We start from the raw sequence: 57,671 nt of genomic DNA, 5'->3' as shown, positions 1-57,671 counted from the left end.
CGGAAGGCGGGCGAGAGCGAGGAGCGCGTGCACATGGTCGCCGTATGGCAGGAGGCGACCCACTTCTTCACGGAGAAGGAGCAGGCGGCGCTCGCCCTGACCGACGCGGTCACCCGGGTCGCGGACGGCGGGATCTCCGACGAGGTGTACGGGCGGGCCGCGGCGCACTTCGATGAGCGGGAACTGGCCCAGCTGCTCGCCCTGATCTTCACCATCAACACCTGGAACCGGATCGCCCTGGCCACGGGCAAGCGAGCCGGCACCGACGAACGCTGACCCGGCGCCTCAACGCCCGAGCGCGTCCCGTACCGCCTCATCCGTACGTCCCACCACGGCCGTCCCGTCCTCCGCGGTGATGATCGGCCGCTGGATCAGCTTCGGATGCGCGGCGAGCGCCTCGATCCACCGCTCCCGGGAACCGGCGTCCTTCGGCCACTCCTTGAGCCCGAGCTCCTTCGCGTCCGCTTCCTGAGTCCGTGTGATGTCCCACGGCTCGAGCCCGAGCCGTTCGAGCACGGCCCGGATCTCGTCGGGCGACGGCACGTCCTCCAGGTATCGGCGGACGGTGTACTCGGCACCCTCCGCATCGAGCAGATCGATTGCGCTGCGGCACTTGGAACAGGCCGGATTGATCCAGATCTCCATGGGGCCCAGGTTACGCGAGGGAGTCGCGAAAGCCCTTCTGGCCAGGGGCGATTGTCAGTGGTGGGCAGTAAAATGGAGGTAGTTCGTGAGGGTTCCACCACCGTGCCAGGAGGTTGCCGATGGCCGTTGCCGCAGTCACGACCAAGCCGCTCCACAACCAGCTCACCAAGCCCCTGCAGAGGAAGCGACTCCCCGCGGGCCGCCCCCGCGAGTGGTACGTCTCGCACAACCGTCGCCTGAAGGCCATGCGCCTGGCGATCGCCCTGCTCGACACGGGCGTCTACCAGCCGTCGAGCGCCACCAACATCCGTATACGCACCATGGCCGAACGCCTCGGCATCCACCCACCGTCCGACACCACCTGCCGAATGGTCCGCACCCTGATCCGCTACGGCCGCTGACGACCGCACCCCGCACGTGAGACCTGTGCCCCCGGGAGACCGGGGGCACAGGCATGCCGGGCCTTCCATGCCCCGTACGGCGTACACGGCATGCGGCCCGCCCCCGCTCCGCCTTGACTGAAGCCATCGCGAGTGCTGGGAGGCGCAGATGACAGGGCGAGGCGTACGAGGAGTATGGGCCGTACTGCTGGCGGCGTCAGTGGCGACGACGGCCGTCGGCTGCTCGGACGAGGACGGGGGCGGCGCGTCCGACGCGGCATCCAAGGCGGCCTCCGCCGCCTCGTCGCTGGCGTCGAAGGGCTCGGACGTGGTGGCTTCGGCCACCGCGGCCGCCCAGGACAAGCTGGACGAGTTCAAGGACGGCGTGGACGCCAAGGACGACGTCGAACTCGGCGCGGTGGGCAAGGACGGGGACCGCACCACGGCGAAGTTCACCGTGACCAACGGGACCGACTCCGCCAAGTCCTACGCCGTGCAGATCAACTTCCGCGACAAGGGCGGCAACCTGCTGGACACGGTCGTCGTCTCGGTCGACGACGTCGAGCCGGACAAGAAGAAGGACGCCACGGCGCGCAGCAACCGCAAGCTCGACGGCGACGTGACCGCCGAGGTCGGCACGGCGCTGCGGCACTGAGGCCCGGCCGCGAGGCATCGCAGGACGCAGCTGAGGGCCGTTACCCGGAAGACGGGTAACGGCCCTCAAACGTCCCCCTCAAGCGTCCCCCGCGAGCGGCGAGCGGCACTATGGAACTCGGATGCGGACATCGGCGAACAAGGGGTGTCCATACCCGCATCGTCGAAGGAACGACATGAATCTCAGAGTCGGCCTGTGACCGCCTCGCCGTACGTCGGGACGGGGCGTTGCGATCCAACGGACGGAACAGCCGACTCCGATGCCTCGGTCATCGAGCGGTCCTGGAACGACCCGGACGTGTTCGCCATACTGTTCGACCGCTACGCCGATGACATTCACCGGTACACGGCCCGGCGGCTGGGCACCGAGGCGGCAGACGATCTGATGGCCGACACATTCGTTATCGCCTTTCAGCGGCGCCGGCGCTACGACCTGTCGAGGCCGCACGCCCTGCCCTGGCTGTACGGGATCGTCACCAACCTCATCGGACAGCACAGACGGGCCGAGGCCCGTCGCCTGCGGGCGTTGTCGCGTGTCGCCGTCACAGCGCCGGCCGAGGGACGCGGTGAAGGTGACGCGATGGCGGACCGGGTCGTGGCCCGGGTCGGCGCCGAGGACACCCGGCGCAGCCTGGCAGCGGCCCTCGCGGGGCTGTCCGCCCGCAACAGGGACGTCCTGCTGCTGATCGCCTGGGGCGATCTCGACTACGCGGAGGCCGCGGAGGCCCTGAACATACCGATGGGCACCGTGCGCTCACGGCTGCACCGCGCCCGGAAGGCGCTGCGAGCAGCGCTGGGCGGTTCGGATCCCACCATCATTCGAGAGGACCTGGAGGAAGCCGATCGTGGATGACCTCACACGCGTACGGCAGATGGAGACCGGCACGCCGCCGCTCACCCACGAAGCCCGCTCCGCCGCCCGCCTCCGGTTGCGGAGCGCCATCTCCGAAGAGAACCGTCCGCCCCCTTCCCCTGCTCTGTCCCGGCGACTGGTGTTGCGGGTGGCGGTTGCCGCGACGGTGGCCGCGGTGGCGGGAACCGCGCTCGTCGCCACGGGAGGCGGCGAGGACCGGGACGCGCCCCGGATGACCACGCTCAGTGCGGCGCAGGTGCTGCACCGGGCCGCGGACAGGTCCCGGTCCGACAGTGCCGGGCTGCCGATCCCACGCGACGACCAGTACCTCTACACCAGGACGTACATCACGCAAAAGCCCCTTGAGGGTGGCAAGACCAAGACGTGGACGGACGAGAGTTGGCTGTCGGTGGACGGCTCCAAGCCCTCGAAGCGCCAGGAACACGGCAAGATCCACAACGACCCCCCTCAGGGCAAGCACAGCGTGGCGTGGCCGCCCACCGTGTACGCGGATCTCAAGAAGCTGCCGACCGACCCGGACGAGCTCCTCGACCTCCTCACGCATGGCTCCAAGAGCACACCGGAGAACGACACGCTCGGGTTCTTCGAAGTCTCCCTGCTGATGCAGGGGCCGCGGGTCATGCCTCCCGGGCTGCAGGCCGCCGCGTTCGAGGCACTCGCGAAGGTCCCCGACGTCAGGCTGGACCACGACCAGGTGGACGTCCTCGGCCGGCAGGGGATCGCGGTGTCCCACCCCCAAGGCTCCTTCACGTTCGTGTTCGACCGTGAAACCTACGACTACCTCGGGCTGCGCACGAAAGGCAGCGGCCTCAAACGCGTCAAGGGAGGGTGGGAGCCGGACGGCTCGTACTTCGAGACGAGGAACCTGGAAGAACTGGGTGTGGTCGACCGGATCGGCCAGCGTCCTCGGAGCTGACGCGCCCGTCGAAAAAGGCCGTCGGTCGTGTCTTCCGGGAGGGGAAGCGACGGCCGACGGCCCACAGACGGCCCAGGCGAGCGGGAACCCGCTCCGACCCGGGGCGTTCCTAGATGTCGAAGTACAGCTCGTTGAACTCTCTGACCTGCACAGATGGCTTGCCGTCGAGTGGGCCGGTGCACAACCGGTGCACCTCGCGGCGCGCCGACGAAACCTGTCGGCCTGCGGATAGCCACCGTGCGCCAAGGCCATGTCAGCGCAGACGGGCATCGTGCATCCCCTGTGAAACCTTCTAGCACAACTAGCCATCATGCAGCCGGAGTTGCTGTTCGCGCACGAGGTGGCACATGTGTCTGGCACAGCATCGCCAGCCTCCTCTTGTCTGCGGCCGACATTGAAGTGTCGCTCCACTACGTTGCGCCGCTTCAGCGAAGCGCGTGATACCGGGGGCCAGGTCGGGTCACCGCGCACCTACCAAAGTGATTGCGGCGGTGGAAAAGCTGTTGGCCGGCGCTTGCCGGGCCGGGATGATTCGCGTGTCCGGAGGAGGGGAAAGGCGCATGGCCGTGCTCGCATGTGGGCGGTGCGGAGCTGTGCTGACCGCCGCCGTGTCACAGATTGCACTTCCAGTCCATGCCCACCATAGGTGCGGACACGAACTGCTCCCCGTGCTTATGGAACCGGGGACGTACGCCGTCGACCCGGAGCCTTCCGGGCCGCCATGGCGGCCCGGAAGCGAGGTCGGGGTGGACGACGCCGAAGCCCGCGGCGTGTTCGCACCGGGTTCTGCCCTGTCCTTCGGGGCACCGGGAGCGATCGTCGTCGCGCCGGGTGACATCCGGGGCACCGTCGTGATCCCGGAGCGATGCGACGGCCTTTGCTGTGGGCTGGACGGGAGGGACGGCCCGAACCTGGCATGCGCGCGATGCGGGCGGGCGGTGGCCACTCGCATCGACGACTGCTCGTACTGGCAAGCGGTATGGCTCGACCCGCACGCCGTGCGCCGCCTTCCCACTGACGGTCCCCTTCGCCGGACAGCCGACTGGGAAAAGCTGGCGGAGGAACAGCGGAGCACACCACCGATCGAGCCATCTGGCGCGTGGAGCCCGCTGTGGGAGGCAGCGGTCGGGGTAGCGCTGGCACACCTGTTGGCGGCCTCGGCGGGCACACGCGTGGCCGTTCCCGACGGCCTCCTAGCGGACACGTTCGGTCGCGCGCTCGACACACTGCTCCCGCCAGGGCCTCCGGGGAAGAGAGCGGCCCTGGCCGGTCCGGGACTGCCTGCCCCGGACCCCGCACCAGACATCGCTCTGGTTCCGCGACATCCGCAGACGGGGAAGTCGTGGCAGTCGACCGGCACCGCAGATACCGTGGCGTTGGCCGCCGACGTGTGGATGTATCTGGCCTTCCCCCGCGAACGGTTGCCCTTTCCTGTGACGGGCGGAATGCCCGACGGTGTCCTCCGCGACGATCCCCTGCCGCCGCATCCAGGGGGACCTTTCCGGCCCGACTCGCGAGTGTTCCTCTACGAGTTGGCACGGCTGCCCGCTGTCCGGCAGCCGTGGCTGCGCAGGATCTACGACGAGGTCACGGACCACCCATTCGACCGCCCGTTCTAGCACCTGGGAAGGTTGCGTCACGGTTGGCTTGCCCCTCGGACTTGGCACCGGGTCGTTGGGCGGGCTATGGGCGAGGAGGACGGTCGGCGGAGGCGATGGCGTCGATCTCTGTGAGGGTACCCCGCCACGCTTCACGCCATTCCCACCGATCAGCGGGATTCGACTGTTCAGGTCGTCAGGCGGTAGCGCTTACCGATTGCCTTGCGCGCCTTCTCCATTGAGCCCTGGACGCGGTGAACGTACCTCCGCAAGGTGAATGACGGGTCTTCGTGGCCGAGCAGATCGGCGAGCGTATAGACATCGACGCCCTCATTGATCGCCTCCGAGGCGAACAGATGCCGCGGGGCGTGCATCATCTTGTCGCGGCAGGCATCCCACTTGCGACCCTTGCCGACGGGCGCGTCGTTCACTGCGTTGATGACGCCGACGGCCTCAAGTGCCGCCTTCCAGAGGTAGTTAAAGTAGTTCTTGTTGAGCGCCTTGCGCTCGCGCGTGGTGAACATGAGGCGCACGGTGACCAGTTCACCATCCCTTTCCAACCATGGCAACGTGACCCCGACAGGTGGGAACTCCTGCATGTGTGTGCGTAGGAGCCTGGCCAGGTCCTCGTCAATAGGGATGCGTCGATCCTTCGGGTCGTCCTTGGTGCCGCCCTTGGGCGGCGCGAAGACGAGCGTGCCGCGGTGATGTGCGACCTGCCGGCGTATGTGGACGGTCTTGTTGTCCTCCGACCAGTCCACGTCGTCCGGACTGAAGCCGAATATCTCGCCCTGCCGCATCCCGATCCCTCGGCCGCAGTCGACCGCGGCCTGATATCGGTCAGGCAGGTGCCTGCGCAGGCCGTCCGTCTGCTCCCAGGAGAGCGGCACATCTTTGGCCGATTTCTTCGAGCGCCTGTGCTTCACGCGCTTGACGGACCCGGTCTCGCATGGGTTCTTCGGGATCAGGTCGTCGTCCACGGCCATGGCTAGGATCGATGACAGGTGGGTGAAGATCAGGCCGACGGTGGTCTCATCGAGGACCTGCAGTCGGCGCTTGATCCACGTCTGGATCGTGGAAGCCTTGATCTCCCGCACCTTGAGATTCCCAAAGGGCCCGATGACGTGGTTGCGGACACGGGACTCGTACTGGTGGTACGTCCGAGGATTCGTGAACGTCTGATTCGCCAGCCACTGCTCGGCGATCACTTTGAGTAGGGTGTCACCCTTCCTCGGGGCGATGTATGTGCCGTCGTCAACCGCCCCGAGCATCCGCGTCAGGTGCCGACGCGCGTCCTCGTAGCGATCGAGCTCTCGCTCTGCTGTTGCCCGTCGGGGTCGCGCCACCGTGCCAACCACCTCTTCCCACGCCCGTGCTCGCGGGAGGGCACCTTGCTGTGAGTCTTGCATTTCTTGTCGCTGGGTTGCGGACGTTTCTTGTGCCAGCGGTCGTACGGCTCAGCCAAGAAGGGCCTCCTGCTTGTGGGTGAGATCCACGGCCGCGACGAGGTGGGGAGGGAGGTTGTGAGCCTTCCACTCGGGCAGCAGGCGGCTACTTGGGGTTACGCGGACTGCGGCAGCACTGGCGACGGGGTAGTCCCCGTCGCAACGGTGACGGCCGCCCTCGGTGCGACTCGCCGAGGTTGGGTTCGTCGGGCGCCGCAGGGCAGTGCAGTGCTCGGCGAACTGTCCCTATGGGAGGTGGCGCGCCAGACCGGCAGAGCCGATTTCGGCAGGTCCGATTTCGATGGGGTGAGTAGTCATGACGGGGTGCGTCAGGAAGTCCTGATCAGCTGAGCACTCGCCTTGAGCGAGAAGGCCGACCATGGCGAGTCCTACGGCCGTACCGAACGCCCACACCCATGTCAGTGCAGTTCGGAGCGGATCGGATAACGCGGGCCGGATCACGTGACCCATGACGATCGCCGACGGCGGCTATCCGGGCACCGGGCTCGTGATGCCCCACCGTCGCCGCAGAGGCGAAGAGCTGCCCGACTGGAAACAGGCCCACAACAAGTCCCACAAGCAGGTCCGCGCCCGCGTCGAGCACGTTTTCGCCCGTATGAAGACCTGGAAGATCCTTCGCGACTGCCGCCTCAAGGGCGACGGCGTCCACCACGCCATGCTCGGAATCGCCCGCCTGCACAAGCGGCTCCGAGCAGTCCGACGTAGTCGTGTCCTTCTGTGGCGAAGTGCCTCCAGGCTGCCTGAGCTCGATCTTTCTAAAGCGGGTGTCGCAGGTTCGAATCCGGCAGAGGGCATTAGGGAAGAGGTGCGGGCCCGATCATGGTCCGCTGCCGTAGGCGGTGCCAGCGCAGTGGCGCGATGCACAGCGCGGGCATGGGGACGCCTCTGCGGCGCCGGCTCTTGGGTTCGTCGTCGTAGAGCTGAAAGGGTGCCAAGTCCCTGGCGGTTGGCATGCTTTCCTCTGACGGATCGGGTGGGCAAGTGGATGCCGCGCGCCGGGAGACATCGACCATCTGTGCCAAGTGGATGGGCGCGTCGATGGTTGCCGACTAGAGTCACCTCATCACTGCTGGTTATAGGGCCAGGCCTTGGTGCACGTATGCCGAGTCTCTGGTGGGGAGGGCCTGTAGAGCATGAGTCGTCGCTCCAATGGGTTGGTCGGTGTCTGGGCTGAAGCGCAGCGCCAACAGCAACGTCAACAAGAGGCGCAAGCCAGATACCAGCGAGACCAGGAGAGACAACAACGCTCCTACCAGCGAGAGGTCGCGCGCAGCCACCGCGAGCAGAGAGCGGCCTACCGGGAGCAGCGCGAGGCGGAGGCCCGACGGCGCACGGAAGATCTTGACGCACGAGTTGAGTCGTTGCAGGGTCTTTTGGCGGCAGGATGCCGGGCTCCGGCGTTCCGGGCCGTCGCGCTGACTCGGGCGGAGCAGATCGAGGCATTCTCGCCTGGACAGCTCGCGCACCCCATCCGCATGCCGGACCCGAACCAATACCAGCCGCAGGGTGGCTGGACAGCCACACGGCGAGCTCAGGCCCAGGCGGAGACTCGCTCCAGGTTCGAACGTGACTGGCAGGCCGCACATGCTGCGGAAGCACAGCGTCAGCACCAGTTGGCCGCCTACCAGATGCAGTACCAGCAGTGGGCCGAAATCCAGCTGGGCGAGATCCGACGGCACAACGCCAACATCGCAGAGATGACTGTAGGGCTTCGCAACGGAGATCCCGACGCCGCGGTGGAGTATTTCTCAGCTGCCCTCTACGCCTCGAACGGATGGCCCGAGGACCTACCCCGTCAGGTATCCGCAGCGTACGACTCCGGTGCACGCCAATTGGTACTGAACTGGGAGCTGCCCAAATACGACGTCGTCCCGGAGGCGAAGTCGGTGCGCTACATGATCAACGCCGATCAGGAAAAGGAGTCACCCCGACCGGCCACGCAGCGCCGCTCCCTATACAGGGACGTACTCGCGCAGTGTCTCCTGTTGGTTCTGCGTGATCTTTTCGCTGCCGACGAGTTCGGTGCGCTGGAATCGGTCGCGCTGAACGGGTTCGTGGACGATCACGACCCGACGACAGGCAGACGGGCACCCATCTTCCTCGGCACCGTCATGGCTTCGCGTTCGACTTTTGCCGCGCTGCATCTGGAACAGGTGAACGCTGTCAACTGCCTGGTAGACGGACTTCGGGGGCAGCTGTCGGCGCGCCCCGATCAGTACGCGCCCGTGCGGCCCGGCCGGGTTCCCGAAGACGTCGGTAACGGGGTCGTCACCCATGGAGGCGACGACGAACCGGATCTGTACGAGATGGATCCCATCGCCTTCGAAGCGCTAGTCGCAGATCTCTTCCGTGCCATGGGCATGCAGGCCGTGACCACACAGCGCTCGAACGACGGCGGCGTGGACGTCGATGCGCTGGACCCGACCCCCATTCGCGGCGGCAAGATCGTCGTACAGGTCAAGCGCTACCGCAACACCGTGCCCCCCACAGCCGTCCGCGACTTGTACGGAACCGTCCAGGATGCCGGCGCGAACAAGGGTGTTCTGGTCACAACGTCCGGTTTCGGCCCCGGCTCGCACACCTTCGCCAATGGCAAGCCTTTGGAACTGGTAGCAGGCTCCGAGCTTGTCGATCTGCTACACCGCCACGGACTACGCGGACGCCTGGGTAGCGGCGCACGCACGGTACCCGCCCAGCGGACAGCATCGGACAGTGAGGCCAGCACGGATGACTACAACATGTTGGGCATGTACTGGTCGGGCAGCGTCGCCCTAGACGTGTGCGCGCTCGTCTGTCACGGCAACCGTGTTCTGGACGACGACCACTTCGTTTTTTTCAACAACCCACGGACGCCCGACGGCACGGTCCGTGCCCTCATCCCCGTCGCGCCGGACCGAGCCGCCATCCAAGTCACCTTCGATGCCCTACCGGCGCGAGCTGACCGGATCGTCGTCATCGCCGCGGTCGATCCTGTCGCCAACCCTACGGCCGACCTGTCCGGATTCGCCGACGCCGGTATTCGGCTGTTGGACTCCGAGGGAGCCCAACTCGACCAGTTGGAAGTCTCCGACGGCCGCGCCAACGAGACTGCGCTCGTACTGGGGTCCTTTCGCCGCCGCTCAAACGGCGACTGGGAGTTCGTCACCGGAGGCAAGGGTTACCGAGGTGGCTTGGAGGAACTGGTACAGGAGTACGGCATCGATGTGGCTTAGCGTCCTGCCGACGCATGACCCTCAATGCGGCCGAGCCAGTGATGACCGTGATGGTGCTGGCGTCAGCTCCCTGCACCGTAATCATTAGTGCCTACGCGGCCGCCGCAGCGTTCCTCACTGCGCTGCTCGGAGGTTGCGGTAGAGCAGCGAAGTACCACAACCTCAGCAGCCGATCATGCTCGCCAGTGTCCTTGTAGGACCATAGTGCGACCGGTTCCCCGTGCCACAACCGCGCCAGAAGGGGCGAGGACCCACGGGGAACTGCGGCTACTGGCAGGGACGACAGCAGACAGACACCGACCGGGTGTCGCATCGGGCTGGGAGCCCACCCGCACGTTGCTGCCGGCCGCCAACAACTACCCTGTCCGCGTGGATGAAGAACCGGTGGTCATCAAGCTCACGCGCGATCAAGCGTTCGTCCTGTCTGACTGGCTCTACGAGGCCATGTTCAAGTCCGACGACCTGCGCTCCATCGTGAAGGACCGCTCGGTCTGGTCTGCGATCTACGCCATTTCCGGGACACTCGACAAGACGCTCAGCGAAATCTTCATGCCCGACTACAGTGAATGCCTAGCCGCGGCGAAGCAGCGCCTTCGCGAGGCCATGGGCGGTGAGGAAGGGGAAGCGCCGACCCGAGCCGCCTCGGAGGACTGAAACGACCCACCGAGGTCGCACCACAGCGCGCCAGATTGGCACCAGAACAACCGGTCAGCAGCGGTCACTGCGGGATAAACGGAAGCGGTTCGGTAGAGCCCCAGTGGCATGGTTGCCGCAGGTCAGTCCCCTTCCCAAGCTCAGGGCCCTCCCCCTCCATCGCCTTTCGGGGCCGATCGTCAAGTCCTGGCTTCAGGCCGGGCGGCTCCCTACCATCACGTAATGAGCTACGACATATACTTCCTGAGCCGGCGCGACGGGCAGTCCTGGGAAGAGGTCCTGGACGTGCTATAGGACGCAGCCGAGGACAACGCACCAATCCCTGCCAGGTTGCTCGAAGCCTGGCAGCGCATAGTGCCGCAAGCCCGGACTCTGTTGGGTGACGTCGACATCACGGAATACGAGCAGGAGTCGCGCGATCTGAGCCACTCAGGCACCGGTATCGATCTGTCGGTCTTCGGCGACGAAGTCAGCATCACTGTGCCGTACTGGCATGCTGGGGAAGCCGCCAGCGCTGCACTCGGCAAGGTCTTCGCTCTCTCGGCGATCGTAGAGAAGGAGACCGGGCTGACTGCCTACGACCCTCAGATGGAGCTTCCGGTCGCTGACATGGCACCACAGCACTCGACGGCGCTTTTGTCGCAGATCACCGGGGATCTACGTAGCCGGTACGGAGCCTGATTCCTATGTCACCCGCAAGGCAGCGATCTGCGTGCCGCACCGGCTGTGACCGTGCCCCAGGTCAGGACCTTCAGCAATGATCGCCGCAGGTCACCGACCCACCCCGCTACTGGGAGACCACGAAGGCTGCCGCCGTAGAAAGAGCCTGACCAAGCCAGCGAGGGCCGCTACCCCGACTATGGGGTAGCGGCCCTCCCTGGCGTTTCTGACATCAAGTCAGTGAATTGGCCGGGCGGTGCACACTCGGTGCACAAGGGGGTGGAAGCAAGCGGTGACAGTGAGAACTACTGAGAAGAGTTTTCGCAGGTCACAGCCTGTTTCCAGGGCTTAGGCCCTGGTCACCCGACCCCGCGGTTTAGATGTCGAAGTACAGCTCGAACTCGTGCGGGTGCGGGCGCAGCTGGATCGGGGCGATCTCGTTCACGCGCTTGTAGTCGACCCACGTCTCGATCAGGTCGGGCGTGAAGACGCCGCCCGCGAGGAGGTAGTCGTGGTCCGCCTCCAGGGCGTCCAGGACGGCCGGGAGGGAGGTCGGGACCTGCTGGACGCTCGCGTGCTCCTCGGGGGCCAGCTCGTAGAGGTCCTTGTCGATCGGCTCGGCCGGCTCGATCTTGTTCTTGACGCCGTCCAGGCCCGCCATCAGCAGCGCCGAGAAGGCGAGGTACGGGTTCGAGGACGGGTCCGGGGCGCGGAACTCGACGCGCTTGGCCTTCGGGTTGGAGCCCGTGATCGGGATGCGCATCGCGGCGGAGCGGTTGCGCTGCGAGTAGACCATGTTGACCGGGGCCTCGAAGCCGGGGACCAGGCGGTGGTAGGAGTTCACCGTCGGGTTGGTGAACGCCAGCAGCGACGGGGCGTGCTTCAGGATGCCGCCGATGTAGTAGCGCGCCATGTCAGACAGGCCCGCGTAACCCTGCTCGTCGTAGAAGAGCGGCTCGCCGCCGGCCCACAGGGACTGGTGGACGTGCATGCCCGAGCCGTTGTCGCCGAAGATCGGCTTCGGCATGAAGGTCGCGGTCTTGCCGTTGCGCCAGGCGACGTTCTTCACGATGTACTTGAAGAGCATCAGGTCGTCGGCCGCGGCGAGCAGCGTGTTGAACTTGTAGTTGATCTCCGCCTGGCCGGCGGTGCCGACCTCGTGGTGCTGGCGCTCGACCTGGAGGCCGTTCTTGTCCAGCTCCAGGGAGATCTCGGCACGAAGGTCGGCGAAGTGGTCGACCGGCGGGGTCGGGAAGTAGCCGCCCTTGTAGCGGACCTTGTAGCCGCGGTTGTTGTCCTCGGAACCGGTGTTCCAGGCGCCGGCCTCGGAGTCGATGTGGTAGAAGCTCTCGTTCGCCGACGTCTGGAAGCGGACGTTGTCGAAGACGTAGAACTCCGCCTCGGGACCGAAGTACGCGGTGTCGGCGATGCCGGTGGAGGCGAGGTACGCCTCGGCCTTCTTGGCCACGTTCCGCGGGTCACGGCTGTACTGCTCGCCCGTGATCGGGTCGTGGATGAAGAAGTTGATGTTGACGGTCTTGTCGCGGCGGAACGGGTCGACACGGGCGGTCGAGAGGTCCGCGCGGAGCGCCATGTCGGACTCGTGGATGGCCTGGAAACCGCGGATCGACGAGCCGTCGAACGCGAGCTCCTCGGTCGGGTCGAAGACCGCCGCCGGGATGGTGAAGTGCTGCATCACTCCGGGCAGGTCGCAGAACCGGACGTCGATGAACTTGACGTCTTCGTCGGCGATGTACTTCTTCACGTCGTCGGCGTTCTGGAACATCCAACTCCTCCTACTCCCGACCCGGAGAAGGGCGGGGTTGCAGCTCTGTCGTGCGGCCAGTGCGGTGGCACACGCTGGACCCGACCATAGGCAGACGGGATTTCTCAAGCATGACCCATTTGTTTCGCCCAAGTTAACCGGGCGAAGTGGGCGCGGCACCTCAGCGACGTTTTCCGTGCCCCGCCCGGCCGCGTCCAAACACGGGCCCAGTACCGTGGACGGGTGGACAACAGGCAAGTAATCGGATCGTGGCTGTACGGGCCCCGTGCGGCGGCCGAGGACATGGGTGTCGACTTCGGCTACCGGGGAAAGCGGCTGGGGCTGCCCGAACAGGGGCCGGGGTCCGTGGCCCCGTGGGGCCGGCGCTTCGGGGCGGTCTTCATCGACTGGGCCCTGTGCATGGTGATCGCATACGGGCTGCTCGCTCGCGGTGACCAGCAGGCGGCGGGAAACTGGGCTCTCTTCGTCTTCCTCGTCATGAGTGTGCTGACCGTCACAACCGTCGGCAGTACGCCCGGCAAGCGCATCCTGGGCCTGCGGGTCGTCGCGGAGAACGGCGAGCGGCTGGGCGCCGGGCGAGTGATCCTCCGCAGCGTGCTGCTCCTCCTGGTCGTCCCGCCCCTGGTCTGGGACCGCGACGGCCGCGGCCTCCACGACCGGCTGGCCCGCGCCGTACAGGTCCGGACCTGAGAGACGTAAACAGAGACGTAGAACAGAAAGGAGGGGCGGCTCGGACCGGTGGGTCCTGAGCCGCCCCTCCTTGTACGAGGTAGAGGTACGGGGCTGTTAGGGCGTAGGGGGTCAGCGCATCTTTCCGCCGCGCGGCATCCGCATGCCCTTCGGCATCGGACCCTTCGGCAGCGGCATGTTGCTCATCAGGTCGCCCATCGCCCGGAGCCGGTCGTTGGCCGCCGTGACCTGCGGGCCGGTCAGCACCCTGGGGAGCTTCAGCATCTTGGTGCGCACCTTCTTCAGGGGCGTCTGACCCTCGCCGTCGCCCACGATGATGTCGTGCACCGGCACGTCCACCACGATGCGGGCCATCCGCTTCTTCTCGGCCGCCAGCAGGCTCTTCACCCGGTTCGGGTTGCCCTCGGCGACCAGCACGATGCCCGCCTTGCCCACGGCACGGTGGACGACGTCCTGGCTGCGGTTCATCGCGACCGCGGGAGTCGTGGTCCAGCCACGGCCGACCCGGTCCAGTACGGCCGCTGCCGCGCCGGGCTGCCCCTCCATCTGCCCGAAGGCCGCCTTCTCGGCGCGCCGTCCGAAGATGATCGCCATCGCGAGGAGGGCCAGAACGAAGCCCAGGATGCCCGCGTAGATGGGGTGGCCGATCAAGAAACCGATCGCGAGGAGGACACCGAAGGTGACGATTCCCACACCCGCGAGGACGAGACCGATCTTGGGGTCGGTCCGCCTGGTCATCTTGTAGGTCAGGGCGATCTGCTTGAGTCGCCCCGCGTTCTCGGCGCTGTCCGCGCCTTCAGTGTTTGCCTTCCTCGCCATGTACTGAAGTTTACGTGGCCTAAGAACGGTGGTCGGCCACGGCCTCCAGTACATGCTGGGCGTCGACCCGGTCCTTCGCCCTGCGGCGGTCCTCCAGGACCGCCGTCCAGGCGTTGCGACGGGCGGTGCGCTGGCCGCTGCTCAGCAGCAGCGACTCGACGGCACGGAGGGCGCTGGTGACGGACGGGATGGCGTTGGCGCGTACCGGCACGGCCTGCATGGTGGGATTCCCTCTCGGAGCTGCTGCTGCACGTGTACCCAGGGTCACTGCTTGGTGTTACCAGCGCATGACCGGTCGGTCAAACACCAATGAACCCTTGATTCCGGCGCCGCGCACGCCGACGCGGCCCATACGCGTCCCCGACCTGCGGGGAGCGTATGGGCCGCGTCGAACCGGTCTTTACCGCTCAGTAGCTGCTTGTGCTCGGTTTCACACAGCGGGTGCGGTGTCCGCGGGCGTCGCCGCCAGCGCCTTGCGCCGCTCGATCGCCTGCTGGAAGAGGCGTCCCGCACGGTACGAGGAGCGCACGAGCGGACCCGACATCACGCCGGAGTAACCGATCGCGTCGGCCTCGTCCTTCAGCTCCACGAACTCGTGCGGCTTCACCCAGCGCTCGACCGGGTGGTGCCGCACGGACGGCCGCAGGTACTGCGTAATCGTGATGAGCTCGCAACCTGCGTCGTGCAGGTCCTGGAGCGCCTCACTGACTTCCTCGCGGGTCTCGCCCATGCCGAGGATCAGGTTGGACTTCGTCACGAGGCCGGCCTCGCGGGCCCGCGTGATGACTTCCAGGGAGCGCTCGTAACGGAACCCGGGACGAATCCGCTTGAAGATCCGCGGGACCGTCTCGACGTTGTGCGCCAGCACCTCGGGGCGCGAGGAGAAGACCTCGGCGAGCTGTGCGGGCTCGGCGTTGAAGTCGGGAATCAGCAGCTCCACCTTGGTGGCGCCCGCCTCCCGCTCCGCGGTCAGGCCGTGGATCTGGCGGACGGTCTCCGCGTACAGCCACGCTCCGCCGTCCTCCAGGTCGTCGCGTGCGACGCCGGTGATGGTGGCGTAGTTCAGGTCCATCGTGACGACGGACTCGCCGACGCGGCGCGGCTCGTCGAGATCGAGGTCGGCGGGCTTGCCCGTGTCGATCTGACAGAAGTCACAGCGCCGGGTGCACTGGTCACCACCGATGAGGAACGTGGCCTCACGGTCTTCCCAGCATTCGTAGATGTTCGGACAGCCGGCCTCCTGGCACACGGTGTGCAGGCCCTCGCTCTTCACGAGTTTCTGCATCTGCGTGTACTCGGGGCCCATCTTCGCCCGCGTTTTGATCCACTCGGGCTTGCGCTCGATGGGGGTCTGGCTGTTCCGGACCTCCAGGCGCAGCATCTTGCGCCCGTCCGGTGCGACAGCGGACACTCCGGCTCCCCTTTGCTTTCGCTGCATTCGAATCTTCGGCGAACACCAGGGTACGCCCGTAGTTAGAACGGCTTTACGTCTGGCCAACCTGGGGCCGACGGGGCCTATTCCCCGACCGCTAGGCGGAGGCCTGGACGGGGGCCTGCACGGCGGCCTGCGGGGCTTCGACGGCCCGGGGTGCGAGTGCCGCGTTCTCCAGGACCTCCCTGAGGTGCCTCTCCACGACCGGGAGGACGTCCGCGATCGTCACGTCACGGCCCAGTTCGTACGCGAGTGAGGTGACGCCCGCGTCCCGGATGCCGCACGGCACGATCCGGTCGAACCAGGTGTTGTCCGGATTCACGTTGAGCGCGAAGCCGTGCATGGTCACACCCTTGGCGACCCGGATGCCGATGGCGGCGAGCTTGCGGTCCTCGCGGCGCTGGCCCGCGTTGGACGGCGCGTACTCCGGGCCGTTCATCCGGGGGTCGAACTCCTCGTCCTGGAGGCGGGGGTCGAAGTCGAGGGAGAGTCCGCCGAGCGACGCCCGCTCCTCGACCGGGTCACCCAGGACCCAGACACCGCTGCGGCCCTCGACCCGGGAGGTCTCCACACCGAACTCGGCGGCCGTACGGATCAGCGCGTCCTCCAGGCGGCGCACATGCGCGACGACGTCGACCGGGCGCGGAAGCTTCTGGATGGGGTAGCCGACGAGCTGCCCGGGGCCGTGCCAGGTGATCTTGCCGCCGCGGTCGACGTCGATGACCGGCGTGCCGTCCAGGGGGCGCTCGTTGTCAGCCGTGCGCCGGCCCGCCGTGTAGACGGGCGGGTGCTCAAGGAGCAGACACGTGTCGGGGACCGTGTCCTCGAACCGGGCGGCGTGCACCTCGCGCTGCTTCTGCCATGCCTCCTGGTACTCGACGGAATCCTCGCCGAACCCCAGACGGACAAACCGCAGCTCACTCACTTCAGGTGCCTCCCTACTAGCGGTGCCGGAGGGCCGGGGGGTGTCCCCGGAACCACGTCACCATGCACTGATGTGCGCCCTCAGCCACTGTACGACCGCTCTCGTCGGGACAGCCCGGCAGGTCATTTCCGTCAGCACCACCGGCAATCCTCACACGATCGGATGAATGTGGGGCGAAGGTGGCCGGGGGTGCGGCCGGGGCCGCTAAATTCGCGCCGTTCCATAAGGGCTGCCCGCCCGGCCCCGAAGGCAGGAGACCCTACAGCTGATGTCGGAACGACCTCCGCAGCGCACCCCCAACCGCCGGCTCGCCGCGCTCATCGCCGAAGCCGGTTTCTCCCATGCGGGCCTGGCCCGCCGGGTTGATCAACTCGGCCTGGAGCACGGCCTCGATCTGCGGTACGACAAGACCTCCGTGACCCGCTGGCTGCGTGGCCAGCAGCCGCGAGGCACCACTCCCGCGCTGATCGCCGAGGTCTTCACCCGACGGCTGGGGCGCCGGCTCTCGGCCCAGGACCTGGGGCTCGATGCCTGTGCTCCCGTCTACGCCGGTCTGGAGTTCGCGGCGACACCCGCCGAGGCGGTGGACATCGTCAGCGGGCTGTGGCGGAAGGACTCGGGAAGCCACGCGGAGTTACGGAAGATCGCGTTCACCCCGGCCGGGCTTGTCGTGCCCAGCCGGGACTGGCTGATCGGGCGTGCCGACGAGTGGGTGGGAGGCGCCGAGCCGCCGCCTGTGCCCGCCGCGTCCCGTGGTGCCGCCGGGGCGGGGGCGTCGGTGGGTGGCGGGGCGTCGCCGGTCAGTGGTGGTGGTCACGGGGTGGTGGCAGGGGCCGCGGGGGGCGCCGGTTCGCCCGGGGGAAACGGCCCCGGTGGCTCAGGGCCGGGAGGGCTGGGAGGGCCGGGAGGGCCGGGAGGCCCAGGACGCCCGAACGGACCGGGCGGCGGCTTCGCCGGCCCGGCAGCCGGGACCCACGCACCGGGGACCCATGCACCCGGAACCTACGCACCGGGGATCCACGCATCGGGGACCCCGACGCCGGGGACCCACGCACCCGGGACCCGTGCACCCGGAACCCACGCACCCGGAACCGGAACCCACACACACGCCCCCCACGGCGTCCAAGCCCCGCACGGAGCGACCGCGGTGCACGGTCAGGGCAGCGGCGGCGGCGCCCGGAACGGTGCCCGCCCCGGAGCCTCCCGGCCGCCCACCCACCCCGCGCCCTCCGCCCCGCCCCACTCGACCGTGCCGCGCCAGCGGCAGACCGATCGTGGTCCGGGCCAGCGGGTCAGCAGCGGGGACGTCGCCGCCCTGCGCTCGGTCGGCGAACTCTTCCGCACCCTCGACAACGCCTACGGCGGCGGTCACGCACGGCAGGCACTCGTCCGCTACCTGGAGCACGAGGCGGAACCCATGCTCCGCGGGAGTTACGGCGAGGCCACCGGCCGACGGCTGTTCTCGGCAGCCGCCGACCTGACCAGGCTCGCGGGCTGGACCTCGTACGACATCGCCGCCCACGGCCTCGCCCAGCGCTACTTCGTACAGGCGCTGAGGCTCGCGCAGGCAGCCGGGGACCGTGGTTACGGCAGCTACGTCCTGATGACCATGAGCCGTCAGGCGGTCTATCTCGGCCACGGCAGGGAAGCCGTCCAGCTGGCGCGCGTCGCCCAGCAGGGCATCGGGTCGTCGGCGCCGCCCGTCGTGCAGGCCATACTGCACGCGGTCGAGGCCCGCGGACACGGAGTGCTCGGCGAGGCCAGGACCTGCACCACCGCGCTCGCCCGGGCGGAACGCGCCCTGGAGACCGCGCGGCCCGGGGACGAGACCCCGCACTGGGCCCGCTACTTCGACGAGGCGCAGCTCGCCGACGAGTTCGGCCACTGCCACCGCGACCTCCAGCACTACAAGGCCGCCGCCCAGCACGCGGAGCGCTCGCTCCAGCTCCGCGCCCCGGCGTACGCCCGCAGCCGGCTGTTCTGCCAGGTCGTCCTCGCATCCGCGCGGCTCGGGCTCGGAGAGCTCGACCAGGCGTGCTCCCTGGGCGCCGATGCCGCCCAGCAGGCATCTGAGATGCGGTCGGTCCGCGCCACCGAGTACGTACGCGACTTCGAGCGGCGTCTTGAGCCGTACCGGGACGCGGCGGCCGTACGCCACTACCGGGACCGGGTCGCCGCACTCGGCTGACCCGGCCCCGGCAGTGACCTGCGGATGACTCACCCTGTGCGGACGCCCCTCACCTCGACCTCCGCCAGGGACAGCGGGTCGGTGGCGGACGCCAGCTGCACCCGGACGTAACGGCCCGTGGTGCCCGGCGGGAGATCCACCGCGGTGGGCCGGCCCGCCTGGCCGGTCATGTGCACGGCCGTCACCCCCGGTGCCGTGCGGGCCTCGTCCAGCCCGTCAGCGGTGATCGGGGTGTCCGAGGTCAGGACCCAGTAGTCCTTGAGACGGCCGGCGCAGCAGTCCGTGCGGTTCCACACCTCGACCTGGTCCAGCGCCGCCGCGGAACCCAGATCGACCTGCCACCACGCCTGGTTCGACGGCTCGGCGGTATGGGTCACCGAGCCCGAGCCGAAGCTGCCGTCGGTGTTCCCGTCGACGGCGCGTGCGGCCGGGGCGTCCCAGGCGGTGGCCTGCTGGGTGGCGGCCTTGCCGAGGGCGAGGTTCTCCGGCGCCACCTCCACCGTCACCCGGGTCGTGGTCCTCATCCCGTCGTGGCGCAGCGCGATGTCCAGCGTGTACGTGCCGGGCGCCGCCGAAGCGGGCGGAGTGACCCGGAACGGGACCTTCGCGTCCGCGCCGGGCGCCAGCGGTGCCACCCGGGTGGCTGCGGGGGTGACCGTCCAGCCCTCGGGGCCCGAGAGCCCGATCCGGGTCTCCGGCGCCGGCTTCCTGGACGTGTTGGTCACCGTCAGGGTGCCGTCACCCGTGATTCCGGGGTTGAGCTCCGTGGGCAGCTCGGTCCTCGTACGGACGAGGCTGCGGACGTCCGGTGTGGCCACCTTGAAGACGTACGCGTGCTTGCTGCTCGTGGCCCCCGCGCCCTGCGCCGGGGTCTTGACGACGATCCGGCCCCGGTCGTCCTTGCGCCAGGGCAGCGGCTTGCCGTCGGAGCCGAGGAGGGTGATCCGGGTGTCGTCGGCGACCGGCGTGTCCGAGCCGAGGGTCAGCTCCGCCCCCGGCCATTCGAGTGCGGTCGCGTACAGGGAGCCGTCCTTGACCGTGTAACGGATCTTGTCGTCGCCGGACGGCTCCTCCGCGTGGTGCCAGTACGTCGTGCCGTAGACGGACTCCCCGTTGATCTTCAGCCAGGCGCCGATGTCGAGGAGGCGCTGCTGCTGGATCTCCGGGATCGTGCCGTCGGCGCGCGGGCCGACGTCGAGCAGCAGGTTGCCGTTCTTGCTGACGATGTCGCTCAGCGAGTCGATCAGCTGGTCGGAGGTGAGGTGGTCCTCCTCCGGCTCGTTCTGGTTGTAGCCGTAGGAGTGCGCGATGCCGCGGCTCGCCTCCCACTTGTTGGGGTCGATGTCCGGCTTCACCGTGTACTCGGGTGTCTGGAAGTCGAGTTCCTTGCTGTCCAGGTTGCCCGACTCGATCTTGCAGCGGTTGGCGACCGCCACTTCCTTGGGGTTCTCCCGGTTCTTCGCCTGGTTGTAGTAGTCGGCGATGACCGACGCGGTCTTCCAGTACGAGGCGGGCTTCTCCCACTGGCCGTCGCACCAGAGCATGTCCGGGTCGTACTGGTCGACCAGCTCGCGCATCTGCGGAAGCATGTAGTCGTCCACGTAGTCGTCGACCACTGGAGCGCCGGTGTACGGGACGGGGGCCCCGGTGTAGGGGTTGCGCACCGGCTTCCCGGTGTAGGCGGGGTTGTTCCACTCGTACAGCGAGTAGTAGAAGCCCGCCCTGAGCCCGCCGTCCTCGCGGGCGGCCTTGAAGAGGTCGCCCGCCAGATCGCGCTTCGGCCCGAGATCGACGGTGTCACGGCCGCTGACCTTCGAGTCGTACAGCGCGACGCCCTCATGGTGCTTGGAGGTCAGGACGAAGTACTTGGCGCCCGCGTCCTTGAAGAGCTTCACCCAGGCGTCGGGGTCGTACTTCTCGGCCTTCCACTGTCCGATGAAGTCGTCGTAGTCCGCGTCCGCGCCGTAAGTGTCCTGGTGGTACTTGTTCGTGGCGTTGCCCGGCGAGTTCATGTACGCCCAGTACCACTCGGCGTAGCTGCCTCGTGGGCCCCAGGCGGGCACCGAATAGGCGCCCCAGTGGATGAAGATGCCGAACTTGTCGTCGTCGAACCACTTCGGGGTGGGGTGGTTGTTGAGGGATTCGACGGTGGGTTCGTAGTCCGGCGTGTCGGGGCCGGTCCCGGGCGAGGGGGCCGCGCCGAGCAGGCCGGCGAATGCGGCCAGAGCGGCTGCTGCGACTCCCGTACGTCTGGCGGTGCCGCGGTGGGTGCGGGTCACTGCGATTCCTTTCCGGAGAGGGCCCTCACCTGGTCGGAGCTCAGTGCTTCGTCCCAGGTGAGGAGGTCGTCGAGGTCTCCGCGCAGGCCGGCCTTCTCGGTGCCGACCGAGCGCAGGGGGAGGGGAATCGACGCGTCGACAGTGCCGACGCGCTCCCCGTCGGCGTACAGGGTGGTGTGTCCGGGCTCCGTCACCCAGGTCAGCTGGACCCACTGGTTCAGCGGCAGGGTGTAGTCGAAGCTCAGGTCGGCGGCGCCGTAGCGGGTGAGGCCGACCTTGCCGGTGCCGTACTGCTGGAGCTTGAGCGCGCCCGCCTTGGAGCTGAGCAGCACCTGGTCGGCGGTGCGGGCGGTCGAGCGGACCTGGACGGACACCGTCCACGGCTCGGCGACGTCCATGCCGCCGAAGCCCACGCCGTCCCGGTCGGAGTCGAAGCGCCAGGCCTGGCCGTTCACTCCGTCGGCCACGGGCGTCGGGTTGTTGATGATGTAGGAGGTGCCCGGCAGCGCGCCCGCGGTGTCCTCGGCGTAGAGCGTGTTGCCGGGGCTGCCCGCCCAGGTCCAGCCGCTCGGGTACGGGGCGGTGTCGAAGGTCCAGTGATGGCTGGGGCGGCCGTCGTCCACCCGGGGTGCCACCGGGGCGTGGGTGATGCCGGGCGGGTCGCCGATGCGGGCGACGAGGGCGCGGAAGTCGGTGAGCGTGTCCGGCGTTGCGGTGGCGTTCCAGGCGCGGTCGGCCGTGATCGCGCGGGGGGCGGCCATGTGCTGGTCGAAGTAGCCGTCCTCGGCCCAGAAGTTGTAGTCCGCCCAGTTCACCAGGGAGGAGCCGAGCATGTCGGGCGCGGTGCTGGGTGCCCAGCTGTCGTACATCCAGGGCTCGTTCGGATACAGGTTGTGGTAGTTGTTCGGGGTGTCGTAGAAGGGGCCGATGGCGATCTCGTCGTGCCCGGGGACGGCCGGTTCGGCGCCGGTTCCCTCCCAGGTGATGAAGACGATCGGGCCGTTCGCCTTCTGCTGGGGGGCGGCCAGGTGCTCGGAGCCGTTGTAGACCGCGGTCCGCTTGCCGTGCGAAGTGAGCACGTCGTCAAGGGTGTTGATGTAGCGGTTGAGCAGGTCGCCGAGTGTGGACACCTCGGGGTCCGCGGCCAGGAACTCCTGGACGCGTGGACAGTTGGCGAGCTGTCCCGGCACTTCCTCCCCGCCGATCGAGAACAGCGGGGCGTCGAACCAGCCCGCGAACTCGTCCACGATCTCCTTGGTCTTCTCGACCGCCTTCTCGCTGGTCATGTCGATGATCCAGTCGGCGGTGAGATGGGAGTGGGTGTGGGCTCCGGTGCACGGGTTCGCCCCCGCGCCGAAGCCGATACCGAAGGCTTCGCTGATCACGGTCGCGTGGCCGGGTACCTCGATGCCGGGCATCAGCTGGACGTGATGGCGGGCGGCGAAGGCCTTGAGCTGCTCGATGTCGGCGCGGCTGTAGCTGTGTTCGGGGTCGGCGAGGCCGGGGAACTTCGGGCTGTACAGGCGGAAGCCCTCGGACTCGGACAGGTGCAGGAAGAGCGTGTTCAGCTTCTGGTCGCCCATCCTGCGGATCAGGTTCTTGAGGTACGGGATCTGCCAGTACTTGCGGCCCGCGTCGAGATGGACCATGCGGAGCCGCTGCGCCGGCCGGTCGACGGAAAGGGCGCGCGGCAGTGAACGGTGGCCGGGGTCGGTGGCGCGCAGCAGCTGGAGCACGGTGCGCGTGCCGTAGAACAGGCCGTGCGTGGAGGCGGCCTCGATGCGTACGGGCCCCGCGCTGTCGAGCCGGTACCCCTCGGCGCCGAAGGGGGTCGCCGCGGGGCCGTCGGTGAGTGCGAGGACGATGTCGCCGTCCCTGGCGTGCGACACGTCGCCGCTGATGTCGGGGGTGATCCCGCTGATCCTGGTGAGTTCGGTACGCAACTGGCGGGCGAGATCCTGGACGTTCTGCCGTGCCGGGCCCGGCAGTTCACGGCGTCCGGAGGTCAGTGCCGTCCGGTCGGCGGAGCCGGGCTGGACCAGGATGCGGGTCCGCGGGGTGAGCGTCGTCTGCCCGCCGAGGTCCGACCACTGGGTGGGGCGGGGAACGACCGACGGCGGAGCGGCTGCGGAAGCGGGCGTGGGATCAACCGGCTCGCTCGCTACGGCGAGTGGAGCTATTGCTCCGATGACTAGGGTGAGGATCACGGACAGTACGGGTCCAGCACGACGCACAACGGCCTCCCGATTAGCGGCAATCGGGAGGACCGTATGGGCTGTACGCACGCCGTGACAAGAGATAGGTCGGATGTGTTCTCCGGCGGGAGGGCTCTTGTATCGGCGACGGTGGTGGTCTCAGGCAGCCGTGGTGAGCCTCGCCTCGGCCCCGCATCCCTCCTGTACTCCCAGGTCGGCGAGGATCGCGGAGGCCGCGCGGCGGCCCGAGCGCAGGGCTCCCTGGACCGTGCTCGTGTCACGGTGGTCGCCGCAGACATACAGCCCGGCGAGCATCCGGACCGGGCGGTGCGGATCGTGCGGGGCGGGCATCGCGGGCACCGCCTCCGGGTCGTGATGGGCGGCCAGCAGCTCCCAGTCGTCCGTGGACGTGCCGTACAGCGCCCCGAGGTGTACGCGGACCGCGCGGTCGAGATCCGGCGGAGGCGTGCCGAGCACCGTCGATGTGATCAGAGTCCTGCCGTGCGGGGCGCGCGAGGGATCGACCTCGCTCATGACGGCGGTGTGCGCGACCGGGCCCGAACGGTCGGCGTCCAGCAGCAGCGAGGTGCCGGCCGGCGGGGGAGCGGGGGCCGTGTGGTGCAGCACCGTCACCGGGTGGAAGGACGGTATCCGCAGCCCGGGCAGCAGTTCGGCGGCTGCGCCGGCCCCCGTCGCCAGCAGCAGGGAGCGGCAGCGCAGTTCGCCGTGCTCCTTTGTGCGTACGGAGGTGATGGCGGCGGCGGTGACGTGGACACCGGTCCGTACGGTGCCTGGCGGCAATGTGGCCGCCAGGAGCTCGGGCAGGGTCGCGGAACCACCCGCCGGTACGCACAGCCCGCCGCGCGCGTAACCGCGCAGGGCGAGATCGGCGACGCGGCTCGATGTGGTGAGCTCGGGGTCGCCGAGCAGCGCGGAGAGCAGCGGGCGCAGGAATCCGTTGACCGTACGGGACGGGAGGCCGCGCGCCGAAAGGGCGGCGAGGGCGGTCCGTTCCGGCCGCGCCAGCAGACGGGACTCGGGCGTGGCGGCCAGCCTGCCCAGCGCCGCGCCGAGCCGGGCCTGGTCGATCGCCCCGCCCATCGGCGCATGGGGGGCGCTCGACCGGGCGCGCACGGCCCTGAGTGCGCCCCTTGCGCTCCGTATGGTGCCGGTGCGGTACTGGCGGCCGTCACTGTGGACGAGCAGCCCGGGGGCGAAGTCCCTCAGCACCAGCCCTTCGAGGCCCGGGATGAGCTCCTGCTCCGGGCAGCCGGAGCTGAGCAGCGGGCCGAGGTGGTCGAGCCGGAATCCGTCCATGTCGTGCGTGACCATCCGGCCGCCGACACAGGGGGCGGCCTCCAGGACACTGACGCTCACTCCCGCACGGTTGAGCTGGTGGGCCGCCGACAGGCCGGCTGTCCCGGCCCCGATGATGATCACGTCTGCGTGATGTGCCGTGCCGATCACATGCCCCTCCCCGAGTCGGTGCGACTGGTGGGAGGCTATTTCCCCCAACAGGCCCCCGGAATGCCCGAGTTCGGGTCGAGGCTAGGAGGATGGCCGATACAGGCACAGCAGCGCGCACACCGGGCACCGAGGCACGGGGTCGCACGACCGCGTCACCTCAGGGCGGCCCTGATCGCCGAGTCGATCCCGGGGAACGCGAACGAGAAGCCCGAGTCGAGCAGTTGACCGGGAAGTACCCGCTGGCTGCCCAGTACATCCGACGAGAAACCGCCCAGTGCGATGCGCAGCGCGGGCGCCGGTGCGGTGAACAGCGTCGGACGGTGCAGCACCCTGCCCATCGCGGCCGTCACTTCGCGGTTGGTGACCGGGTCGGGTCCGGTCATATTGCCCGCCCCCGACAGGGCCGGTGTGTCGATGATGTGCCGCAGGGCCGCGATGTGGTCGTGCAGCGCGATGAAGCTCCAGTACTGGCGCCCGTTGCCGAGCCGCCCGCCGAGCCCTGCCTTGAACAGCGGGAACAGCCGCCCCCAGGCCCCTCCCTCGCTCGCCACGACCAGGCCGGTGCGGGCGAACACCGTCCGTACGCCCGCCTCCTGGGCGGCGGCCGTGGCCGCCTCCCACTCCACGCAGACCGACGGCAGGAAGCCCTCGCCGGGCGGAGCGCTCTCGTCGACCGCGCGGTCCCCGGTGTCGCCGTAGTAACCGACGGCCGATCCCGACAGCAGCAGCTTCGGCGGGGTGTCGAGAGAGGCGACGGCCTCGGCGATCGCCGCCGTGCCCAGCACCCGGCTGTCCCTGATCTCGCGCTTGTACGCCTCCGTCCAGCGACGGTCACCGACTCCGGCACCGGCCAGGTGGACGACGGCGTCGCAGCCCACGAGACCGGCCACGTCGACGAACTGGCGCTCGGGGTCCCACTCCACCTCGTCGCCCGCGGTGGGCGGGCGGCGCACCAGGCGGACCACCTCGTGCCCGTCGGCGAGAAGCGAACGCACCAGCGCCGCTCCGATGAGTCCGGTCGATCCGGTGACGGCGATTCGGGAGTGCGGCATGACTCCATCCTGCCTCAGCCGCGACCCGATCACCGGTCGGTCCCACGCGAAGACGCGGTCTCACTCGAAGAGCAGGCGGAGTGCCACATCCCGGTAGTGCCGGACGTGGCGCAGGGCGCAGGCCGCCGCTTCCTCGATGTCCGACGCCGTGATCGCGGCGCAGAGCAGCCGGTGCTCCTCCCAGAGCGGTCCCGGGTCGTCGATCTGCTGGAACAGCCAGCGCAGCCGCCCCTCCAGGGACTCCAGGGTGGTGGCCAGCAGGTCATTGCCGGCAAGTTCCACGATGTGGTGGTGGAAGGCGGTGTTGGCGCGCGAGATCCGCTCCGGTTTGCCGGACAGCGTGGCCCGGCGGGCCGTCTCCAAGAGGCCCTCCAGCTCACGTAGCTGCTCCGTCGTGGCCCGCTCGGCGGCCCGCCGTACCGCAAGCACCTCCAGTGCCTCGCGCATGTCGAAGAGGTTCTCCACGTCCTGCCGGGAGAGCTCCTTGACGACGATCCGGCGGGGCGACAGTGCGTGCAGGAAGCCGTCGCCGAGCAGGATGCGGATCGCCTCGCGCACCGGGACCCGGGACACTCCGAACTCCTCGGCCACGTCCCGTTCGACCAGCCGGTCGCCCGGCTTGAGGCGTCCCGTGATGATGCGGTCGCGCAGGCCTTCGCAGACCTGGTCGCGCAGCCACACCGTGCCGGTCAGTGAACTGGCCGGTTCGTCCCCCGTGTTGGTCTGGCTCACATGTCCTCCACGTGTCGATTCGCTTACGGTATACCAAACCCTTGACGGTCGCCGGGCGCTTTGCTTTGGTATACCAAATGCGGAACGGCCTGGCCGGAACCCGCTGCTCACCCTGTCAGATCAGTTCGCTCAGTGATTCGAGGGTTTGCCATGACCAGTACGTCCCCAACACCCATAGCCGGTCGGGCCGGAAGGGCCGAAAGCGGTGACGGTGTCCGCCCGACCCGGGTGCGCTGGAAGATGTTCGTCCTGCTGCTGGGCATTGTCGCGCTCAACTACATCGACCGGGGCTCCGTCTCCGTCGCACTTCCGCTCATCACCAAGGACCTCGGCCTCTCCAAGGAGACGACCGGCTTCCTGCTCAGCGCGTTCTTCTGGACGTACGCGCTGATGCAGATCCCCAGCGGCTGGCTCGCCGACCGCTTCGGCGCCCGCCGCATGGTCTCCGGGGCCTGCGTCGGCTGGGGTGTGGCCCAGGGCCTCACCGCCGCGGCCGGCGGTCCCGGATCGCTGCTCGGGTACCGGCTGCTCCTCGGCGCGGTCGAGGCCCCCGTGATGCCGGCCGGCGGCAAGCTCAACGCCCAGTGGCTGCCCGCCAAGGAGCGCGGCCGGGGCGCGGTGCTGCTGGACGGCGGTGCCCCGCTCGGCGCCGCGCTCGGCGGCATCGTGATCTCCGCGCTGATCGGCTGGACAGGCAGTTGGCGGATCAGTTTCGTCATCGCGGGTGTCCTCACCGTCGCCGCCGGTCTGTACGCCGCCTGGTACATCCGCAACACCCCCGCCGAACATCCCGGTGTCAACGCCGCCGAGGCCGCCTACATAGAGAACGCGCACGCGGAGGAGGACGCCGCCGGACCCGCCGACGCGCGCACCGGCCTGCTGCCGTACCTCAGGCACCGCTCCTTCTGGGCCATGTGCCTTGGCTGGATGGGCTTCAACGGCGTGTTCTACGGGCTGCTCACCTGGGGCCCGCTGTACCTCTCCGAGACCAAGGGCTTCAACATCGCGACCATCGGCTGGTCGACCCTGGTCATCTTCGGCGCGGGCTTCGTCGGTGAACTCATCGGCGGCTGGACCTCCGACCGCCTGAAGGGCAAGGGCATCGGAGCCAATACCGTGATGCGCACGATGATGGGCGTCGCCGGAGCCGCCGTCGTCGGCGGGCTCCTCGGAGTGGTCTTCGTGCCGGACGCGATGACGGCGGTCGCGCTCCTCTCCGTCGTCCTCTTCTTCCTCCGCTGGGCCGGCCTCTACTGGTCGCTGCCCTCCGTGCTCGCCGGGCGTGCCAACGCCGGAATCGTCGGCGGAGCCATGAACCTCTCCGGCAACATCGCCGGGATCATCACGCCGATCGCGGTCGGCTTCATTGTCGGCGGCACCGGGTCGTACACCTGGGCGCTGCTCTACTTCGTCGGCGCCGGTGCGCTGTTCACCGTGGCGTCCCTGACGATCGACTACAGCAGGAGGCTCGCCGTCCGATGACGCCCACCACGGAACAGGCCCGGAGCATCCGCGTAGGGATGCTCACCCCGTCCTCCAACACCTGTCTGGAACCCGTGACCTACGGGCTGCTGCACGGTACGGACGTGGCCACTGCCCACTTCGCCCGCGTCCCCGTCACCCGGATCGCACTCGACGGCGGCTCCGACGCGCAGTTCGATCCGGCCCCGATGCTGGCCGCCGCCCGGCAGCTCGCCGACGCCCGGGTGGACGTCATCGCCTGGAACGGCACCTCGGGCTCCTGGCTCGGCCCCGACCGTGACCGCGCCCTCTGCGCGCGCATCACCGAGGAGACCGGCATCCCGGCCACCACCTCCACCCTCGCGCTGCTCGACGCCTGCGCCGCGTACGGAGTGACGAAGCTCGGGCTCGCCCTCCCGTACACCCGCGACGTCGCCGACCGGATCGTGCGGCAGTACGCGAAGGAGGGCCTGGACTGCACACTCGCCGAACCCTTCGGCATCAGCGACAACGAGGCCTTCGCCCGCATCCCGGCCGCTGACGTCGCACGGCAGATCGGCGCGGCGGCGCGCGACGCGCACGCGGTCGCGGTCGTCTGCACCAATGTGTACGGGGCCGGGCCGGCCCGGGAGCTCGAACCGGAGCTGGGCATCCCGGTGTTCGACAGTGTCGCCGCCACCCTGTGGAAGGCCCTGGAGCTGGCCGGACCGCACACCGTCACCCTGGCTGGCCACGGAGATCTGCTGCGCTCCGGCGCGCTGCGCGCCCGCTTCCGGACCATCCTGCGCACGCTGCTGGACGCGACAGGCGCGGACCGCACCACTCTGCGCCTCGACCTGCCCGAGCACGGCCTCGGCGTCGATCTGACCGCCGCCGAGGCGCTGCGCGAAGGCGTACGGTCCATCCGCCGAGACGCCTCACTCGACCAGCGCCGGCTGAACACCGTCGAGTGGCTGGAACGGCAGCGGATTCCGCTGGTCCAGCCGCACTTCGAGGCGATCCCGCATCCGCCGAAGGCCCTCGTCGACGTGTACGGCGTCCACGCCCAGATGCTCTCGCCACTGGGCGGTGCCACCGAGATGGCCGGCTGGATCTCCGTACACAGCATGGAGGAGCGCGACTGGACCGATCGGGACACCACCGCGCTCCGGGCCGCCACCTCACAGATACAGCACCTGCTCGACACCGGAACGAAAGGCTTCTGACGCATGACCAAGGACATCAGGATCGCGCTGGGCGTGGACGTCGACGCCGTGGCGGGCTGGCTCGGCTCGTACGGTGGCGAGGACTCGCCCAACGACATCCAGCGGGGTGTGTTCGCGGGCGAGATCGGCACCCCGCGGCTGCTCAAGCTGTTCGAGCGGTACGGGATCCGCACCAGCTGGTTCATCCCGGGGCACTCGATAGAGACGTTCCCCGAGCAGACCCGCATGGTCGTCGAGGCGGGTCACGAGGTCGGTGCGCACGGCTACTCGCACGAGAACCCGATCGCCATGAGCCCGCAGCAGGAGGAGGACGTCCTCGCCCGCTGCGTCGAACTGATCGAGGAGTTCACCGGCCGCAAGCCGCGCGGCTATGTGGCGCCATGGTGGGAGATGTCCGCGTACACCGCCGAGCTGCTCCACAAGTACGGCTTCAGCTACGACCACAGCCAGAACTACCGCGACTTCACCCCCTTCTACGCCCGGGTCGGCGACAGCTGGACGAAGATCGATTTCGCCAAGGAGGCGAAGGACTGGATGAAGCCGCTCATCCACGGCCACGAGGTCGATCTCGTCGAGTTCTGCGGCAACTGGTACGTCGACGACCTGCCGCCGATGATGTTCAACAAGCACGCGCACAACAGCCAGGGCTACGTCAGCCCGCGCCAGTTGGAGCAGGACTGGCGGGATCAGTTCGACTGGGTCCACCGCGAGCTCGACTACGCGGTCCTTCCCATCACCCTGCACCCGGACGTCAGCGGCCGGCCGCAGGTGCTGCTGATGCTGGAGCGCTTCATCGAGTACGTCGCCGGGCACGAGGGTGTCAGCTTCTGCACCCTGGAGGACGCGGCCGACGACTTCCGCCGCCGTTTCCCTTTCGAGGGGACCGAGCGCCCCGCGGACATGCGCTGAGGGATGGAACACGCTGACCGGACGGGGAGGGGCGTGTCACAGTGGAACGCATGCCCGAGCTGCGCACCCACCCCGTCCGTCACGCCACCCTCGCCGACAACGAGGCGCTGGGGGAACTCGACCGGACCACCTGGTCGACACTGCACGCGGTGCAGCCGAGGCCCCAGCCTCCGTACGAGCCCTTCTTCGACGAGGGCCACCGGCCCGCGGACTTCCTCGTGGCGGAGGCGGAGAACGCCGACGGCGAGGCCGCCGTCGCCGGATACATCCGGCTGGTGCCGCCCACCCCGCTCGCCTGCAACGCGCACGTGCGCCAGATACAGGGCCTCGCCGTGGCCGGCTGGGCGCGCGGCCGTGGCATCGCGCGCACTTTGCTGCGGGCCTCGTTCGCCGAGGCCAGGCGCCAGGGCGCGAACCGCATCACCCTGCGCGTCCTCGGGCACAACGACCCCGCCCGCGCGCTGTACGCGGCGGAGGGCTTCGTCGTCGAGGGTGTGCTGCCTGGCGAGTTCTTCCTGCACGGCCGCTATGTCGACGACGTGCTGATGGGCCGCTCGCTCACGGCCTGAACAACCGCATGCCGCCCATGAGTTCGTGCAGACAGCGGACGGCGAGCTCGGCGGGGGAGCCGGGGCCGGTGGCCGGTGCGTCCGTCTTCGCCCAGGCCTCCAGCGCCACCCGCACCGCGTCGGTGGCGGCCGCCGCGGCGAGCCGTACCTCCAGCGCGTCCGCGTCCGGTCCCGCCAGCCGGGTCAGCACCGGCAGGAGCCGCTCCTCCGAGTCCTGATTGACCCGGTACCAGACGGCCCGCAGGGCCGGGTCGCTCTCCGCCGCGCGCAGCAGTCCGCGCGTCCCGACGAGCTGTTCGGCGGCGCGGGCGTCGGGGGCGGCCAGCGCGTCGGTGACGGCCTGTTCCAGTACGCCGAGCAGCGGCGCCCCGGGCTCGGCGGCCTCCAGCAGGGCGCGCCAGCGCTCCGCGCCGCCGGACAGCAGCGGCCCCACCGCGTCCTGCTTGGAGCGGAAGTAGCGGTAGAAGGTCCGCAGCGCCACGCCCGCCCGGTGCGCGATGTCCTCCGCCGTGGTGGCGTCCGGCCCGCGCTCGGCGAAGAGCGCGGCAGCCGCGCGGGCGATCTCCAGCTGGGTCGCGGCCTTGCGGCGTTCGGTGAGGGACTGCTGCTGAGCGCTCATTCCCAGCAGATTACCGCGCGCCGGTGGACGCGCACGGCATCGAGCTGCATGGAATGCCGTAGTGGCAAAACGTGCCACTTAGTCGTACGGTGGACACTGCTCAAGAGACTCGTCGGGGGACTCAGGACCGGGAGAGAAACACCATGAACCGCTACGAAGGCCGCCGCACACTCATCACCGGCGCCGGCTCCGGCATCGGACAGGCCACCGTCCACCGCGTCCTCGCCGAAGGCGGCCGGGTCGTCGCCGCCGATGTCAACGAGGCCGGCCTCCGGGCCACGTACGCGACCGCCGTCGCGAACGGCACCGAGGGCCGCCTCACCACCACCGTCCTCGACATCTCGGACGAGACGGCGGTCCGCGAGGGCGTCGCCTCGGCCGTCGCCGCGCTCGGCGGCCTCGACGTCCTGGTCAACGCGGCCGGCATCCTGCGGTCCGAGCACACGCACAAGACGACGCTCGACTTCTTCAACAAGATCATCGCGGTCAACCTCACCGGCACCTTCCTGATGATCCGTGAGTCGATACCGGCACTCCTGGCCGGTGACAAGCCGGTCGTCGTGAACTTCTCGTCCACCTCGGCGAGCTTCGCGCACCCCTACATGTCGGCGTACGCGGCCAGCAAGGGCGGCATCCAGTCGATGACCCACGCACTGGCGAGCGAGTACAGCAAGCAGGGGCTGCGCGTGGTGGCCGTCGCGCCCGGCTCGATCTCCTCCGACATGACGAGCGGCAAGGGACCCGGCCTGCCCGCCGACGCCGACCTCTCGCTCTTCATGAAGCTCGCCCCCGCGCTCGGCCAGGGCTTCGCCAGCCCGGACACGGTGGCGGGCGTGGTCGCGATGCTCGGCTCGGAGGACGGCGCGTTCATCACCGGCACGGAGATCCGGATCGACGGCGGCACCCACTTCTGACGCGCCGCCCCTGCTCTCAGGACGGGCCGAAGCGGTCCCAGAGCGAGGGGAAGCGCGCGGCAAGACCCGAGTCGTCCTCCAGGCTGAAGGGCACGCCCTCCGGTTCGGTGGCCTGGGGCGGAATGCCGAGGTCCGGTGCGACCACTCCGGTGAGCTGTTCGTACGCCTCGTCGGCTGCGTAGCCGAGATCCTCACCGTCCCCGTCGAACTGCTCGTCGAAGTCGTCGAGCAGTTCGGCGAGGGCGTCCGGATCGTGCACCGCCCCCTCGAACACCTCCCGGCCCTGGCCGATCAGCCAGCAGCGGAAGTAGTCGAAGGCGTCGTCGCTCGCACCGCCGAGCAGCACGGCGGCCGCACCCCACAGATCCCAGCGGTACGCGCGGTTGTAGCGGGCCTCGAAGTGCCGGGCGAAGTCCAGCACGGAGTCGGGGTCGAGCTGCACCAGCCGTTCGACGAGCAGATCGGCATGGTCCTCGGGGTCGCCATCGGCGGCCTCGCGGGTGCTGTCGATGATCTCCCAGAACTCCGTCTCGTCCATCACGGGTCAAGCATCGGCCTTGGGGGCGGGCGACGCACGCGGAGACACCGAAAAGAAGCCCTTCAGTCATAGAGATCGCGCAGGCGTTCGGCGGCATCCGAGAACCGGCGGCGCAGGGCGGCCGGTTCGAGCACTTCCAGCTCGGGACCGAGCGCCAGCAACTGGCCGTACGCGACGTCGAGGGACTCCACGGGGAGGGTGACCGTGCGCCATCCGTCGGCGCCGGGCGGATCTGCCCGCTCCAGCGCCTCCTGGGCCGCCGCCCGGTCAGTGGTGTGCACCAGCCGCCGGGCACCCGCATCCGACACCCGTACGGTCACCTCGGTACGAAGGATCGACCGCGCGAACTGCGCCGAGCGCTCGTCCCAGAAGCCCGGCAGATCGAAGTCCTCGTCGCGTACGAAGCGTTCGCCGGTCACCGCGACGGCCGAGAAGCGGTCGATCCGGTACACCCGGAACGTGTCCTCCGCCCGTGCGCAGAGGTACCAGATCCCGCCCTTCAGGACGAGTCCGTACGGAGCGAGCTCCCGCTCCACCCCGCTCCGTGCCCCTGCGCTGCGGTAGCGCGCCCTGACGACCCGGTCGTCCCAGACGGCCTCCGCGACGGCGGGCAGCAGCTCGGGTGTCACGGGCTCCTGGTACCAGCCGGGGGCGTCCAGATGGAAGCGCTGAGCTGCCGTGTCAGAGGCGTCCCGCAGGGAGGGGAGCAGGGCCGCCGACACCTTGAGCCGGGCGGCGGACGCGGCGTCGTCGAGCCCCATCTCGCGCAGGGCGGACGGCAGCCCGGAAAGGAAGAGCGCCTCGGCCTCGTGACGGGCCAGCCCGGTGAGCCGGGTCCGGTACCCCCCGACAAGCCGGTACCCGCCGGCCCGCCCCCGCTCCGCGTACACGGGCACCCCCGCCTCGGACAGCGCCTGGGCGTCCCGGGTGACGGTCCGCTCCGACACCTCCAGCTCCTGCGCCAGCTGTGCTGCGGTCATGGAGGGCCGGGCCTGGAGGAGCAGCACCATTTTGATGAGACGGGCAGCGCGCATGAGGCCATTGTGGGGGTGCGGGGATGAACGCTGCCCTCGACCGCCGGGCAGGCTCGAGAATCAAGCCCGCCCGGCGATCGAGGGCAGAGACGGCCAGGTCAGAGACCGTACCGCTCCCGCGCTTCCTTCACCGCGGACGCGGGAACCTCACCGCGCCGCGCCAGCTGCGCCAGCGCCGCGACCGTGACCGACTGCGGGTCGACGCCGAAGTGGCGGCGCGCCGCCTCACGCGTGTCGGAGAGACCGAAGCCGTCCGTGCCGAGCGAGGACCAGTCCTGCTCCACCCACTGGCTGATCTGGTCCGGAACCGCGCGCATCCAGTCGCTGACGGCCAGCACGGGACCCGGCGCACCGGACAGCGCCTGGGTCACGTACGGCACCCGCTGCTCGCCGTGAAGTATCGCCTCGTCCGCGAGCAGCGCCTCGCGCCGCAGCTCGCCCCACGAGGTCGCGGACCAGACGTCGGCCGTGACACCCCAGTCGGCGGCCAGCAGTTCCTGTGCCTCCAGGGCCCAGTGGATCGCCGTACCGGAGGCCAGCAGCTGGAGCCGCGGCGCGTCCGCAGTCGCGGGCGTGCCCTCCTTGAAGCGGTACAGGCCCTTGACGATGCCCTCCTCGACGCCTTCCGGCATCGCGGGCTGGCGCTTCGGCTCGTTGTAGACCGTCAGGTAGTAGAAGACGTCCTCGGCCTCGGGGCCGTACATCCTCCGCAGACCGTCCTTGACGATCACCGCGACCTCGTACGCGAACGCCGGGTCGTAGTTGAGCGACGCCGGGTTCGTGGACGCGATCAGGTGCGAGTGTCCGTCCGCGTGCTGGAGGCCCTCGCCCGTCAGAGTCGTACGGCCCGCCGTGGCGCCGACGATGAAGCCCTTGCCGAGCTGGTCGGCGAGCTGCCACATCTGGTCGCCGGTCCGCTGCCAGCCGAACATCGAGTAGAAGATGTAGAACGGGATCATCGTCTCGCCGTGCGTCGCGTACGACGTCGACGCGGCGATGAAGTCGGCCATGGCCCCGGCCTCGGTGATCCCCTCGTTGAGGATCTGGCCGTCCTTGGCCTCCTTGTAGTACATCAGCTGGTCACGGTCGACCGGCTCGTACGTCTGGCCCAGCGGCGAGTAGATACCGGCCGACGGGAACAGCGACTCCATGCCGAAGGTGCGCGCCTCGTCCGGGACGATCGGCACCCAGCGCCTGCCGGTCTCCTTGTCCCGCATCAGGTCCTTGGCCAGGCGCACGAACGCCATGGTGGTGGCCATCTCCTGCTTGCCTGAGCCCTTGTAGAGCGCCTTGAACGCGCGCTCCTCCGGCTCGGGCAGCGCCACCGCGTGCACACGGCGGGCCGGAGCGGGACCGCCGAGCGCGGCACGGCGCTCCTGGAGGTAGCGGACCTCGGGGGAGTCGGCGCCCGGGTGACCGTAGGGCACCAGGCCGTCCACGAACGCGCTGTCCGGGATCGGCAGACCGAGGAGTTCGCGCATGTCCTTGAACTCGTCGGCCGACAGCTTCTTCATCTGGTGGTTGGCGTTCTTGGACTCGAAGCCCTTGCCGAGCGTGTAGCCCTTCACCGTCTGCGCGAGGATCACGGTCGGCGCGCCCTTGTGCTCGACGGCCGCCCGGTACGCCGCGTAGACCTTGCGGGCCTCGTGGCCACCGCGCGAGGTGTAGAAACACTCGGCGATCTTCGCGTCGGTGAGCAGCTTCGCCAGCTCGGCGAGCGCGGGCTCGGCGCCGAAGAAGTGCTCGCGGATGTAGGCGACATCGCGGGTGGCGTACGTCTGGAACTGCGCGTCCGGGACCTCCCGGAGGCGGCGCACCAGCGCGCCCTGCGTGTCGAGCTGGAACAGCTCGTCCCAGGCGGAGCCCCAGAGCGTCTTGATGACGTTCCAGCCGGCCCCGCGGAACGCGCCCTCCAGCTCCTGGACCACGCGGAAGTTGGCGCGGACCGGGCCGTCGAGGCGCTGCAGGTTGCAGTTGATGACGAAGGTCAGGTTGTCGAGCTGCTCACGGGCCGCGAGGGCGAGGGCCGCGGTCGACTCGGGCTCGTCCATCTCGCCGTCGCCCAGGAAGGCCCAGACGTGCGAGTTCGACGTGTCCTTGATGTTGCGGTTGGCCAGATAGCGGTTGAAGCGCGCCTGGTAGATGGCCGAGAGCGGGCCGAGGCCCATCGACACGGTGGGGAACTCCCACAGCCAGGGCAGCCGCCGCGGGTGCGGGTAGGAGGGCAGACCCTCGCCGCCCGCCTCCTGGCGGAACTTGTCGAGCTGCTGCTCGCCGATCCGGCCGTCGAGGAAGGCGCGGGCGTAGATGCCGGGGGAGGCGTGGCCCTGGATGTAGAGCTGGTCGCCGGAGCCGTCCCCCTCCTTGCCGCGGAAGAAGTGGTTGAAGCCGGTCTCGTACAGCCAGGCGGCCGATGCGAAGGTGGCTATGTGGCCGCCGACTCCGAAGCGGGCCCCGCGGGTCACCATGGCTGCCGCGTTCCAGCGGTTCCACGCGGTGATGCGGGACTCCATCTCCAGGTCACCGTCGAAGGCGGGCTCCGCGGCGGTCGGGATGGAGTTGACGTAATCGGTCTCCAGCAGCTTGGGCAGCGCGAGACCGGCACCCTCGGCGTGCTGGAGCGAGCGCCGCATGAGGTACGCGGCCCGGTGCGGACCGGCGGCCTTGGTGACGGCGTCGAGGGAGGCCGCCCATTCGGCGGTCTCCTCGGGGTCACGGTCCGGGAGCTGGTCGAGCTCGCTCGGAAGCTTTCCTACGGGGTCGGTCATGATCGCCGCCTTCCGGAGAGGAGGGGGGTGGAGAAGGCCCTGACTGGCAGGACAGGGCGATGGGGCCGGTGGGCCCGCGGATGAACTGTAAAGCGCTGATCGATGATCGATCAAAGGGTTGAAGGGGAAAACTTCTCGATACGAAGAAAGTGGCATGCGGTGCCTCGAAACGGGGCACGCAGTGACGCCACAAAAGGGATGAAAAGGGCGCTCGACTGTACAGTCGAGCGCCGGGTGCTACAGATGGGCAACCGCGCTACGCGCGAGGCGCACAGCCCAGCACGTGTGCCTTCACCAGCGCGCCGATCTGCGGGTCCTTCCCCAGGAACGCCTCGATGAGCGCCTCGTGCTCCTCGGCGTACGACTTCTGGACCGTGCCCAGCCAGCGGATCGACAGGGCCGTGAACACCTCGATGCCCAGACCCTCCCAGGTGTGCAGCAGTACGGCGTTCCCGGCGGCCCGCACCATCTCCCGGTGGAAGGCCACCGTGTGCCGCACCTGCGCCTCGCCGTCGGCCAGCCGGTCCGCCTCGTACAGGGCCGCCACATGGGGCGTCAGCGCCGAGCAGTCCTCGCCGAGACGGGGGGCCGCCAGCTCCGCGGCGATCTGCTCGAGACCGGCCCGTACGGGATAGCTCTCCTCCAGGTCGGCCGCGGTCAGATTCCGCACCCGTACACCCTTGTTGGGCGCCGACTCGATCAGCCGCAGGGTCTCCAGCTCGCGCAGCGCCTCCCGTACGGGGGTCTGGCTCACCTCCAGCTCGGTGGCGATGCGGCGCTCCACGATCCGCTCGCCCGGCTTCCAGCGCCCGCTGACGATCCCCTCCACGATGTGCTCGCGGATCTGTTCGCGCAGCGAGTGGACGACGGGCGGGGTCATGAGGGGCTCCTTCTGGACAATCCGGCGCTGCTGCACCATCACGGCCGCCCGGGCGACCGCTGGTGTCTAGACAATACGGCGGCGCCCCCGCCCGGAGGTGTTCCGGACGGGGGCGCCGCTGGTGAGGCTGGTTACAAGTGCGTTGCTCAGAGGCCGAGCTCGACCTCGAACTCACCGGCTTCCAGGATCGCCTTGACCGTCGTCAGGTAACGGGCGGCGTCCGCGCCGTCCACCAGACGGTGGTCGTAGGAGAGCGAGAGGTACGTCATGTCGCGCACCGCGATCGTCTCGCCGAGGTCCGGGTGGTTGATGACCACCGGACGGCGGACCGTGGCACCGATGCCCAGGATGGCCGCCTGGTTCGGGGGCACGATGACGGTGTCGAACAGCGCACCGCGCGAACCGGTGTTGCTGATCGTGAAGGTGGCACCGGACATGTCGTCCGGGGTCAGACCGCCACCGCGGGCCTTGCCGGCCAGCTCGAAGGTCTTCTTCGCGATACCGGCGATGTTCAGGTCGCCCGCACCCTTGATGACCGGGGTCATCAGACCCTTCTCGGCGTCCACGGCGATGCCGATGTTCTCCGAGTCGAAGTACGTGATGGTGCCTTCGTCCTCGTTGATCCGGGCGTTGACGACCGGGTGGGCCTTCAGCGCCTGGGCCGCCGCCTTCACGAAGAACGGCATCGGGGACAGCTTGACGCCCTCACGGGCGGCGAAGGATGCCTTCGCCTGGTTGCGCAGCTTCATCAGCTTCGTGATGTCGACCTCGAGCACCGAGGTCAGCTGGGCCTGCGAGTGCAGCGCCTTCATCATGTTGTCGCCGATGACCTTGCGCATGCGGGTCATCTTGACCGTCTGACCGCGCAGCGGGGACGCCTCGAGCTTCGGCGCCTTCGCTGCTGCCGGGGCAGCGGCGGCGGGAGCCGGAGCGGCAGCGGCGGCCTTGGCGGCCTCCGCGGCGGCGGCTGCGGCCACTACGTCCTGCTTGCGGATACGGCCACCGACGCCGGTGCCCTTGACCGCGCCCAGGTCGACGCCGTTCTCGGAGGCGAGCTTGCGGACCAGCGGCGTGACGTACGCGCCGTCGTCACCGGAAGGCGCGGCCTGGGCGGCCGGTGCCGGGGTGACGGGTGCGGCGGCGGGAGCCGGAGCGGCAGCCGGAGCCGGGGCGGCGGCCGGAGCCGCGACCGGGGCGGCGGGAGCCGCCGGGGCCGGAGCAGCGGCAGCCGGAGCGGCGGGAGCCGCAGGGGCGGCCGGGGCCGGAGCAGCAGCCGGAGCCGGAGCGGCCGGAGCCGGAGCGGCGGCCGGGGCGGCACCTGCGGCACCGATGACGGCGAGCTTGGCGCCGACCTCGGCGGTCTCGTCCTCGGCGACGACGATCTCCAGCAGCACACCGGAAACCGGGGCCGGGATCTCGGTGTCGACCTTGTCCGTGGAGACCTCGAGCAGGGGCTCGTCCTCGGTGACCTCCTCGCCGACCTCCTTCAGCCAGCGGGTGACGGTGCCCTCGGTGACGCTCTCACCGAGCGCGGGGAGGGTGACGTCGGTGCCGGACGCAGCGGCGGCCGGAGCAGCCGGAGCGGCCGGGGCCTCCGCGGCCGGTGCCGCGGGGGCCTCGGCGGCCGGAGCCGGTGCGGCGGCCGGTGCCGGAGCCTCGGCCGCGGGGGCCTCGGCAGCCGGAGCGGCGGCAGGCGCGCCCGAACCGTCGTCGATGATGGCCAGCTCGGCGCCGACCTCGACGGTCTCGTCCTCGGCGACCTTGATGGAGGCGAGGATGCCGGCGGCGGGCGCCGGGATCTCGGTGTCGACCTTGTCGGTCGAGACCTCGAGCAACGGCTCGTCGGCCTCGACGCGCTCGCCCTCGGCCTTCAGCCAGCGGGTGACAGTGCCCTCGGTGACGCTCTCGCCGAGCGCCGGAAGGGTTACGGAAACCGACATGGTTTCAGTTGCTCCTTACGAAAGTGCGGAAGTGGTCGGTCGTCGCGCCCGTTCGACTGGTCAGTCGTGGGAGTGGAGGGGCTTGCCGGCCAGGGCCAGGTGAGCCTCGCCGAGCGCCTCGCTCTGCGTCGGGTGGGCGTGGATGAGCTGCGCGACCTCGGCGGGCAGCGCCTCCCAGTTGTAGATCAGCTGTGCTTCGCCGACCTGCTCGCCCATACGGTCACCGACCATGTGGACGCCGACCACGGCACCGTCCTTGACCTGGACGAGCTTGATCTCGCCCGCGGTCTTCAGGATCTTGCTCTTGCCGTTGCCCGCGAGGTTGTACTTGAGGGCGACGACCTTGTCCGCACCGTAGATCTCCTTGGCCTTGGCCTCGGTGATACCGACGGAGGCGACCTCGGGGTGGCAGTACGTCACCTTCGGCACGCCGTCGTAGTCGATCGGAACGGTCTTGAGACCGGCCAGCCGCTCCGCCACCAGGATGCCCTCGGCGAAGCCGACGTGCGCGAGCTGGAGGGTCGGGGCCAGGTCGCCCACGGCCGAGACGGTCGGGACGTTGGTCTGCATGTACTCGTCGACGAGGACGTAACCGCGGTCCATCGCGACGCCGGCCTCCTCGTAGCCCAGGCCCTGCGAGACCGGGCCGCGGCCGATGGCGACCAGAAGCACCTCGGCCTCGAAGGTCTTGCCGTCGGCGAGGGTCACGCGGACGCCGTCCTGCGTGTACTCGGCCTTGTCGAAGAAGGTGCCGAGGTTGAACTTGATGCCGCGCTTGCGGAAAGCGCGCTCAAGAAGCTTCGAGCTGTTCTCGTCCTCGACCGGGACGAGGTGCTTCAGACCCTCGACGATGGTGATGTCGGTGCCGAAGGACTTCCACGCCGAGGCGAACTCGACGCCGATGACGCCACCGCCCAGGACGATCGCGGACTTCGGTACGCGGTCGAGCTTCAGCGCGTGGTCCGAGGAGATGATGCGGTTGCCGTCGATCTCCAGGCCCGGCAGCGACTTCGGCACGGAGCCGGTCGCCAGCAGCACGTGGCGGCCGGTGACGCGCTCGCCGTTCACGTCCACGGATGTGGGGGAGGAGAGCCGCCCCTCACCCTCGATGTAGTGCACCTTGCGCGAGGCGATGAGTCCCTGCAGACCCTTGTACAGGCCCGAGATCACCTCGTCCTTGTACTTGTGGACGGCCTCGATGTCGATGCCCTCGAAGGTGGCCTTCACGCCGAACTGACCGGCCTCGCGGGCCTGGTCGGCGATCTCGCCGGCGTGCAGCAGCGCCTTCGTGGGAATGCAGCCGTTGTGCAGGCAGGTGCCGCCGACCTTGCCCTTCTCGATCAGGGCGACTTCCAGACCCAGCTGCGCTCCGCGCAGGGCCGCGGCGTACCCGCCGCTACCACCGCCGAGGATCACTAGGTCGAAAACGGTGCTGGCGTCGTTCGCCACGTCACGTCCTCCATGCATGTGCGCCGTACGCCGGGCCCCGTCGCTGGGGTGTGACCGGCCGGTCGGCTGGTGTTCGGCCGCTTTTGTTATTCGGCCCTGTGGTGGGGGCCCTGTCCTGCCGAGAACCCATCTTCGCACTTGTTGACGGTGGGCGGGACGCGGGGCCCGGGTCGGAGCCGGATGATCAGCCGGTTCCGGGGGGTTACTGCTGCGTACAGACGTACGGATTTCGTTGAACGCGTACGGCCCCGGGCGTGTGCCCGGGGCCGAAGTCACGTAAGGACCCGATCAGCCGAGGTCCCCGGCGGCGGTGTGCTCCGCCAGCGCGACCAGGGTGCGGACCGCGGATCCGGTGCCGCCCTTGGGCGTGTAGCCGTAGGGCGCGCCCTCGTGGAAGGCCGGGCCCGCGATGTCCAGGTGCGCCCAGGCGATGCCCTCGCCCACGAACTCCTTCAGGAACAGACCGGCCACCAGGCCGCCGCCCATCCGCTCGCCCATGTTGGCGATGTCGGCGGTCGGGGAGTCCATGCCCTTGCGGAGGTCGGCGGGGAGCGGCATCGGCCAGGAGGCCTCGCCGACCTCCTCGGCGATCTCGTGGATGGAGGTACGGAAGGCGTCGTCGTTCGCCATGATGCCGAAGGTGCGGTTGCCCAGGGCGAGCACCATGGCGCCGGTCAGCGTGGCGACGTCGACGATCGCGTCCGGGTTCTCCTCGGAGGCGCGGGTCAGCGCGTCGGCGAGGACGAGACGGCCCTCGGCGTCCGTGTTGAGGACCTCGACGGTCTTGCCGCTGTACATGCGCAGCACGTCACCCGGGCGGGTGGCGTTGCCGGACGGCATGTTCTCGGCGAGCGCGAGCCAGCCGGTCACGTTGACCCGGAGGCCGAGACGGGCGGCGGTGACGACGGCGGCGAACACGGCGGCGGCGCCGCTCATGTCGCACTTCATCGTCTCGTTGTGGCCGGCCGGCTTGAGCGAGATGCCGCCCGAGTCGTAGGTGATGCCCTTGCCCACGAGGGCCAGGGTCTTCTCCGCCTTGGGGTGCGTGTAGGCGAGCTTCACCAGGCGGGGGCCGTGGGCCGAGCCCTGGCCGACGCCCAGCAGACCGCCGAAGCCGCCCTTCACGAGCGCCTTCTCGTCGAGGACCTGCACCTTGATGCCGTGCTCCTTGCCGGCGGCGGTGGCCACGGCGGCGAAGGACTCGGGGTACAGGTCGTTCGGCGGGGTGTTGATCAGGTCGCGGGCGCGGTTGATCTCCTCGACGAGCGCGACGGCGCGCTCGGCGGCGGCCTTGAACGCCTTGTCGCGCGGCTTGGTGCCGATCAGCGCCACCTCGGCGAGGGGCAGCTTCGGGCCGTTGTTCTTGGCGCCCTTGGGGGCGAGCGAGTTCTCGCCGCCCTGGTAGGCGGTGAAGGCGTACGCGCCCAGGAGAGCACCCTCGGCTACGGCACCGGCGTCCTCGACGGACTCGACGGGCAGCGCGAAGCCGGCCTTCTTCGAACCGGCCAGCGCGCGGGCGGCGGAACCGGCGGCCCGGCGCAGCGCCTCGGGGTCGTACGCGTCGTCCTTCTCCGGGACCGGGCCGAGCCCGACCACGATGACGACCGGGGCCTTGAGGCCGGACGGCGCGGGGAGCTTGGTCACCTCGCCCTCGGCACCGGAGGCACCCAGGGTCTCCAGGACGGTGGCGAGCTTTCCGTCGAACGCCTTGTCCACGGCCTCGGCGCCAGGTGCGAGGACCAGCTCCTTGGCGCCCTTGGCGACGCCGACGACGAGTGCGTCGGCGCGCAGCGTCGCCGCACCGGCAGTGCTGAGAGTGAGAGCAGTCACGGTGGTGAAATCTCGCTTCCGTTGAGTTCTGTTCCGGTCGAGGGGTGGGCCGACCGTGCCCGGCGCATCGTAGACGGCGCCGCAATGTGCCGGGAATGAGCCTACGCGCGCCTTTCCTGTTGCCTCACGCCAGTAGGGTCGTTGCCGGCGGGGGTTACGAGGGTGGGAGAGAACGGTGCGACGGCACGGGCGGGTTCGCGGTACGGGGCCGCGGGCATCGCTGTCCGCCGCCGTACCGATTCTGTTGGTTCTGCTCACCGCCTGCACCTCGGCGCCACCTGCCTCCGCCCCGGTCACCGGAACGAGCCCGGGGCCCCGCTGGCGCCCGGAGCCCGGCATCGACTGGCAGTGGCAGCTCTCCGGCCGGCTCGACGCCTCGGTGGACGCGCCGGTCTACGACATCGACGGCTTCGAGAACAGCGCCGCCGCGGTGGCGGACCTGCACAGCCGGGACCGCAAGGTCATCTGCTACCTCTCCACCGGCGCCTGGGAGGAGTTCCGCCCGGACGCCGGGAAGTTCCCCGCATCCGTGCTCGGCAAGGGCAACGGCTGGAAGGGTGAGCGCTGGCTCGACATCCGCCGCACCGACGTCCTGGAGCCCCTCATGGAGGCCCGGATCGAGATGTGCGCGAAGAAGGGCTTCGACGCGGTGGAGCCGGACAACATGGACGCCTACCTCAACGCGTCCGGCTTCCCCCTCACCGCGGACGACCAGCTGCGCTACAACCGCCTGATCGCCCGCATCGCCCACCGGCACGGTCTCGCCGTCGGCCTGAAGAACGACCTGGACCAGATCCCGCAGCTGGAGCCGGACTTCGACTTCGCGGTCAACGAGCAGTGCGCCCAGTACGAGGAGTGTGACGCCGTCACCCCCTTCATCGAGGCAGGCAAGGCGGTCTTCCACGCGGAGTACGAGGTGGAACCGGCCCAATTCTGCCCGGAGTCCCGGCGGCTGAAGCTGAGTTCCCTGCGCAAGGAGTACGACCTCGGCCCCTGGCGCAAGACCTGCGCCACCGGCGACTAGAGCGCCAGCACGACCAGGGCAGCCGTCGCGGCCGTCTCCTCCAGCGCGCCGAACACATCCCCCGTCACCCCGCCGAAGCGCCGCACACAGTGCCGCAGCAGCAGGTGGGCCACGCCGAGTGCGACCAGCACCGCCAGGACGTTGTGCACGGCCCCGTACCTGTCCAGCAGGGCCCCCGTGCCCGCGCAGACCGCGAGCGCCAGGACCGTCACGATCGCCGCGCCGAGCCGGGGCACCGTGCCCGCCACCACGGCGCCCAGGCCCTCGGGCCGGGCCGGCGGCACGCCCTGACGGGACGCCAGGGTGAGCGCCAGCCGGGCGGCGACGGCCGCCACGACCGCTCCGGCGGCTCCGGGCGCCCAGCCCTGCCCGTACAGCTCGAAGAGGACGGCGACCTGGGCCAGCAGCACGAACAGCAGCGTGATGACACCGAACGGGCCAATGTCCGACTGCTTCATGATGCGCAGCGCTTCCTCGGCGGGCTTCGCGCTGCCGAGGCCGTCCGCGGTGTCCGCGAGACCGTCCAGATGCAGGCCCCGGGTGAGGGCCGCGGGCAGGGCCACGGAGGCGACCGCCGCGAGCAGCGGCCCCGACCCCAGCAGCAGCAACAGGGCACCCGGCACGGCGGCGAGCAGGCCCACGACGAGCCCGGTGAGCGGGGCGCAGAGCATGCCGGCGCGGGCGGTCTCGCGGTCCCAGCGGGTGATGCGTACCGGGAGCACGGTGAGGGTGCCGAAGGCGAAACGTATGCCGTGGCTGTTCAGGGAGGTCACCGCGCGCAGGCTAGCGGGTGTCCGCCACCGATAGATTGGCCAAATCGCTTCAAAAGTGCCGAAGGTGACTTATCGGGAGTGGGTGGCATGGGTCACTGGTTTCACCAGAACATCGTCGAGCCGGGCAAGCTGCCGATGCTCCTCGCCCTGAGCGCCTTCGTGCTGACGTTCGCCATCACCCGCATGGTCACGCGGATGATCCGGGCCGGGAAGGGCCCGTTCCGCAACGTCACACCGGGCGGCGTGCACATCCACCACGTGGTGCCCGGGGTGGTGCTGACCGTGGTCGGCGGCTTCGGGGCGGTGGCCAGCGGCCGGGAGGGTGCCGGTGCCGGAATCTGGGCGGTGGTCTTCGGTGTGGGCGCGGGCCTCGTGCTCGACGAGTTCGCGCTGATCCTGCACTTGGACGACGTCTACTGGACCGAGCAAGGCCGGCAGAGCGTGGAGGTCGTCGTCCTCACCGCCTCGCTCGTGGGGCTCTTCCTGGCCGGCTTCTCGCCGCTCGGGGTGAACGAGCTGAGCGAGGACCAGCAGCAGGACCGGCTGAACGTCGTCCTGACGCTCGCCGTCAACTTCTGCTTCGTGCTGATCGCCCTGTTCAAGGGCAAGGCGCGGATGGCGGTGCTCGGCGCGCTCATCCCGTTCGTCGCCCTGGTCGGCGCGGTCAGGCTGGCCCGGCCGACCTCGCCCTGGGCGAAACGGTTCTACCGGAACAGGCACCGGGCGAGGTCCAGGGCGGTGCTGCGGGCCTATCACCACGACCGGCGCTGGGCAGGCCCGCGCCGCAAGTTCCAGGACCTGATCGGCGGCGCCCCCGACCGGGTCCCGCTCCCCGGCCCGAAGCCCTGATCCGCCGGGCAGGCCCTGGTTCTCGCCCTAGTTCTCGCTCGCGCCCGCGACCTTCTCCTCGGACTCCGTGAAGTCCTCCGCGTCCGCCGTGAAGTCCTCCGCGTCCTCGGCCTTCTCCGGCGCCCGCTCGGGCAGTTCCGCCGCCAGTGCGGCCGCGGCCTGGACGAGCGGGAGCGCGAGGAGCGCCCCACTGCCCCCGCCCACGGTGACCCCGTGATCGAGCAGCGGGGTGAGCGCCATCCGGTCCAGCGCCTTGGCCTGCGCCGGCTCGCCGCTCGCCTGCCCGGCCAGCCACCAGTCCGGCGCCCGGAAAGCGGCCCGCTGCGCCACCAGGGCGCAGGCAGCCCCGACCACACCGTCGAGGACCACCGGCATCCGGCGGACCGCGCTCTGCAGCAGGAAGCCCGTCATCGCCGCCAGATCGGCGCCGCCGACCGCGGCCAGCAGCTCCACCTGGTCGCCCAGCACAGGCCGCGCCCGGCGCAGCGAGTCACGGATCGCGGCGCACTTGCGCATCCACGCCAGGTCGTCGATCCCGGCGCCGCCGCGCCCGGTGACCACCGAGGCGTCCGTGCCGCACAGGGCCGCGATCAGGGTGGAGGCCGCGGTGGTCCCGCCGACGCTCAGATCGCCGAGCACCACCAGATCCGTGCCGGAGTCGGCCTCCTCGTCGGCGATCGCCATGCCCAGCCGTACGGCCTGCTCGGCCTCATCGGCGGTCAGGGCGTCCTCGATGTCGATGCGCCCGCTGCCGCGCCGCACCCGGTGCCGTACGACGGACTCGGGCAGCAGCTCCGGATCGCAGTCCAGGCCGGCGTCGATGATCCGTACGGGTACGGAGAAGCGGCGGGCCAGTACGGCGACGGGGCTCGCACCGTCCAGCGTGGCCCTGACGAGCTCGTACGCGGTGCCCGCGGCGCGGCCGGAGACACCCAGCTCCGCCACCCCGTGATCCGCGGCGAAGAGGACCACACGCGGCCGGTCGACCGGCCTGACCGGTACGGCCTGCTGGGCGGCCGAGAGCCATTCCCCCAGCTCGTCGAGGCGGCCGAGAGCCCCGGGCGGCACGATCAGCCGCTCCCGTCGTTCCTCGGCATCGCGCCGTACGCCGCCGTCGGGGCGTTCGATCAGGTCGGAGAAGTCGTCCAGATTCACGGGGGTCTGCCTCGCGGGGTCGGTACGTGATGGCCGGGAACCCGGCGGCGGGCTCCTGTGCGGAACAGTACCGGTGCCCTTCCCACGGACTCCGCCCCGCAAGCCCGCCGCAGCCGCACACGCTCACCCCCGCAGCACCAGCGCCTGACCCGCCACCACCAGCAGCACGTGCTCGCACTCGGCGGCGAACGCCGCGTTCAGCCGCCCCAGCTCGTCCCGGAAGCGCCGACCCGCCGCCGTCGCCGGGACCACCCCCGAGCCCACCTCGTTCGTCACCGCCACCACGGTCCGCCGGGTACCCCGCACCGCGCCCACCAGCTCCGCGACCCGCACCCGCAACGCCTCCTCGCCGCCCCCGGCCCACGTCGCGTCGTCCCACGCCCCCACCCGGTCCATCGCGTCCGTCAGCCACAGCGACAGACAGTCGATCAGCAGTGGGGGACCGGACGCCGTCAGCAGCTCCGCCAGCTCGCAGGTCTCCTCGGTACGCCACGCGGAGGGCCTGCGGTCCCGGTGCAGCCCGACCCGGGCCGCCCACTCCGCGTCCCCCTCCCGGCGCCCGCCGGTCGCCACGTACACCACCTCGGGGAAGGTCTCAAGACGCTGCTCGGCCTCCAGCGACTTCCCCGACCGTGCGCCACCGGTCACCAGCGTGCGCCGCGGCACATCGGGTACGGCGTGGTACTCGCCCACCACCAGCGTCGTCCCGTCCGGCACCGCCCGCGCCCCGGCCGCCGCGAGCCGCCGGGCCAGCTGGTCGCCGGGCGGCGCGTCATGGTCCAGGTGGACGGCGATCACCTCGGTCGTCGGCCCGACGGCCTCCACCGCCCGCAGCCTGGCCACCGCGTCGGGGCGCCCGATCACATCTCCCACGACCATGTCGTACGGCTCCGCCGCCCGGTCCGCGAGACCACTGGGGGCGGCCCCCGGCGGCAGGTACAGCAGCCGTTCGCCCTCCGGTGAGGTCACCTCGTACCCGGTCCCCGGAGCGTCCATCGGCACCGCCCGCACCCGGTGCCCGCTGATCAGCGTCAACACCTGGCCGTCCGGCACCCGGCCGGCCGGCGGCAGCCCGGCGGGCAGTTCGAGGGCCGGCCCGTCGTGGGGATGGGTGAGCAGCACCTGGCGTACGGCGTTGAGCGAATGCCCGGCGCGGGCCGCGGCGAACACGGCCCCCGGAGTGAGATCGAGCAGCAGCGCGTCGTCGACCAGGAGCGCGGTCGCGGCGCGCGCCCGCACACCACGGGCCGAGGCGCACACGGCGCAGGGGCATTCGGGGCGCGGCAGCCCTTCGGGGGCTCCGGTGCCGAGCAGTGTCAGTTCCACGTGTTGATCCTCCCGCGTCCGCGCACCGGATGCGCGCCCGGGCGAGGCACTAGGCTCTGGGCAGCAACGTGACCCAGGAGGCGGACATGGCGTGGACGTGGCGGTTCGAGAAGTCCGACGGTACGGAGACGGAGCCGGCGCTGACGCCGGACGAGTTCACGACCCAGGGCGATGCGGAGTCCTGGATCGGTGAGTTCTGGAAGGAGCTTCTGGAGGGCGGGGCGGAACAGGTCACGCTCTTCGAGGACGCGACGAAGATCTACGGTCCTATGAGCCTCTCGGCCGACCAGGGCTGACGCTCCGTCCCCGTACCCGATCGCCGGACAGGCCCGTTCCACGAGCCCGTCCGGCGACCGGGGGAACAGCACCGGAGCGGTCCTAGATCTCGCCCAGCGTGACCTCGGCCGTCGTACGCGCGCCATTGCGCGAGTACGTCACGGTGACCTTCTGGCCCGGCTCGTCGCCCGCCAGCGCCTCCGACAGCGAGGTGATCGTCGTGACCTCGGTGTCGCCGACCTTCGTGATGATGTCTCCCACCCGCAGGCCGGCCTTGTCGGCGGCGCCGCCCTCGGCCACGCTGACCAGCGCCACCCCGGCCGGCCGGTAGTTCTCGTCGACGACCGTGCGTCCGGTGATGTTCAGGGCCGCCCGGCCGGAGTCGGTGACCTTGCCGTCCTTGATGATCTGGTCGGCGACCGTCTTCACCATCGAGACCGGGATCGCGAATCCGATGCCCGGTGCCGCACTGTCGCCCATCTGCGGGTCCGTCGCCGCCAGGGTCGGGATGCCGATCACCTGGCTGTCGAGGTTCACGAGCGCGCCGCCGCTGTTGCCCGGGTTGATCGCCGCCGAGGTCTGCACCATGTTGGCGATGGTCGCCCCGGTGCCACCGCCCGCGCGGCTCTCGGTGACGGTCCGGCCCAGGGCCGAGACGATGCCCTGCGTCACGCTGCTGGACAGACCGAGCGGCGAACCCATCGCCATCACGATCTGTCCGACCTCGACCCTGTCCGAGTCGCCGAACTTCGCGGCCTTGAGCCCTTCGGGCAGCTCGTCGAGCTTGAGGACGGCCAGGTCCTGTTCCGGATAGGCGGAGACCAGGGAGGCGCCGATCACCTTCCCGCCGGTGGCCACGGTGACCTTGAAGGTCTTCTCGTCGCCGACCACGTGGGCGTTGGTGACGACATGGCCCTTGTCGTCGTAGACGATGCCCGAACCCAGGCCCTTGGAGGCGTCGATCTGCACGACGGACGGCAGCACGTTCTTGATGACGTCCTGGTAGTCGTCCTGGAGCTCGTTGGTGGCCCGGGCGGCGGGACCCTGCGGCGCGGAGCCGGAACGCGTGGCGTCGGGCGCGGCGGAGCCGGAGTCCGAGCCGGAACACCCGCCCACCAGGGTGATCGCGCAGACACCGGCGGTCAGGGGCAGCAGCAGTCGGCGCACTCGGCCGCGCGAAAAGGGAACAGGGGACGAAGAGTGTGCATGCATGTCCGGAGTATCACTATTGACCCCATTGGTGGGCCTGCGTTGATACGCCGATCGGGCGTACGGCTCCTGCCGGGCGCCGCCGCCCTCCGGCCCGCTTCCGGCGCGTCAGCCGCGTACGCCGCACAGGTGCAGCAGTGCCGCCACCCGGCGGTACGGATCGGTCCGCCCCGCACGGTCCTCCGCGTCCAGCAGCCGCGCCAGCTCGGGCGGCTCCGGAAGCTCCGCCTCGTTGCTCACGTTGTCGCAGAACACCCGCACCCCGTACCAGGCGTGCAGCGGCGCCGCGATGCCGGCGAGCGTGGCGGTCAGGGCGTCGAGCCGGTCGGCCCGCACCGTGACGCCGAGCCGGTTGGTGTACGTGTCCGTGTCGAAGGCTTCCAGCGCCCCGCCGAAGTCCCCGGCGGTCCCGGGCCGCATGGCCAGCGCGTCCGCGTTCCGTACGAGCAGGGAGAGCAGCCCGCCGGAGGCCAGCATCCGGGCCAGGCCCGCCAGCATCGGATCGGGCTCCTGGACGTACATCAGGACGCCGTGGCAGAGCACCAGGTCGAAGCTGCCGGGCAGGAAGTGCACACCGGTGTCCTGGCCGTCGCCCTCGATCAGCCGGACCCGCTCACGAATGCCATCGGGCTCGCCCGCGAGTGACTGCCGGGCGGCCTCCAGCATGTCGCCGTCGGACTCCAGGCCGGTCACCGAGTGACCGGCCCTGGCCAGGCGCAGGGCCTGGGTGCCCTGCCCCATGCCGACATCGAGCACGCGCAGACGCCGCCCCACCGCGAAGCGGGCGGCTATCTGCTCGTCGAGCTGCCGGGCCACGAGCTCCTGGCGGACCACGTTACGCAGTCCGCCGAGGCCCTTCATCCACGCCGGAGCGGCACCCGTGAAGCCGGAGGGCGTACTCAGGGCCGCTCTCCGCGCTTGACCTGCGGCTTGGGAAGCCGCAGTCGGCGCATCTGGAGCGTACGCATCAGTCCGTACGCGACGGCGCCGCGCTTCGGGGTGTCGGGGAAGCGTTCCCGCAGCTGCTTCTTGAGCCGGAACGCGAGACCGATCGAGTCGACGACGATCAGCACGATCACGCCGAGCCAGAGCAGCAGAGAGATGTTCTGGATGTTCTGGATCTGGATCACGCTGAGAATCAGGATGATCACTGCGAGCGGCAGGAAGTACTCCGCGATGCAGAAGCGCGAGTCCACGAAGTCACGGACAAAGCGCCGGACCGGCCCCTTGTCACGCGGTGGCAGATAACGCTCGTCACCCGTCGCGAGCGCCTCGCGCTGCTTGGCCAGGTCGGCGCGCCTGGCTTCGCGCTGGCGCTTCATGGCCTCCTTGCGGTCGGTCGGCGCGCTCGACGAAGCGCGACGGCGCTGCGTCTGGGCCTCGCTGCGCTTGGGGGTGGGGCGACCCTTGGGGGACTCGGGGTCGCGGGGCTGCTTGGAGAGGTCCGCCGTCACCTTGCCGGTGGGGGCCTTCTCGTCCTTGGAAGAACGGCTACGGAACACAAAACCCAAGGGTACGGGGTCGATGGCGAGGACAGCCGACCGGTCGGGAACGATCCGGCAACGGCCCGCGTCCTTAAAGGCATCCCGACAGGGGCAGAACGGACGTCGCCGCCCGTTTCCCTGACCGTCACCTACTCCCTGCGCGGGAGCGGTCACCGGGGGCAGTCGTCCTTGGGGAGGAGCACATCCGTGCTCCGACAGTGCGGTAATAGAGGCAGGGCCCGTACTGTGGGTTCTGTTGGAGTGCTGGAGCTCAGTCCGTCAGAAGGGGGCGCGCGAAGCCCATGAGCGGTGTCATGAAGCGTATGGGAATGATCTTCCGCGCGAAGGCAAACAAGGCCCTTGACCGGGCCGAGGATCCGCGCGAGACCCTCGATTACTCGTACCAGAAGCAGCTGGAGCTGCTTCAGAAGGTGCGCCGCGGTGTCGCCGATGTGGCGACCTCGCGCAAGCGGCTGGAATTGCAGCTGAATCAGCTGCAGGGCCAGTCGTCCAAGCTGGAGGACCAGGGCCGCAAGGCGCTCGCGCTCGGTCGCGAGGATCTGGCACGCGAGGCGCTGTCCCGCCGCGCCGCCCTCCAGCAGCAGGTCACGGACCTGGAGACGCAGCACCAGACGCTGCAGGGCGAGGAGGAGAAACTCACTCTCGCGGCCCAGCGGCTCCAGGCCAAGGTCGATGCTTTCCGCACCAAGAAGGAGACCATCAAGGCGACCTACACGGCGGCCCAGGCGCAGACCCGGATCGGCGAGGCGTTCTCGGGCATCTCCGAGGAGATGGGCGACGTCGGCCTGGCGATCCAGCGGGCCGAGGACAAGACCCAGCAGCTCCAGGCGCGAGCCGGAGCCATCGACGAGCTGCTCGCCTCCGGCGCCCTGGACGACTCGTCCGGCACGGCGAAGGACGACATCGCCGCCGAGCTGGACCGGATTTCCGGTGGTACGGATGTGGAGCTGGAGCTGCAGCGCATGAAGGCCGAACTGGCCGGCGGCTCCTCCGCAGAGAAGCAGGCCATCGAAGGCGGTACGCAGGACGCCGCCCCGCAGTCGCAGCAGACTCCGCACAAGTTCGACAAGCAGTAAGGGCAACGTCATGATCGTACGGATCATGGGGGAGGGTCAGCTCACGCTGGCCGACAGTCACCTCGCCGAGCTGAACAAGCTCGACAACGAGCTGCTCGCAGAGATGGAGAGCGGCGACGGCGAAGGTTTCCGCACCACGCTCCAGGCACTTCTCAGCAAGGTGCGGGAGCTCGGTTCACCCCTGCCGGACGACTCCCTGGAGCCGTCCGAACTGATCCTGCCGTCGTCCGACGCGACCCTCGAAGAGGTACGCGACATGCTCGGCGACGACGGTCTGATCCCCGGCTGACGTACCACCCGCTCCAGCACCCTCCTGTGCCCCGCCCGGTCCGCCGGCCGCGGGGCACAGTGCTGTGCCGGGAGCGGCACACGTTCGGGACACGACCATGCGCGACACGCCGTACCGTTGCTCGACGTGACCACCCTCGGAACCGGCTTCGCGCGTGCCCACCGCTGGCTGTGCGGCCATCCCCTCGCCTTCGACGCGGGGCTCGCGCTGGCCGTGCTCGTCTGCATGATCTGCGCGTCGTTCGCCGACCCGAACCACGGGGCGAACGGGCCGTCTTTCGGGACCCGCACCCCCGAACCGTTCAGCGTGCTCCTGATGGTGCTCGGGGCCGGGGCGCTCGTCCTGCGGCGGCGTAACCCGATGGCCGTGCTCGCCGTCACCGGGGCCCTGTCCGCCACCGAGTTCGTGGTGATGGACCCGCCGGCCCCCGTGGTGATGAGCGCCGTGATCGCGCTCTACACCGTCGCCGCCCGCACGGACCGTCCCACCACCTGGCGGGTCGGCCTGCTGACCATGACGGTGCTGACCGCGGCGGCGATGTTCTTCGGCTCGGCCCCCTGGTACAGCCAGGAGAATCTCGGTGTCTTCGCGTGGACCGGCATGGCGGGCGCCGCGGGGGACGCCGTCCGCAGCAGGCGTGCTTTCGTCGACGCGATCAGGGAGCGCGCCGAACGCGCCGAGCGCACCCGTGAGGAGGAGGCGCGCCGCAGGGTCGCCGAGGAGCGGCTGCGGATCGCCCGGGACCTGCACGACGTCGTCGCCCACCACATCGCCCTCGTCAACGTCCAGGCCGGTGTGGCGGCCCACGTCATGGACAAGCGCCCCGACCAGGCCAAGGAAGCGCTCGCCCACGTCCGGGACGCCAGCCGCTCCGCGCTCAACGAACTCCGGGCCACCGTCGGACTGCTCCGCCAGTCCGGCGACCCGGAGGCGCCCACCGAACCGGCCCCCGGGCTCGCGGTCCTCGGCGAACTGGTCAACACCTTCCGTAACGCCGGGCTCCCCGTCGAGGTGGCCTGCACCGACCACGAGAACCCGCTGCCCGCAGCCGTGGACCTGGCCGCCTACCGGGTCATCCAGGAGGCGCTGACCAATGTGCGCAAGCACGCCGGGACGGGCGCCAAGGCCGAGGTGAGTGTCGTACGGGTCGGGGCGACGGCCGAGATCACGGTGCTCGACAACGGCAGGGGCCGGACCGAGGGATCGGCCGGGGAGGGCGAAGGCGGCGGCCACGGACTCATCGGCATGCGCGAACGCGTCACCGCGTTCGGCGGCACACTCACCGCGGGCCCCCGCTACGGCGGCGGCTTCCGTGTGCATGCGATCCTGCCGGTCAAGGCCCGCACGGGTGAGCTGACGACGCCCGGCACGGCCGGCGGAACGGGGGGACACGCGTGAATCCGATCAAGGTGCTGCTCGCCGACGACCAGGCGCTGCTGCGCAGTGCCTTCCGGGTGCTGGTCGACTCGGAGCCCGACATGCACGTCGTGGGAGAGGCCGCGGACGGCGCGGAGGCCGTGGCGCTGGCCCGCTCCACACGCGCCGACGTGGTGCTGATGGACATCCGGATGCCCGGCACCGACGGGCTCGCCGCCACCCGCATGATCAGCGCCGACCCGGATCTCGCGGACGTCCGGATCGTCATGCTCACCACCTTCGAGGTGGACGAGTACGTGGTGCAGTCCCTGCGCGCCGGCGCTTCGGGCTTCCTGGGGAAGGGCGCGGAACCGGAGGAGCTGCTCAACGCCATCCGGATCGCGGCGGGCGGTGAGGCGCTGCTCTCCCCGGCCGCGACCAAGGGGCTCATCGCCACCTTCCTCGCCCAGGGCGGGAGTTCGGGCGAGGGGCCGGACGCCGCGGCGTACTCGGAGCGGCTCGCCGCGCTCACCGTGCGCGAGAGAGAGGTGCTGGTTCTCGTCGCGGGCGGGCTCTCCAACGACGAGATCGCCGAGCGGCTCGTGGTCAGTCCGCTCACCGTGAAGACCCATGTGAACAGGGCCATGGCGAAGCTCGGCGCCCGGGACAGGGCCCAATTGGTGGTAACCGCGTACGAATCGGGCCTGGTGCGTCCCAGAGCCGACTAGCGCGCGGGATGCGGGGGTGGAGATGCGGTGTACTCCATCTGCGGTATGCGCGGCATAAGAAAGCACCCCCGGGGCCGACGATTCGGCCACGGGGACCGGCGATCGTATAAGCGGGTGGGGCGTGTCCCCCTTCGATCGCCCGCCCATCTGCCTCGTACGCCACAGAAGAGAGACCCACCCATGTCCTGGCTGTCCAGATTCAGCCTCGCGCAACGGGCCCTGATCGGGCTGATCTCGATCGTCGCTCTGGTATTCGGAGCGATCGCGATCCCGCAGCTCAAGCAGCAGCTGCTGCCCACCATCGAACTCCCGATGGTGTCGGTGCTCGCCCCCTACCAGGGTGCGTCCCCCGATGTGGTCGAGAAGCAGGTCGTCGAACCGCTCGAGAACTCCATCAAGGCCGTCGACGGCGTCGAGGGCATCACCTCGACCGCCAGCGAGGGCAACGCCGTCATCATGGCGACCTTCGACTTCGGTGACCAGGACACCAAGCAGCTCGTCGCCGACATCCAGCAGGCCGTGAACCGTGCCCGCATCCAGCTCCCGGACGACGTCGACCCGCAGGTCATCGCCGGCTCGACGGACGACATTCCCACGGTCGTCCTCGCCGTCACCTCGGACAAGGACCAGCAGGCGCTCGCCGACCAGCTGGACCGTACGGTCGTCCCCGCCATCGACGACATCGACGGTGTCGGCCAGGTGACGGTCGACGGGGTCCAGGACCTCCAGATCTCCGTCACCCCTGACGACAAGAAGCTCGCCGCGGCCGGTCTGAACGCCGGATCGCTGTCCCAGGCCCTCCAGGCGGGCGGTGCCACCGTCCCCGGCGGCTCGTTCTCCGAGGCGGGCAAGAGCCGCACGATCCAGGTCGGCGGCGGCTACACCTCCCTGAAGCAGATCGAGGACCTGACGGTCTCCGCGCAGAACCCGGCGACCGGCAAGCCCGGAAAGCCGGTCCGCGTCGGTGACGTCGCCACGGTGAAGGAGGAGCCGTCCACCGCGGTCTCCATCACCCGTACGAACGGCAGGCCGAGCCTCGCCGTCATGGCGACGATGGACAAGGACGGCAGCGCCGTCGCCATCTCGGACGCCGTCCGCGACCTGCTCCCCGACCTGCGCAAGGACCTCGGCGCCGGCGCCGAGCTGACCGTGGTCTCCGACCAGGGCCCCGCCGTCTCCAAGGCGATCTCCGGCCTGACCACCGAGGGCGCGCTCGGCCTGCTCTTCGCGGTCATCGTGATCCTGGTGTTCCTGGCCTCCCTGCGCTCGACCCTGGTCACCGCGGTCTCCATCCCGCTGTCCGTGGTCCTCGCACTGATCGTGCTGTGGACCCGCGACCTGTCGCTGAACATGCTCACGCTCGGCGCGCTCACCATCGCCATCGGCCGGGTCGTCGACGACTCGATCGTGGTCCTGGAGAACATCAAGCGGCACCTCGGCTACGGCGAGGAGCGCCACTCGGCGATCATCACCGCCGTCAAGGAAGTCGCCGGAGCCGTCACCTCGTCGACGCTCACCACGGTCGCCGTGTTCCTCCCGATCGGTCTGGTCGGCGGCATGGTCGGCCAGCTGTTCGGTTCGTTCTCCCTGACCGTCACAGCGGCCCTGCTGGCCTCCCTGCTGGTCTCGCTGACCGTGGTCCCCGTCCTGTCCTACTGGTTCCTGCGCGCCCCCAAGGGCGCCGCGGAGAACCCGGCGGAGGCCCGCCGCAAGGCGGAGGAGAAGGAAGAGCGCAGCAGGCTCCAGCGGCTGTACGTCCCGGTGCTGCGCTTCGCGACCCGTCGCCGTATCACCAGCATCGTCCTCGCCGTCGCCGTGCTCTTCGGCACCTTCGGCATGGTCCCGCTGCTCAAGACCAACTTCTTCGACCAGGGCGAGCAGGAGGTCCTGTCCATCAAGCAGGAGCTCACCGCGGGCACCGGCCTGGCGGCGGCCGACGAGGCGGCGCGGAAGGTCGAGAAGGTACTCGCCGACGACAAGAACGTCGAGGACTACCAGGTCACGGTCGGTTCGTCCGGCTTCATGGCGGCCTTCGGCGGCGGTACGGGAGCCAACCAGGCCTCGTACCAGGTGACCCTGAAGGACGCGGCCGGCTTCGACGCCACCCAGGAGCGGATCGACGAGGCCCTCGGCAAGCTCGACGGGATCGGTGACACCACCATCGCGGCGGGCGACGGCTTCGGCAGCCAGGATCTGAGCGTCGTGGTCAAGGCCGCCGACGGGGACGTCCTGGAGAAGGCGTCCGAGCAGGTACGCAAGGCGGTCGCCGGACTCGACGACGTCACCGACGTCCAGAGCGACCTGTCGCAGAGCGTCCCGCGTATCTCGGTGAAGGCCAACGACAAGGCAGCGGCGGCCGGGTTCAGCGACGCCACCCTCGGCGCGGCCGTGGCGGGAGCCGTGCGCGGCACCCCGTCCGGCAAGGCGATCCTCGACGACACCGAGCGCGAGGTCGTCGTCACCTCGTCCCGGCCCGCCACCACCATGGCGGAGCTGAAGGGCGTCCGGCTCGGCGCGGTCACGCTCAGCGAGATCGCCGATGTCGAACTGGTCCCCGGGCCGGTCTCCATGACCCGGATCGACGGTCAGCGCTCCGCGACCGTCACGGCCAAGCCCACCAGTGACAACACCGGTGAGGTGAGCGCCGCCCTGCTGAAGAAGATCGACGCCCTGGACCTTCCGGCAGGCGCCACCGCCACCATCGGCGGTGTCTCCGAGGACCAGAACGAGGCGTTCGTCAACCTGGGTCTCGCCATGCTGGCGGCCATCGCGATCGTCTTCATGCTCCTGGTCGCGACGTTCCGTTCGCTGATCCAGCCGCTGATCCTGCTGGTCTCCATCCCGTTCGCCGCCACCGGCGCGATCGGCCTGCTCGTCGCCACCGGCACCCCGATGGGTATCCCGGCGATGATCGGCATGCTGATGCTGATCGGCATCGTGGTGACTAACGCGATCGTGCTGATCGACCTGATCAACCAGTACCGGGCCCAGGGCCTCGGTGTGGTCGAAGCGGTCGTCGAGGGCGGCCGTCACCGGCTCCGTCCGATCCTGATGACGGCACTGGCGACGATCTTCGCCCTGCTCCCGATGGCGCTGGGCGTCACCGGCGACGGCGGCTTCATCTCGCAGCCGCTGGCCGTCGTGGTGATCGGCGGTCTGATCACCTCCACGCTGCTGACCCTGCTGCTCGTGCCGACGCTGTACGCGATGGTCGAGCTCGGCAAGGAGCGCCGCGCGAAGAAGAGGGCCGCCAAGCGCGAGAAGAAGGCCGGCATCCCGGCCCCGACGGCTCCCGAACCGGAGCCCGCGAAGGCCTGACGCGTCAGGTCGCACAGAAAGGCCCCGGCACCGTCTCGACGGTGCCG

50 protein-coding genes and 1 pseudogene (1 of these 51 running past the window's edge) are annotated in these 57,671 nt (G+C 69.7%); 25 read left to right on the top strand and 26 right to left on the bottom strand.

The window, feature by feature from the left end; translation table 11 throughout:
• Positions 1–276, top strand: partial view of a carboxymuconolactone decarboxylase family protein gene (locus tag ACWGO0_RS22945; protein WP_453537972.1) — the 3' portion only. 222 nt of this gene lie to the left of the window's left edge; 276 of the gene's 498 nt are visible here — the last part of the coding sequence; the start codon falls outside the window, past its left edge; it ends in the stop codon at positions 274–276.
• 9 nt (positions 277–285) lie between these two features.
• Here ACWGO0_RS22945 and ACWGO0_RS22940 read toward each other — a convergent pair whose 3' ends face one another.
• Positions 286–645: an arsenate reductase family protein gene (locus ACWGO0_RS22940; protein ID WP_453537969.1), complete on the bottom strand. Its 360-nt coding sequence runs from the start codon at positions 643–645 to the stop codon at positions 286–288.
• A 119-nt stretch (positions 646–764) separates the two neighbouring features.
• Here ACWGO0_RS22940 and ACWGO0_RS22935 point away from each other — a divergent pair, with 119 nt between their 5' ends.
• The 5 genes from ACWGO0_RS22935 to ACWGO0_RS22915 all read left to right on the top strand — a co-directional run bounded on the left by ACWGO0_RS22935 (position 765) and on the right by ACWGO0_RS22915 (position 5,088).
• Positions 765–1,046 (top strand): hypothetical protein, encoded by a 282-nt coding sequence (locus tag ACWGO0_RS22935; RefSeq protein ID WP_382734325.1) that lies wholly within the window; start codon positions 765–767, stop codon positions 1,044–1,046.
• A gap of 148 nt (positions 1,047–1,194) precedes the next feature.
• Positions 1,195–1,680 carry a hypothetical protein gene (locus tag ACWGO0_RS22930; RefSeq protein WP_453537965.1) on the top strand — a complete coding sequence of 162 codons (486 nt, stop codon included), beginning with the start codon at positions 1,195–1,197 and terminating at the stop codon, positions 1,678–1,680.
• 195 nt (positions 1,681–1,875) lie between these two features.
• A complete protein-coding gene (locus ACWGO0_RS22925) occupies positions 1,876–2,532 on the top strand; it encodes an RNA polymerase sigma factor (protein WP_453537962.1) in 657 nt (218 codons plus the stop codon).
• Positions 2,525–3,469, top strand: a complete 945-nt coding sequence (locus ACWGO0_RS22920; RefSeq protein ID WP_453537959.1) for a CU044_5270 family protein — start codon at positions 2,525–2,527, stop codon at positions 3,467–3,469. Before ACWGO0_RS22925 ends, ACWGO0_RS22920 begins: the two co-directional genes overlap by 8 nt.
• A gap of 1,370 nt (positions 3,470–4,839) precedes the next feature.
• Positions 4,840–5,088, top strand: a complete 249-nt coding sequence (locus tag ACWGO0_RS22915; protein ID WP_453537956.1) for a hypothetical protein — start codon at positions 4,840–4,842, stop codon at positions 5,086–5,088.
• A 167-nt stretch (positions 5,089–5,255) separates the two neighbouring features.
• Here ACWGO0_RS22915 and ACWGO0_RS22910 read toward each other — a convergent pair whose 3' ends face one another.
• A complete protein-coding gene (locus tag ACWGO0_RS22910) occupies positions 5,256–6,275 on the bottom strand; it encodes a tyrosine-type recombinase/integrase (protein ID WP_453537953.1) in 1,020 nt (339 codons plus the stop codon).
• 706 nt (positions 6,276–6,981) lie between these two features.
• On the opposite strand from ACWGO0_RS22910, the pseudogene ACWGO0_RS22905 reads away from it, so the two are divergent.
• From ACWGO0_RS22905 to ACWGO0_RS22890, 4 genes and pseudogenes are all read left to right on the top strand, one after another.
• Positions 6,982–7,212, top strand: a pseudogene (locus ACWGO0_RS22905) (transposase family protein); the annotation flags it as partial.
• A gap of 454 nt (positions 7,213–7,666) precedes the next feature.
• Entirely contained in the window at positions 7,667–9,745 is a 2,079-nt protein-coding gene (locus ACWGO0_RS22900) for a restriction endonuclease (protein WP_453537950.1), read from the top strand.
• Positions 9,746–10,114: 369 nt separating this feature from the next.
• On the top strand, positions 10,115–10,399 hold the full coding sequence (locus ACWGO0_RS22895; protein ID WP_453537947.1) for a hypothetical protein: 285 nt from the start codon (positions 10,115–10,117) through the stop codon (positions 10,397–10,399).
• Positions 10,400–10,729: 330 nt separating this feature from the next.
• Positions 10,730–11,080 (top strand): hypothetical protein, encoded by a 351-nt coding sequence (locus tag ACWGO0_RS22890; protein WP_453537944.1) that lies wholly within the window; start codon positions 10,730–10,732, stop codon positions 11,078–11,080.
• 355 nt (positions 11,081–11,435) lie between these two features.
• Here the strand turns inward: ACWGO0_RS22890 and glnA are convergent, their stop codons facing one another.
• Complete coding sequence (gene glnA / locus ACWGO0_RS22885) at positions 11,436–12,845, bottom strand: type I glutamate--ammonia ligase (protein ID WP_453537941.1); 1,410 nt, start codon at positions 12,843–12,845, stop codon at positions 11,436–11,438.
• A 222-nt stretch (positions 12,846–13,067) separates the two neighbouring features.
• On the opposite strand from glnA, the gene ACWGO0_RS22880 reads away from it, so the two are divergent.
• Complete coding sequence (locus tag ACWGO0_RS22880; RefSeq protein WP_453537938.1) at positions 13,068–13,535, top strand: RDD family protein; 468 nt, start codon at positions 13,068–13,070, stop codon at positions 13,533–13,535.
• 111 nt (positions 13,536–13,646) lie between these two features.
• Here ACWGO0_RS22880 and ACWGO0_RS22875 read toward each other — a convergent pair whose 3' ends face one another.
• From ACWGO0_RS22875 to lipB, 4 genes are all read right to left on the bottom strand, one after another.
• Positions 13,647–14,354: a DUF4191 domain-containing protein gene (locus ACWGO0_RS22875; RefSeq protein ID WP_453537935.1), complete on the bottom strand. Its 708-nt coding sequence runs from the start codon at positions 14,352–14,354 to the stop codon at positions 13,647–13,649.
• A gap of 19 nt (positions 14,355–14,373) precedes the next feature.
• Entirely contained in the window at positions 14,374–14,574 is a 201-nt protein-coding gene (locus ACWGO0_RS22870) for an SCO2195 family GlnR-regulated protein (protein WP_453537932.1), read from the bottom strand.
• 210 nt (positions 14,575–14,784) lie between these two features.
• Positions 14,785–15,765 carry a lipoyl synthase gene (gene lipA, locus ACWGO0_RS22865; RefSeq protein WP_453537929.1) on the bottom strand — a complete coding sequence of 327 codons (981 nt, stop codon included), beginning with the start codon at positions 15,763–15,765 and terminating at the stop codon, positions 14,785–14,787.
• 118 nt (positions 15,766–15,883) lie between these two features.
• Positions 15,884–16,711 carry a lipoyl(octanoyl) transferase LipB gene (gene lipB, locus ACWGO0_RS22860; protein WP_453537926.1) on the bottom strand — a complete coding sequence of 276 codons (828 nt, stop codon included), beginning with the start codon at positions 16,709–16,711 and terminating at the stop codon, positions 15,884–15,886.
• A gap of 268 nt (positions 16,712–16,979) precedes the next feature.
• On the opposite strand from lipB, the gene ACWGO0_RS22855 reads away from it, so the two are divergent.
• Positions 16,980–18,899 carry a regulator gene (locus tag ACWGO0_RS22855; protein WP_453537923.1) on the top strand — a complete coding sequence of 640 codons (1,920 nt, stop codon included), beginning with the start codon at positions 16,980–16,982 and terminating at the stop codon, positions 18,897–18,899.
• A gap of 29 nt (positions 18,900–18,928) precedes the next feature.
• Here the strand turns inward: ACWGO0_RS22855 and ACWGO0_RS22850 are convergent, their stop codons facing one another.
• From ACWGO0_RS22850 to ACWGO0_RS22830, 5 genes are all read right to left on the bottom strand, one after another.
• A complete protein-coding gene (locus ACWGO0_RS22850) occupies positions 18,929–21,178 on the bottom strand; it encodes an alpha-L-fucosidase (RefSeq protein ID WP_453537920.1) in 2,250 nt (749 codons plus the stop codon).
• The gene (locus ACWGO0_RS22845; RefSeq protein ID WP_453537917.1) at positions 21,175–23,385 is read right to left on the bottom strand and encodes a family 20 glycosylhydrolase; all 2,211 of its coding nucleotides are present in this window, start codon (positions 23,383–23,385) and stop codon (positions 21,175–21,177) included. The genes ACWGO0_RS22850 and ACWGO0_RS22845 overlap by 4 nt, the downstream gene beginning before the upstream one ends.
• A 147-nt stretch (positions 23,386–23,532) precedes the next feature.
• On the bottom strand, positions 23,533–24,840 hold the full coding sequence (locus ACWGO0_RS22840; protein WP_453537914.1) for an NAD(P)/FAD-dependent oxidoreductase: 1,308 nt from the start codon (positions 24,838–24,840) through the stop codon (positions 23,533–23,535).
• Between the two features lie 152 nt (positions 24,841–24,992).
• Positions 24,993–25,892, bottom strand: a complete 900-nt coding sequence (locus ACWGO0_RS22835) for a TIGR01777 family oxidoreductase (RefSeq protein WP_453537911.1) — start codon at positions 25,890–25,892, stop codon at positions 24,993–24,995.
• Between the two features lie 60 nt (positions 25,893–25,952).
• Complete coding sequence (locus tag ACWGO0_RS22830; protein ID WP_453537908.1) at positions 25,953–26,624, bottom strand: GntR family transcriptional regulator; 672 nt, start codon at positions 26,622–26,624, stop codon at positions 25,953–25,955.
• 150 nt (positions 26,625–26,774) lie between these two features.
• On the opposite strand from ACWGO0_RS22830, the gene ACWGO0_RS22825 reads away from it, so the two are divergent.
• Genes ACWGO0_RS22825 through ACWGO0_RS22810 form a run of 4 tightly spaced genes read left to right on the top strand, consistent with a single transcriptional unit; the run spans position 26,775 to position 30,768 of the window.
• Positions 26,775–28,106: an MFS transporter gene (locus ACWGO0_RS22825; protein WP_453537905.1), complete on the top strand. Its 1,332-nt coding sequence runs from the start codon at positions 26,775–26,777 to the stop codon at positions 28,104–28,106.
• Positions 28,103–29,290 carry a maleate cis-trans isomerase family protein gene (locus ACWGO0_RS22820; protein WP_453537902.1) on the top strand — a complete coding sequence of 396 codons (1,188 nt, stop codon included), beginning with the start codon at positions 28,103–28,105 and terminating at the stop codon, positions 29,288–29,290. The genes ACWGO0_RS22825 and ACWGO0_RS22820 overlap by 4 nt, the downstream gene beginning before the upstream one ends.
• A gap of 3 nt (positions 29,291–29,293) precedes the next feature.
• A complete protein-coding gene (locus ACWGO0_RS22815) occupies positions 29,294–30,199 on the top strand; it encodes a polysaccharide deacetylase family protein (RefSeq protein WP_453537899.1) in 906 nt (301 codons plus the stop codon).
• Between the two features lie 50 nt (positions 30,200–30,249).
• The gene (locus ACWGO0_RS22810; protein WP_453537897.1) at positions 30,250–30,768 is read left to right on the top strand and encodes an N-acetyltransferase family protein; all 519 of its coding nucleotides are present in this window, start codon (positions 30,250–30,252) and stop codon (positions 30,766–30,768) included.
• Here the strand turns inward: ACWGO0_RS22810 and ACWGO0_RS22805 are convergent.
• Positions 30,758–31,387: a TetR family transcriptional regulator gene (locus ACWGO0_RS22805; protein WP_453537894.1), complete on the bottom strand. Its 630-nt coding sequence runs from the start codon at positions 31,385–31,387 to the stop codon at positions 30,758–30,760. The two genes, ACWGO0_RS22810 and ACWGO0_RS22805, sit on opposite strands and share 11 nt — an antisense overlap.
• Before the next feature lie 143 nt (positions 31,388–31,530).
• Here ACWGO0_RS22805 and ACWGO0_RS22800 point away from each other — a divergent pair, with 143 nt between their 5' ends.
• Entirely contained in the window at positions 31,531–32,301 is a 771-nt protein-coding gene (locus ACWGO0_RS22800; protein WP_453537892.1) for an SDR family NAD(P)-dependent oxidoreductase, read from the top strand.
• Between the two features lie 16 nt (positions 32,302–32,317).
• On the opposite strand, the gene ACWGO0_RS22795 is transcribed toward ACWGO0_RS22800, so the two are convergent.
• The 7 genes from ACWGO0_RS22795 to ACWGO0_RS22765 form a co-directional block, all read right to left on the bottom strand.
• On the bottom strand, positions 32,318–32,839 hold the full coding sequence (locus tag ACWGO0_RS22795) for a DUF4240 domain-containing protein (RefSeq protein ID WP_453538051.1): 522 nt from the start codon (positions 32,837–32,839) through the stop codon (positions 32,318–32,320).
• A gap of 62 nt (positions 32,840–32,901) precedes the next feature.
• The gene (locus ACWGO0_RS22790) at positions 32,902–33,873 is read right to left on the bottom strand and encodes a helix-turn-helix transcriptional regulator (RefSeq protein WP_453537889.1); all 972 of its coding nucleotides are present in this window, start codon (positions 33,871–33,873) and stop codon (positions 32,902–32,904) included.
• Positions 33,874–33,971: 98 nt separating this feature from the next.
• The gene (gene aceE / locus ACWGO0_RS22785; protein ID WP_453537886.1) at positions 33,972–36,641 is read right to left on the bottom strand and encodes a pyruvate dehydrogenase (acetyl-transferring), homodimeric type; all 2,670 of its coding nucleotides are present in this window, start codon (positions 36,639–36,641) and stop codon (positions 33,972–33,974) included.
• A gap of 256 nt (positions 36,642–36,897) precedes the next feature.
• Positions 36,898–37,521, bottom strand: coding sequence for a GntR family transcriptional regulator (locus ACWGO0_RS22780; protein WP_453537883.1), 624 nt, complete (start codon positions 37,519–37,521; stop codon positions 36,898–36,900).
• A 146-nt stretch (positions 37,522–37,667) separates the two neighbouring features.
• On the bottom strand, positions 37,668–39,461 hold the full coding sequence (sucB, locus tag ACWGO0_RS22775; RefSeq protein ID WP_453537880.1) for a 2-oxoglutarate dehydrogenase, E2 component, dihydrolipoamide succinyltransferase: 1,794 nt from the start codon (positions 39,459–39,461) through the stop codon (positions 37,668–37,670).
• A 60-nt stretch (positions 39,462–39,521) separates the two neighbouring features.
• On the bottom strand, positions 39,522–40,910 hold the full coding sequence (lpdA, locus tag ACWGO0_RS22770) for a dihydrolipoyl dehydrogenase (protein ID WP_453537877.1): 1,389 nt from the start codon (positions 40,908–40,910) through the stop codon (positions 39,522–39,524).
• A 288-nt stretch (positions 40,911–41,198) separates the two neighbouring features.
• Positions 41,199–42,740 carry a leucyl aminopeptidase gene (locus tag ACWGO0_RS22765; protein ID WP_453537875.1) on the bottom strand — a complete coding sequence of 514 codons (1,542 nt, stop codon included), beginning with the start codon at positions 42,738–42,740 and terminating at the stop codon, positions 41,199–41,201.
• 175 nt (positions 42,741–42,915) lie between these two features.
• Here ACWGO0_RS22765 and ACWGO0_RS22760 point away from each other — a divergent pair, with 175 nt between their 5' ends.
• On the top strand, positions 42,916–43,764 hold the full coding sequence (locus ACWGO0_RS22760; protein ID WP_453537872.1) for an endo alpha-1,4 polygalactosaminidase: 849 nt from the start codon (positions 42,916–42,918) through the stop codon (positions 43,762–43,764).
• Here ACWGO0_RS22760 and cobS read toward each other — a convergent pair.
• Positions 43,761–44,537: an adenosylcobinamide-GDP ribazoletransferase gene (gene cobS, locus ACWGO0_RS22755; protein WP_453537869.1), complete on the bottom strand. Its 777-nt coding sequence runs from the start codon at positions 44,535–44,537 to the stop codon at positions 43,761–43,763. The two genes, ACWGO0_RS22760 and cobS, sit on opposite strands and share 4 nt — an antisense overlap.
• Before the next feature lie 87 nt (positions 44,538–44,624).
• Between cobS and ACWGO0_RS22750 the strand changes: the two genes are divergently transcribed.
• Complete coding sequence (locus tag ACWGO0_RS22750) at positions 44,625–45,386, top strand: hypothetical protein (RefSeq protein WP_453537866.1); 762 nt, start codon at positions 44,625–44,627, stop codon at positions 45,384–45,386.
• A gap of 27 nt (positions 45,387–45,413) precedes the next feature.
• Here ACWGO0_RS22750 and cobT read toward each other — a convergent pair whose 3' ends face one another.
• Both cobT and ACWGO0_RS22740 read right to left on the bottom strand, forming a co-directional pair.
• On the bottom strand, positions 45,414–46,541 hold the full coding sequence (gene cobT, locus ACWGO0_RS22745) for a nicotinate-nucleotide--dimethylbenzimidazole phosphoribosyltransferase (RefSeq protein WP_453537863.1): 1,128 nt from the start codon (positions 46,539–46,541) through the stop codon (positions 45,414–45,416).
• Positions 46,542–46,664: 123 nt separating this feature from the next.
• Positions 46,665–47,867, bottom strand: coding sequence for a bifunctional adenosylcobinamide kinase/adenosylcobinamide-phosphate guanylyltransferase (locus ACWGO0_RS22740; protein WP_453537860.1), 1,203 nt, complete (start codon positions 47,865–47,867; stop codon positions 46,665–46,667).
• Positions 47,868–47,953: 86 nt separating this feature from the next.
• Here ACWGO0_RS22740 and ACWGO0_RS22735 point away from each other — a divergent pair, with 86 nt between their 5' ends.
• Entirely contained in the window at positions 47,954–48,163 is a 210-nt protein-coding gene (locus tag ACWGO0_RS22735; protein WP_382740657.1) for a hypothetical protein, read from the top strand.
• 82 nt (positions 48,164–48,245) lie between these two features.
• Here ACWGO0_RS22735 and ACWGO0_RS22730 read toward each other — a convergent pair whose 3' ends face one another.
• The 3 genes from ACWGO0_RS22730 to ACWGO0_RS22720 form a co-directional block, all read right to left on the bottom strand.
• Entirely contained in the window at positions 48,246–49,355 is a 1,110-nt protein-coding gene (locus tag ACWGO0_RS22730; RefSeq protein ID WP_453537856.1) for a S1C family serine protease, read from the bottom strand.
• A 105-nt stretch (positions 49,356–49,460) separates the two neighbouring features.
• A complete protein-coding gene (locus tag ACWGO0_RS22725; protein ID WP_453537853.1) occupies positions 49,461–50,213 on the bottom strand; it encodes a class I SAM-dependent methyltransferase in 753 nt (250 codons plus the stop codon).
• Positions 50,214–50,251: 38 nt separating this feature from the next.
• Complete coding sequence (locus ACWGO0_RS22720) at positions 50,252–50,854, bottom strand: DUF3043 domain-containing protein (RefSeq protein ID WP_453537850.1); 603 nt, start codon at positions 50,852–50,854, stop codon at positions 50,252–50,254.
• A gap of 296 nt (positions 50,855–51,150) precedes the next feature.
• On the opposite strand from ACWGO0_RS22720, the gene ACWGO0_RS22715 reads away from it, so the two are divergent.
• The 5 genes from ACWGO0_RS22715 to ACWGO0_RS22695 all read left to right on the top strand — a co-directional run bounded on the left by ACWGO0_RS22715 (position 51,151) and on the right by ACWGO0_RS22695 (position 57,624).
• A complete protein-coding gene (locus ACWGO0_RS22715) occupies positions 51,151–51,933 on the top strand; it encodes a PspA/IM30 family protein (RefSeq protein ID WP_453537847.1) in 783 nt (260 codons plus the stop codon).
• Positions 51,934–51,943: 10 nt separating this feature from the next.
• Positions 51,944–52,222: a PspA-associated protein PspAA gene (gene pspAA, locus ACWGO0_RS22710; protein WP_453537844.1), complete on the top strand. Its 279-nt coding sequence runs from the start codon at positions 51,944–51,946 to the stop codon at positions 52,220–52,222.
• Positions 52,223–52,348: 126 nt separating this feature from the next.
• On the top strand, positions 52,349–53,620 hold the full coding sequence (locus tag ACWGO0_RS22705; protein WP_453537841.1) for a sensor histidine kinase: 1,272 nt from the start codon (positions 52,349–52,351) through the stop codon (positions 53,618–53,620).
• A complete protein-coding gene (locus ACWGO0_RS22700; RefSeq protein WP_453537838.1) occupies positions 53,617–54,306 on the top strand; it encodes a response regulator in 690 nt (229 codons plus the stop codon). Before ACWGO0_RS22705 ends, ACWGO0_RS22700 begins: the two co-directional genes overlap by 4 nt.
• A 180-nt stretch (positions 54,307–54,486) precedes the next feature.
• Positions 54,487–57,624 (top strand): efflux RND transporter permease subunit, encoded by a 3,138-nt coding sequence (locus ACWGO0_RS22695; RefSeq protein ID WP_453537835.1) that lies wholly within the window; start codon positions 54,487–54,489, stop codon positions 57,622–57,624.
• The last annotated feature ends 47 nt before the right edge of the window (positions 57,625–57,671 follow it).

Source organism: Streptomyces sp. NPDC055749, from assembly GCF_053617235.1.
Note: the sequence above shows the minus strand (reverse complement) of the source record. Positions and strands in the feature narration are given on the sequence as shown.

Coding starts and splice junctions, on each gene's coding strand:
- ACWGO0_RS22940 (WP_453537969.1), bottom strand. CDS start 645: ATGGAGATCTGGATCAATCCGGCCTGTTCCAAGTGCCGCAGCGCAATC.
- ACWGO0_RS22935 (WP_382734325.1), top strand. CDS start 765: ATGGCCGTTGCCGCAGTCACGACCAAGCCGCTCCACAACCAGCTCACC.
- ACWGO0_RS22930 (WP_453537965.1), top strand. CDS start 1,195: ATGACAGGGCGAGGCGTACGAGGAGTATGGGCCGTACTGCTGGCGGCG.
- ACWGO0_RS22900 (WP_453537950.1), top strand. CDS start 7,667: ATGAGTCGTCGCTCCAATGGGTTGGTCGGTGTCTGGGCTGAAGCGCAG.
- glnA (WP_453537941.1), bottom strand. CDS start 12,845: ATGTTCCAGAACGCCGACGACGTGAAGAAGTACATCGCCGACGAAGAC.
- ACWGO0_RS22875 (WP_453537935.1), bottom strand. CDS start 14,354: ATGGCGAGGAAGGCAAACACTGAAGGCGCGGACAGCGCCGAGAACGCG.
- ACWGO0_RS22870 (WP_453537932.1), bottom strand. CDS start 14,574: ATGCAGGCCGTGCCGGTACGCGCCAACGCCATCCCGTCCGTCACCAGC.
- ACWGO0_RS22855 (WP_453537923.1), top strand. CDS start 16,980: ATGTCGGAACGACCTCCGCAGCGCACCCCCAACCGCCGGCTCGCCGCG.
- ACWGO0_RS22835 (WP_453537911.1), bottom strand. CDS start 25,892: ATGCCGCACTCCCGAATCGCCGTCACCGGATCGACCGGACTCATCGGA.
- ACWGO0_RS22825 (WP_453537905.1), top strand. CDS start 26,775: ATGACCAGTACGTCCCCAACACCCATAGCCGGTCGGGCCGGAAGGGCC.
- ACWGO0_RS22820 (WP_453537902.1), top strand. CDS start 28,103: ATGACGCCCACCACGGAACAGGCCCGGAGCATCCGCGTAGGGATGCTC.
- ACWGO0_RS22815 (WP_453537899.1), top strand. CDS start 29,294: ATGACCAAGGACATCAGGATCGCGCTGGGCGTGGACGTCGACGCCGTG.
- ACWGO0_RS22810 (WP_453537897.1), top strand. CDS start 30,250: ATGCCCGAGCTGCGCACCCACCCCGTCCGTCACGCCACCCTCGCCGAC.
- ACWGO0_RS22805 (WP_453537894.1), bottom strand. CDS start 31,387: ATGAGCGCTCAGCAGCAGTCCCTCACCGAACGCCGCAAGGCCGCGACC.
- ACWGO0_RS22800 (WP_453537892.1), top strand. CDS start 31,531: ATGAACCGCTACGAAGGCCGCCGCACACTCATCACCGGCGCCGGCTCC.
- ACWGO0_RS22795 (WP_453538051.1), bottom strand. CDS start 32,839: ATGGACGAGACGGAGTTCTGGGAGATCATCGACAGCACCCGCGAGGCC.
- ACWGO0_RS22790 (WP_453537889.1), bottom strand. CDS start 33,873: ATGCGCGCTGCCCGTCTCATCAAAATGGTGCTGCTCCTCCAGGCCCGG.
- aceE (WP_453537886.1), bottom strand. CDS start 36,641: ATGACCGACCCCGTAGGAAAGCTTCCGAGCGAGCTCGACCAGCTCCCG.
- ACWGO0_RS22780 (WP_453537883.1), bottom strand. CDS start 37,521: ATGACCCCGCCCGTCGTCCACTCGCTGCGCGAACAGATCCGCGAGCAC.
- sucB (WP_453537880.1), bottom strand. CDS start 39,461: ATGTCGGTTTCCGTAACCCTTCCGGCGCTCGGCGAGAGCGTCACCGAG.
- ACWGO0_RS22750 (WP_453537866.1), top strand. CDS start 44,625: ATGGGTCACTGGTTTCACCAGAACATCGTCGAGCCGGGCAAGCTGCCG.
- ACWGO0_RS22735 (WP_382740657.1), top strand. CDS start 47,954: ATGGCGTGGACGTGGCGGTTCGAGAAGTCCGACGGTACGGAGACGGAG.
- ACWGO0_RS22730 (WP_453537856.1), bottom strand. CDS start 49,355: ATGCATGCACACTCTTCGTCCCCTGTTCCCTTTTCGCGCGGCCGAGTG.
- ACWGO0_RS22725 (WP_453537853.1), bottom strand. CDS start 50,213: ATGAAGGGCCTCGGCGGACTGCGTAACGTGGTCCGCCAGGAGCTCGTG.
- ACWGO0_RS22715 (WP_453537847.1), top strand. CDS start 51,151: ATGAAGCGTATGGGAATGATCTTCCGCGCGAAGGCAAACAAGGCCCTT.
- pspAA (WP_453537844.1), top strand. CDS start 51,944: ATGATCGTACGGATCATGGGGGAGGGTCAGCTCACGCTGGCCGACAGT.
- ACWGO0_RS22695 (WP_453537835.1), top strand. CDS start 54,487: ATGTCCTGGCTGTCCAGATTCAGCCTCGCGCAACGGGCCCTGATCGGG.